Source organism: Corynebacterium sp. LK2537, assembly GCF_040946485.1.
GTDB lineage: Bacteria > Actinomycetota > Actinomycetes > Mycobacteriales > Mycobacteriaceae > Corynebacterium.
This window is the reverse complement of sequence record NZ_JAYWLQ010000004.1, coordinates 1-55,209: the sequence shown is the minus strand read 5'-3', so window position 1 is coordinate 55,209 and position 55,209 is coordinate 1. Positions and strand designations below refer to the sequence as shown.

Genomic DNA, 55,209 nt, shown 5'->3' with positions numbered 1-55,209 from the left:
GTTTAACTCGGCGGCTAACTAACGCGAGGGACATGAAACCGGCTGACTGACTGGATGGCTGGGTTTTGGGCTTGAATTGGTGATAAAGCGGGGCCGAGGACCTTGTCTGCTCGCTTGATGGCCTCCACGGGTACGGAATTGACGATTGTCTTGCTCCAGCAGGGAATCGTCTTCTTGCTTGTGCGCCCAGCCATGCTGATTTACCTCGTCAGCAGAGAGCTTTCTCCTCCGCAGTCGGTGCGCAGGGTAGTGCAAATTGTACGCGTTCTGCTCTTCACGTTTCGACGGACCAGACCGCGTCCTTGTGGAGACCACAGCCGGCTGTGGGGCATCGTTAAGCACTGGGACGGAAAGAGACGCCGAGGGGGCTTTCCTGGCCGGGGTACGGTGAGGGTATGACCATCCCTGACCGCATCCGAGTCCGCGGCGCGCGGGTGAACAACCTGCGCGCCATCGACGTTGATATTCCCCTGCACTCGCTGGTGGGCATCGCCGGCGTGTCCGGCTCGGGCAAGTCCTCCTTGGCGCGGGGCGTGCTGTACGCGGAGGGCTCTCGCCGCTACATCGAAGCCCTGTCGACGTATACGCGGCGGCGGATGACGCAGAGCCCGCGCGCGGCCGTCGACTCCGTCGAGCACATCCCGGCCGCCCTGGCACTGCGCCAGCGTCCCGCGATGCCGGGGATTCGCTCCACCTTCGGCACCTCGGCTGAGCTGCTCAACGTGGTGCGCCTGATGTTCTCCCGGCTGAGCTCCCACGTCTGCCCGCGCGGGCATCGGGTAGCGCCCACCATCGACGTCGCCGCGGAGACGCCTTTTGCGTGCCCCACCTGCGGCGAGCAGGTCAAGGCGCCGGGTGCGGAGGAGCTGTCCTTCAACTCCACGGGCGCGTGCGCCACGTGCCAGGGCACCGCCCTGGTGCGTGCGGTCGATGACGCGGCGCTCGTGCCCGACCCGTCGAAAACCATCGACGAGGGCGCGGTGGTTCCGTGGCAGATGTTCGGCTTCAACGTGCAGCCGGACATCGCGCGGGAGTTTGGCGTGCGCACTGACGTTCCGTGGAGCGAGCTCGAGGACTGGGAACGGCAGGTTGTCTTCGACGGCCCCGAGGAAAAGAAGCACATCACGGTCACCACGAAGAAGGGCGTGCACGAGCTAGATTTCACCTTCCGCAATGCCCGGCTGACCGTGACGAAGGAGCTGGAGCGCGCCGATACCGAGAAGCGCCTGGCGAAGGTCAACCGCTTCCTGAAGGAAGACATCTGCCCGGACTGCCAGGGCACCCGGTTGAGCCCGGCGGCGCGGCAGCCGCGCATCGGCGAGCGCAACCTGGCTGATGTCACCGCCATGAGCCTGGACGACGTGCTGTCCTGGGCCCAGGGCGTGCCCGCCGAGGTCCCGCAGGAGATGCAGGACATGGCAAGCGCGCTGGTCGATACTCTCACCGGCATGGCCCGCCGCCTGGTTGAGCTCGGCCTGGGGTATCTCTCCTTGGACCGGGCCGGATCCACGCTGTCCACGGGGGAGCGCCAGCGCGTGCAGCTCGCCCGCGCGGTGCGCAACCGCACCACCGGTGTCCTCTACGTGCTGGACGAGCCCTCCATCGGGCTGCACCCGGTCAACGTCGACGGCCTACTGGGCGTGATGCGGGATCTGCTCACCGACGGCAACTCGGTGGTCTTCGTCGACCACGACGTGCAGATCCTCAACAAGGCGGACTGGCTGGTGGAAATCGGCCCGGGCTCCGGAAGCAAGGGCGGCACCGTCATCGCCGAGGGGCACCCCGACGCGGTCGCCCAGGACTCCCATTCCTTGCTGGGGGAATTCCTCTCCGGCGATCACTTCACCCCGACGCGAAGCGCCGCCGCGGCAAACGAGGTCTTCGGCCTCGGGGCGATCCACCTCGAGGCCGACGCCATCCACACGGTCAAGCCTTTGAGCGTGGATATCCCGCTGGGGCGGCTAACCGCGATCACCGGCGTATCCGGCTCCGGCAAGAGCACGCTGCTCCTGGAATCCTTAGTGCCCGCCCTCCAGGCGCGGGCGCAGTCGGCGGCGCTGCCCGCGCACGTCAGCGACCTGAAAGCCCCGGAAGGCATGCGGGTCCAGCTGATTGACGCCAGCCCGATCGGCCAGAACGTCCGCTCAACCGTGGCCACCTACTCCGGCGTCCTGGACGAGCTGCGCAAGGCCTACGCCGCGGTGGATGCAGCGCGCGCGGATGGGCTGAGTGCCTCGGACTTTTCCTACAACACCGGCTCGCTAGCGTGCCCGCGGTGCAAGGGGACCGGGGAGGTGACCCTAGACGTGCAGTTCCTGCCCGACGTGGAGATCGTCTGCCCGGAGTGCGACGGCAGCCGCTACGCCCCAGAGGCCAACCGCTACCAGCGCAACGGTCTAAGCCTGCCGGAGCTGCTCCGGCGCACCGCCCACGAGGCGCTGCAGTTTACGGAGGACCTGCCGCGGGTGCACAAGAAGCTGGCGGAACTCGATGACCTTGGCCTGGGCTACCTGACGCTGGGGGAGGCCACCCCGGCCCTGTCCGGCGGGGAGGCCCAGCGCCTCAAGCTGGTTAGCCAGATGAACCGCGACCACAGCGACGCGGTCTTCGTACTCGACGAGCCCAGCGTGGGCCTGCACCCGCTCGATGTCCGCACGCTGGTGTCCGTGCTCGACGCGCTGACCAAGCGCGGCGCGACGGTCATCGTCATCGAGCACGACCTCGACCTCATCGCGGATGCCGACTACGTCATCGACTTAGGCCCCGGCGGCGGTGAGGACGGCGGGGAGATTCTCGCCACCGGCACGCCCGCCCAGGTGGCGGACTCCCCGCAGTCGGTGACCGGCCGTTACCTGGCCCGCCGGCTGGGCAACTAGGGGCTTGGCGGAAGCTTGTGGTGCTCGGCTGATGGGGTGGGCCCTAGCGGGCTTTAGTGGCCAAGCACGGCGTGGGCGATGAGGGAGTCGATGCGGCGAACGTCCACGTCCCGGCCCAGTTTGATCTTGATGTGGCCGGCGCGCGTCCACAGCTCGACCTCGGCGGTGAAGTCAAACATCTTGCCGGCGTTTTCGCTCGACCACATGTTGATGGCGCTGTAGGGCAGCGAATAGATTTCGACCTTCTTGCCGGATAGTCCCTGGGCGTCGCGAACGATCAGGCGCTTGGAGGTAAATACCGCGGAGTCGCGGAAGGTCTTGAAGGCGGCGTAGGGCTGTTCGCCCTCGATGAGCAGGCCGTAGATGTCGTCGGGGATGGGGATTTCGGCGGCGAACATCCACTCGGTAATTGTCGACATTTCCATGGTTATCTGTCTCCTCTTGATGGGGGTGGTGAAGTCTATTCATTTTCCCAAATTCGCTGCGGGAAAGGCTGGGTAATGGCTGTGACCCTGGCGGGGGTGGCCCCGGGCTGGCTGTGGCCTGCCCGCTGCCTGGGGGTGGGGTATGAGGTGTCATACATTGGTTTGATCTTCGCTTTCACCCCTGTACTTTCAGGTAAGGCAAACCTTAATATGTAGGAAATGAACGAGCTGAGGTCAGTTCCACGGAGGCCTTGGCGGCGGGCGCGCTTAGCGCACTGCGTACTCGGAAGGAGAACAACAATGGTCTCGACTGCCACGATGACGGAACGCACTCAAGTGGTCCAGCCGCTGTCCCAGACGTTGCGGGACGAGACGGCGCGGGCGCACGAGGGGGCGGAAGGCTCGGAGTTTATGACCGCCCTGGTGAGGGGCGACCTGGACGCGGAGGCGGTACACGCCCTGACCGGCCAGCTGTGGTTTATCTACGACGCGCTGGAGACCGCCGTGCGGCGGGTAGCGCACACCGCGCTGGGATCTGCGGTAGCGGACCCGCGCCTGGAGCGCCGGCCGGCCCTGGAGAACGACCTGGCGAACATGATGGGCTCCGACTGGCGCGAGAAGGTCCGGATTCTGCCGGCCACCGCGCGCTACGTGGCCCGCCTGGAGTCGCTGGGCGAAGATGAGGCGGCCCGGGTTATCGCGCACCACTACGTGCGCTACCTGGGGGATATCTCCGGCGGCCAGGTCATCGCGGCGCGCCTGGGCACCATCTACGACATCGACGCGGATGCGCTGCGCTTCTACGATTTCGCCGCCATCGGCAAGATCCCGCCGTACCGGGCGGCCTACCGGCACCAGCTGGACGAGCTGCCGCTGGGCGCGGACGAGCGGGAGGCGCTGATTGCGGAGGCCCAAGAGGCGTTCGCCTTCAACACCGCGGTCTTCGCGGACCTGAGCCGGGCCCGCGCTGCCCGGCAGCCGCAGCCGGTGCGCTAGGCGCGTGTGGGTACGCGCGCGTGCGTGCGGGACTGCGGGGAAATTATCGGCCTTTGACCGTTTCGCCGGTTGGTGAACTGGGGAAACGGTTTTTCGGGGCGACAGAGGTCGATATTTCTTGAATGTTTTGGGGGAAATATCGGCTTCTGCGCGTGGGGTACGGGTGCGGCCTGCGGGGATGGTTGCGTTGAGTGATAGGGGTCGATAAATCCCAACGGGGTTCGATGGGATTGCTGTTCCCGTCGGAGTGGTGGGCGCTGGCTTAGCGCTGGAGGAGCTCGAGCAGGTCGGCTTGGACCTCGCGGCGGCGGATCTTGCCCATCTGGTCGCGGGCGAGTTCCTCGAAGTGGTAGAAGGTGCGCGGGACCTTGTAGCGGGTCAGGCGCTGGCGGGCGAAGTCCTGCATGCCCTGCGGGTCCAGGGCGGCGCCGTCGCGGAGGGTCACGCAGGCGACCACGTCCTCCGAGCCGTCCTTGCGCGGGCGGCCGACCACGGCCACGTCGGTGACGTCCGGGTGGGAGAGGATGGTTTCCTCGACCTCCGCGGGGTAGACGTTGAAGCCGCCGGTGATGATGACCTCCTTGATGCGAGCGACCAGGCGGATGAAGCCGTCTTCTTCCATGACGGCCATATCGCCGGTGCGGAACCAGTCCTTGTAGAAGGACTTCTCGGTCGCCTCCGGGTTGTTGAGGTAGCCGGAAAAGACCTGCGGGCCGCGGACGAGCAGCTCGCCTTCCTCGCCGTCCGGCAGGGTGACCGAGGGGTCCTCCGGGTCGGCCACGCGGGCCTCAGTATTGGGGAAGGGGAGGCCGATGTATCCGGGGCGGCGGTGCTCGTTCATCGGGTTGCCGCAGATGACCGGGGAGGTCTCCGTCAGGCCGTAGCCTTCCACCAACATGCCGCCGGTGGTCGCCTCCCACTTTTCCACCGTGGCGACCGGCAGGGTGGCCGCACCAGAGAAGGACTTCTTGATGCCCTTGAGGCTCACGCCCTTATCCTTGGCGGCGTCCGCGAGCTTCTCGTAAAGTGTCGGCACGCCCGGGAACCAGGTGGGCATGTGCTTTTTGACCACACTCAGGATGAGGTCCATCTTCGGGGCGGGCAGCAGGATGATCTCGGCGCCGACGAAGATGGACATCGTGCAGACCGCGGTCATGCCGTAGGCGTGGAAGAGCGGGAGGGCGGCCAGGAAGCGCTCGGGTTCCTCGCCCAGGTTGGGTACCCAGGCGATGGCCATCAGGCAGTTGGACTGCAGGTTGCGGTGGGTGAGCACCGCGCCCTTGGGCGTGCCGGTGGTGCCGGAGGTGTAGAGGATGAGCGCCGGGTCGGCCGGACGGATGTCCGCCGGGGTGAGGTTGCGCCCATCACCACCGATGGCGGAGCTGAGCAGCGTGGACCAGGGGACCGAGCCCGGGGCCGGGGCGGTGAGTTGTTCCCGCTTGGCCTTGATGGGCGGCACCGGCAGCTTGAGGGCTAGCTGCTGCAGGCGCGGCATGGCCTCAGTCATGTCGACGGCGATGATGGTCTCCAGGTCGGTGGTGGAGCGCAGCGGCTCCAGGGTGGCGGCGGCCTTGTCCCAGGCGATGGCCACGCGGGCGCCGTGGTCGCTGAACAGGCCCTCCAGCTCGTAGCTGGTGTAGAGCGGGTTGTGCTCGACCACGGTGGCGCCCAGATGCAGCACGGCGTGGAAGGCGACGATGTGCTGCGGGCAGTTCGGCAGCACGATGGCCACCCGGTCGCCGGGGCGGATGCCGAAGGCCTTGAGTCCGGCCGCGGCAGCGCGGACCTGCTGGTCCAGCTCGGTGTAGGTGAGGGTGCGACCGAAGAAATAGGTGGCCGGGCGGTCCCCGTTTTCGGAGAGATTGCGCTGGTAGACGTCCACGAGGGTCTCGCTGCCTATTTCCACTTCCGCGGGGGTCCAGTCGCCGTAGTGCTGGGTCCAGGCTCGGGTCTCATAGGCACTCATGCGCGTTCCAAATACCTTTCGTAGGGGGACAAAACTATGTGGGGGATCAGTCTACCTTAAACGTGACGTGTTCCTCATGTTTATGCGGGGAGAGTTTTTGGCGTGGCGGACTTGTGCAATTCCGAACGGCGTTCTATATTCGAACGACATTCTAATATCGAACCGCGTTCTAGAATCTCTCCCTGGTTGCCCCCTGCGGGCGGCGCGAGGGGAGGGCGGTTCTAGGCGGCGCCGGTTTATCAACGCGGGCTTTGACGCCCAGGAAGAAAGCGAAGAAAACTATGACAACCTCAACTACTCAACTTTCCGGGGAGGGCACCGCCCGCGCGGCGGGTAGTGCGCCTGAGCGCACGGCCCCGGCGACGCTGCGGCAGGGCTGGATCCCGCTGCTGGCGCTGTGTTTAGCCTTTTTCGTGGAGATGGTCGACAACTCGATCCTCACCATCGCCCTGCCCACCATGGGCCGGGACCTGGGTGCTAGCACCACGCAGCTGCAGTGGGTGACGAGCGCGTATTCCCTCGTCTTCGGGGCCCTGCTCCTGACCGCCGGTACCGTAGCGGACAAATTCGGCCGCCGCCGGGTACTCGTAGCGGGGCTGGCGGCCTTTGGCGGCCTCTCGGCACTTATCTGGCTGGTCACGGGCATCGACCAGCTCATCGCGCTGCGCGCGGTCCTCGGGATGGCCGCGGCGTGCATGGCGCCGGTGACTATGTCTTTGGTCTTCCAGGTCTTTAAGGAAGAAAAGGTGCGCATGCGCGCCATCTCCCTCATGGTCGTCATCGGCATGTCCAGCATGGTGGCCGGGCCCATCCTGGCCGGCGGCGCGCTGGGCGCGGTGAACTGGAAGTGGCTGGTCTTCATCAACACCCCGATCGCGCTGGTCGCCGTGGCCGGCGTGCTCTGGGGCGTGCCGCGCGACGAGGCGGACTCGCTGCACGCCGCGCCCATCGATTGGCCCGGGACGGTGCTGACCGTGCTGGCCATGGCCAGCACCTGCTTCCTGCTGACCAGCGGTGCGGACTACGGCTGGACCGCCACCCCCACGGTGCTGGCGGCCGTCATCGCGGTGGCCTCCCTGGCCGGCTTTATCTGGCGGGAAAAGACCGCCCGCCACCCCATGGTGGACCTGGCCCTGTTCCAGATCCCCACGGTCCGCGGCGCGGCCCTGGCGCAGGTGGGCAGCTCGCTGGCGCAGATGGGCTCGATGTTCCTGCTCATCATGCACTTCCAGTACGCCCTGGGCTGGTCCCCGGTCGTAGCGGGCCTGGCGAACCTGCCGTTCATCGTGGTGATGCTGGCCGCCCAACCCGTCGCGGAGAACCTCGTGACCCGCTTCGGCCACCGCGTGACGTGCTGTATCGCCGCCGCCAGCCTGGTCGTCGGCCTGCTGGTCGAGGCCTTAGGCATCCGCGCCGGGTACTGGGTCATCGCGCTGGGGATGGCGGCCCTGTCCTTCGGCCTGCGCATCATCATGGTGGTCTGCGCCGTGGCCCTGATCGAGTCGGTGCCCAAGGACCGCACCTCGCTGGGCACGGCCATCAATGACGTCACCCAAGAGCTGGGCACCTCATTCGGCTCCGCCGTGGTGGGCACGCTCCTGGCGGTGCTGGTGGCCCAGACCTTGCCGGCGGGCGCGTGGAGCGCGGAGTTTACCGACACCTTCTTCGGCGGCGAGCAGGTCATCTTCGTGGTGCTGGCCGTCCTCGTGGGGCTAGTGGCCGGCTACGGCTGCTCGACGCTCACGGACTCCCGCACCGCCGACGAGCATGCCATCGATTAGGCGGTGTCGGGGCTGGCAGTGGGGCTGGCGTCGCTGCTGGTGTCGGCGCTGGTGCTGGTGCCGGTGCCGGTGGCGGAGTCGTTGGCGCTGGTGCGGGCTTTGAGCCCGTCGAGGAAGAGCCAGACGCCGGCGGAGAACTGTTCGGTGTCGTCGTGGGTGGCGAATTCCTCGGCCACGAGGTGGGCGAAGGGGTAGCGCTCGGAGTCGAGGTCCCGCCAGGACTGGGCGACGCGCTCGCGCAGTTGCTGGTCGGAGTAGCCCTGCTTGCGCAGGTAATCGGGGGCCTCGCGCATCTCCGCGCCCGCCCCGATGACGTAGGACACCAGCGCGTTGACCGCGTTGAAGCGGGCCCGGTTGCTCAACTCCAGGCGCAGGGTTTGCTGCCCGAAGAGGTCGAAAATGCGCATGGAGTTCGGCTGCGTGCCCGTATCCCGCAGCAGGTAGGAGCCGGTCCAACGGTGGAGCTGCATGCTCTCATAGAGGGCCAGCGAGAGCGCGTGCAGCGCGGCGTAGGGATCGGCGGGCAGCGACAGGCCGCTGATCACGTCCCCGAGCACGCGGTTCGTGGCGTGGTCGAGCAGCTCCTGCTTGCTCGCCACGTAGTGGTACAAGCTGCCCACGCCGGTGCCGACGTGCTCGGCCAGCCGGCGGAACGTCAGCTTGCTCTCGCCAACCTGGTCCAGCAGCTCAACCGTGGCGTCCACGATGAGCTCCAGGGAGAGCACCGGGCGCCGGCCGCGGGGGCGGCCAGGGGAGGCGGGAGTGGTAGCGGGCATAGCTGTGATTCTATCGCTGTCGCCTCCGCCCGCCGGCGTTAGGCCGGGCGGAGGAGGCGAGGTACACCGCGGGGGCTACTTGCGCTCTTGGCCCAGGCGCTGCAGGAGGTCGTCCTGGACCTCGCGGCGGCGGATCTTGCCCATCTGGTCCTTGGCCAGGGCCTCGAAGTGGTAGAAGGTGCGCGGGACCTTGTAGCGGGTCAGGCGCTGGCGGGCGAATTCCTTCAGGCCTTCCGGATCCAGGGCGGCGCCGTCGTTGAGCTCCACGCAGGCCACGACGTCCTCGGAGCCGTCCGGGCGCGGGCGGCCGACGACCGCGATGTCCTTGATGGCGTCGTGCACGCGCAGGGCCTCCTCGACCTCCGCCGGGTAGACGTTGAAGCCGCCGGTGATGATGACTTCCTTGATGCGGCTGACCAGGCGGATGAAGCCGTCTTCTTCCATGACCCCGAGGTCCCCAGTGCGGAACCAGCCGTCGTGGAAGGCGGCGGCGGTGGCCTCCGGGTTGTTGTGGTAGCCCTTGAAGACCTGCGGGCCGCGGGCCAGGATCTCGCCCTCCTGGCCGTCCGGCATGGTCTCGTCCAGGTTCTCCGGGTTGGCGATCCGGATTTCGGTGTCCGGGAAGGGGATGCCCACGTACCCCGGGCGGCGGTCGGTGGACATCGGGTTGCCCACGATGATGGGCGAGCACTCGGTCAGGCCGTAGCCTTCCACCAGCAGGCCGTCGGTGTACTTCTCCCACTTCTCCACGGTGTCCACCGGCAGGGTGGCGGCACCGGAGAAGGCGGCGCGGATGCCCTTGATCGGGATGTTTTGCTCCTCGGCGGCTTCCACGATCTTCTCGTAGAGCGTCGGCACGCCCGGCACCCAGGTGGGCGTGTGCTTCTTCATCACGTCCATGACCAGAGGGATCTTCGGCGCCGGCAGCATGACCAGCTCGCCGCCGATGAGCTGGGAGAGCGTGATGTTCATGGTCATGCCGTAGGCGTGGAACATCGGCAGCGCGGTCAGCATGCGCTCTTCCTGCTCGCCCAGGCCCGGCACCCAGGCCTTGCCCTGGAGCAGGTTGGCGAACAGGGAGCCGTGGGTCAGCTCCGCGCCCTTGGGCTTGCCGGTGGTGCCGGAGGTGTAGAGGATGAGCGCGGTGGTGTCGCGCTCAATCCCCTCCGGCTCCTTCAGGTCCTGGCCGTCGCCGCCGATGGCGTTGCCGATCAGGGTGTCCCACGGGACGGTGTTCTGGGCGGGCTGGGACAGCTGCTCGCGCTGCGACTTGAGGAAGGGCAGGCGCAGGGCCGCGCGCTTGAGGGTCGGCATGGCCTCGATCATGTTGACCGAGACCACCGTTTCCAGGTCCGTGGTGCCGCGCAGCTTCTCCAGCGTGCCGGCCGCCGAGTCCCAGGCGATGGCGATGCGCGCGCCGTGGTCCTGGAACAGGCCCTCCAGCTCGTGGGCGGTATACAGCGGGTTGTGCTCGACCACGATGGCGCCCAGCTTGAGCACCGCCCAGAAGGCGGCGACGTGCTGCGGGCAGTTGGGCATGACCAGCGCGACGCGGTCGCCCGGGCGCACGCCGAAGGCCTTAAGCCCCGCGGCGGCGCGGTTGACCTGGCGGTCTAGGTCCGCATAGGACTGGGTGCGGCCGAAGAACCAGGTGGCGGGCTTCTCGGCGTTGATGGCCAGGTTGTTGTCGTAGATGTCGAGCAGCGTGGTCTCGCCGTAGTCGAGGGAGTGCGGGGTCCACTCGGGGTAGTGCTGGAGCCAAGCCTTGGTCTCGAATGCTGACATGGGTTCTAACCTCTAAGAATCGGGGAAACTTTCGCAAGCGTAGGTTGTGCTTCCCCTAGTATAACGACGCGGCAACGCGCGGCCGCACGGCGCGGGATTGGTCCCGGCATCAGGAGGCGTCCTGGGAAGCGGTGACGCAGGCAACACCGCGGCGGGGAGGGGGCAGGCGGTATTAGACTGGGGCGCCATGCGCGTGGCGATGATTTCAATGCACACTTCCCCCATCGAACAGCCCGGGACGGGTGATGCCGGCGGGATGAACGTCTACGTGCTCAACACCGCCAAGGAACTGGCGCTGCAGGGCGTTGAAGTAGACGTGTATACCCGGGCGACCCGGCCCAGCCAGGGCGAGGTCGTCGAGGTCAGCGAGCACCTGCGGGTCATCAACGTCGTGGCCGGGCCCTACGAGGGGCTGGAGAAGGAAGACCTGCCCACGCAGCTGGCGGCCTTTGCCGGCGGGATGGTCGAATACGTCAAGTGCCACGGCCTGCACTACGACATCATCCACTCCCACTACTGGCTCTCCGGCCAGGTGGGCTGGTTGCTGCGGGACCTGTGGGGCGTGCCGCTGGTGCACACCGCGCACACCCTCGCCGCGGTGAAAAACGCCTACCGCAGCGACGACGACGCCCGCGAGTCCGAGGCCCGGCGCATTTGCGAGCAGCAGCTGGTGGACAACGCCGACCTGCTGGTGGTCAACACCGTCGACGAGGCCCGCGAGCTGGCCGAGCACTACGACGCCCCGGCCGAGCGGATCGTCACCGTCGCGCCGGGCGCGGACACCAAGTTGTTTACCCCGGGCAGCGACCGCAACACCGAGCGCGCCCGCCGCGAGCTGGGCCTTCCGCTGCACAGCAAGGTCATCGCCTTCGTGGGCCGCCTGCAGAAATTCAAGGGCCCGGAGGTGCTCATCCGCGCCACCGCGGAGATCTTCCGCCGCGAACCGCTGCGCAATCTCCGCGTGGTCATCTGCGGCGGGCCGTCTGGGGCGGGCGCTAGCCCGCAGGCCTACGCGGACCTGGCACGTGAGCTGGGCGTGGACCGCCGCGTCCGTTTCTTAAGCCCGCGCCCACCGGAGGAGCTGGTGGCGCTCTACCAGGCCGCGGATATCGTGGCCGTGCCCAGCTACAACGAGTCCTTCGGGCTGGTGGCCGTGGAGGCCCAGGCCTCCGGCACCCCGGTGGTGGCCGCGCGTGTCGGCGGCCTGCCGATCGCCGTCGAGGACGGCGTGACCGGCCTGCTGGTGGACTCGCACGAGCCGGAGGACTGGGCCGACGCGCTGGAGGAGCTGCTCGATGATGACGAGCGGCGCATCGCGATGGGGGAGGCGGCCGTGCCGCACGCGGAGCGCTTCAGCTGGGAGGCCGCGGCCACCGAGCTGGTGGCGGTCTACCAGCGGGCGCTGACCGCGGAGATCCCCAACTGTCATCCGCGTCATGCCACCGGGGGCTAGAATTTCGCGGCGGTGCAGCCGGTTTCGTGGCATGCTGGAGGCATGACTAACGGAAAACTCATCCTATTGCGTCACGGACAATCCCAATGGAACGAGTCCAACCAGTTCACCGGCTGGGTGGATGTCGACCTGACCGAGAAGGGGGAGGCCGAAGCCAAGCGCGGCGGCGAGCTGCTGGCTTCCGAAAACCTCCTGCCTGACGTGCTGTACACTTCCCTGCTGCGCCGCGCTATCCGCACGGCGAACATCGCCCTGAACGCGGCCGACCGCCACTGGATCCCGGTCCTCCGCGACTGGCGCCTCAACGAGCGCCACTACGGCGCCCTGCAGGGCCTGAACAAGGCCGAGACCAAGGACAAGTTCGGCGAAGAGCAGTTCATGGCGTGGCGCCGCTCCTACGACACCCCGCCGCCCGAGCTGGCCGATGACGCGGAGTACTCCCAGTCGGAGGATCCGCGCTACGCGGACCTGGATCAGGTCCCGCGCACCGAGTGCCTCAAGGACGTCGTCGCCCGCCTGGTGCCCTACTTCGAGGAAGAGATCCTGCCGCGCGTGAAAAACGGCGAGAAGGTCCTGGTCGCCGCGCACGGCAACTCCCTGCGCGCGCTGGTCAAGCACCTGGATCAGATTTCGGACGAGGACATCGCCGGCCTGAACATCCCGACCGGCATCCCGCTGGTCTACGAGGTGGACGCCTCCGGCAAGGTGGTCAACCCGGGCGGCACCTACCTGGATCCGGAAGCCGCCGCAGCCGGGGCTGCCGCCGTGGCGGCCCAGGGCGGCAAGTAGCATTTAGGTAGGAAAGACAACTATCTAGCCGCGCCCGCGGGAACCAAAGGATCGTCGAATCCGGTGATCTGCCCCGTCCCCGGGCGCGTTGACAACCGAGGAAGGCGCGAGCGTGGGAAACGTTCTGGCATTTGTGGCCGGTGCAGTGGTCTGCGCACTGGTCCTGCCCTTGGTGCGCTGGGTGCGCGGGCGGATCCAGCGTTTCCGCACGACGGCGACCGCGGACTCGAACCAGGTCACCACCGTCAGCCAGGTGCTGCACCTGACCATCCAGGGCGCGAACACCGGCGTGGTGGTGGTCGACCGCGGCGGCGAGGTCATCTTGTCGAATCCCGCCGCGCACACCATGTCCCTGGTCCACGACCGCGCGGTGCGCCCGGACGTGTGGCAGGTCGCCCAGGAGGTCTACGAGGACCACGAGGAGCGCGGCCTGGACCTGTCCATCCCGAAGCGGCGCACCGGCAACCGCGTGACCCAGGTGCACGCGCTGATTAAGCCGCTGACCCTGAACGACAACCGGTTTATCACCGTCTTCGGCACCGACGAGTCCGAGCACGTGCGCATGGAAAACGCCCGCCGCGACTTCGTGGCCAACGTCTCCCACGAGCTCAAGACCCCGGTCGGGGGTATCGCCCTGCTCACCGAGGCGCTGCTGGAGGACCCGGAGGACCCGGAGCACGTCAAGTACTTCGGCGCCAAGGCCCACAAAGAGGCCAACCGCATGGCGGAGATGGTCACCGAGCTGATTTCCCTGTCCAAGCTGCAGGGCGCGGAGGCGCTGCCGGAGATGGAGCCGCTGCGCATCGACGACGTCATCGACGAGGCCATCCAGCGCAACCAGCTGGCCGCCGACAACCACAACATCGACCTCATCCGCGGCGGCAACAGCGGGGTGCTCATCTGGGGCGACAAGCCGCTGCTGGTCACCGCCGTGTCCAACCTGATTACGAATGCCATCAACTACTCGCCGGAGGCGCTGCCGGTGTCCATCTCCCAGAAGGTGGTGGGCACCGACATCGTGCACATCCGGGTCACCGACCGCGGCATCGGCATCGCCCCGGAGAACCAAAAGCGCGTCTTTGAGCGCTTTTACCGGGTAGACAAGGCCCGATCCCGGCAAACGGGCGGCACTGGCTTAGGATTAGCCATAGTGAAGCACGTGGTGGCCAACCATGGTGGCAATATTAAGCTATGGTCGCGGCCCGGCACCGGGTCCACGTTCACCATCGAGCTTCCTATTTATCACGAACCTGCCCCGGCGGAAGGTCCGCCGGATACGGACAACAAAAGTGAGAATAAAGCTACGTCGGGCCTGCACAACGCAGTCGCCCGGGTGGCAGCAAGGCGAAAGGATAAAGCATCATGACGACCATCCTCATCGTGGAAGACGAGGAGTCCTTGGCTGATCCGCTGGCGTTCCTGCTGCGGAAGGAGGGCTTTAGCCCGATCGTGGCCCACGACGGCCAGACCGCACTGGACAAGTTCGCCAACAACAGCGTCGACATCGTCCTGCTCGACCTGATGCTGCCCGGCATGTCCGGCACCGACGTCTGCAAGCAACTGCGCGCCATCTCCTCCGTGCCCGTCATCATGGTCACCGCCCGCGACTCCGAGATCGACAAGGTCGTCGGCCTGGAGCTGGGTGCGGACGACTACGTGACTAAGCCGTATTCCTCCCGCGAGCTCATCGCCCGCATCCGCGCGGTCCTGCGCCGCGGGCACGAGACCTCCCCGGCGGCCGAGGAGCAGGACTTCGACGAGCAGATCCTGGAAGGCGGCCGCGTGCGCATGGACGTGGAGCGCCACACCGTCTGCGTGGACGGCGATCCGGTGCCCATGCCGCTGAAGGAATTCGACCTGCTGGAATACCTGCTGCGCAACGCCGGCCGCGTGCTGACCCGCGGCCAGCTCATCGACCGCATCTGGGGTGCTGATTACGTCGGCGACACCAAGACCCTGGACGTCCACGTCAAGCGCCTGCGCTCCAAGATTGAGGCCGAGCCCTCCCAGCCCAAGCACCTGGTGACCGTGCGCGGCCTGGGCTACAAATTCGACCTCTAGCCCAGCGCTCCAGGGCCCCCTCAGCCTCGCCCCGCGGCCGCGTGCCGCGGGGCTTTCGCCTTGCTTGGGGCCGGGCGCGGGGGTTGTTCCTACTGCTTGCGCGCGGCGCTGGCCGGGTGCTGGAGCAGCGGCACGCCGGCGCGGGCGGCCTGCTCGCGGGCGGTGCAGTGCTCGGCGAGGACCTGGTAGTTTTCGGCGCCCATGAGCGCGATGAGCTCGGTGCGCTGGGAGCGCCACATCGGCTCCGCGCTGGTGTGGCAGGACGGGTTGGACGAGCAGTACCAGTCGAAGTCCTCGCCGCCGTCGCCCCAGCCGCGGCGGTCGTATTCGCCGATGGTGGTGCGCAGGATCTCCTGCCCGTCGGGGCGGTCCTCGAAGTCCTCGTAGCGGCGCAGGGGCAGCTGCCAGCAGACCTCCGGTTTGACCACGGTGAGCTCCTGGTCGGCATCGATAGCCCACTGGTGCAGCGCGCAGCCGGCGCCCGTGGCCCAGCCGGCGCGGTTGGCGAAGATGCACGCCCCGCCCACCAGCGGGGTCTTCAGCGCCGGCTCCGGCTCGCCGTCGTCGCCGTCGAGTTCGTCCCAGACCAGCCAGGGCTCGAGCTCGTCGTCGGCCGCGCGCTCCTGGCGCTCCAAGTAGGCGTCGGTGTCCGCGGGGCGGTGCTGCCAGTACTTGGCCGGCATGTTCGCCACGGCATCGTAGAGCTGATCGCGGTCCTGTTCGTCGGCCATGTAGGCGCCGTGTACGCAGCAGCCGACGTCTGGCTGGTTGCTGTCGATACCGGGGCAGGCTGCGGTGCCGAACTGACAGGAGTAGAAGGACTCCACCCAGGTCAAGTCGATGGAAAAGACGTGGTAGGGGTCATCGACGTCGGTAAATTCGAACCACTCCCGGGGGAAATCTGGAGCCAATTCGGTCCCGGCTGCGATCGATTTACCGGCTGGTGAGGAGGCCGGAAAACCAAGATAAACTTCACTAGACTTCGGGCGATTCACACTTTAATACCGTAGACCTACTACGCTAGACGTGTGCGATTAGGTGTATTAGACGTGGGGAGCAACACGGTCCATCTCGTGGCGGTCGATGCCCAGACCGGCGGGCGGCCCACTCCCATGAGTGACTGGAAAACTCCCCTGCGGTTGGTGGAGCAGCTGGACAAGGACGGCAACATCCACTCCAAGGGCGTGAAGAAGCTGGTGGCTGCCGTCAAGGAGGCTGCCGAGTTGGGCAACAAGCTCAACTGCGACGAGTTCATTCCGATCGCGACCTCTGCGGTGCGTTCGGCGAAGAACTCCGAGCAGGTCCTCAAGGAGGTGGAGAAGGAGACCGGCGTCCGGCTGGAGATCCTCTCCGGCGAGGATGAGGCGCGCCTGACCTACCTGGCGGTGCGCCGCTGGTACGGCTGGTCCGCCGGCCGCATCACCAATATGGACATTGGCGGCGGCTCCCTGGAGCTCACCACCGGCACCGAAGAATTCCCGGACCTGGCCTTCTCCCTGGACCTGGGCGCGGGCCGCCTGACCCACAACTGGTTTGATACCGATCCGCCGGCCAAGAAGAAGGTCAGCATGCTGCGCGACTACATCGACGCCGAGCTGGTCGACGCCACCAAGCGCATGCGCGACCAGGGCCCAGCTGGCATGGCCGTGGGCACCTCGAAGACCCTGCGTACCCTGGCCCGCCTGACCGGCGCGGCCCCGTCCTCGGAAGGCCCGTTTGTTAAGCGCACGCTGACCGCGCCGGGCCTGCGCCAGCTGATTAGCTTCATCTCCCGCATGACTGCGGCTGACAGGGCGGACCTGGAAGGGGTAAGTTCAGACCGGTCCCACCAGATCGTGGCGGGTGCCTTAGTGGCCGAAGCCTCGATGCGGGCATTAGGCTTAGAGAAAATGGAAATTTGTCCGTGGGCCCTGCGCGAGGGTGTCATCTTGCGCCGGCTGGACAAGGGTCAAGGATAGGAAGACAACACAGACATGGCTGACGATAAACAGTTGACCGTGGCGGAGCTCCTGGCCCGCAACAAGGCGAGCAAGGGTGCCGACTCCGCCGCGGGCGAGGAACCGAAGCGCCGCCGCCGGCGCCGCAGCCTCGACGAGGGCGGCGTCTCCGTGGCCGAGCTGACCGGCAACCTGAGCAAGGTGGACTCCGCCCCGCACGAGTCCAAGCACTCCAGCGTGCCCATGGATACCCCGGCACCGGTCATCCCCGCCCCGAAGGACGACAAGGACGCCAAGAGCGCCAAGGCCTCCACCGCTGCCGACGCACCGGCTGCGAAGTCTCAGACCAAGGCCGCTGCCAAGGCCGACGTTAAGACGTCCGAGACCAAGGCTGACGCGAAGAAGGCGGAAGCCAAGGCCGGCACCGAGGCGGCCCACCAGCCCTCCGATGACGCGACCGCCGTCATCCAGAAGGTGACCGACGAGCCGGCCCCGGCGGCGAAGAAGCCGGCCGCCAAGACTGCCAAGGCCGACAAGTCCCAGCCCGCTGCGGCCAAGGAGCCGAAGGACCCGCGGATCGCGGCCGCTAGCGCGGACGAGACCGGCGAGATCCCGGTCGTCGAGGACCCGGCCAAGCCGGCCGCTACGGCTGCGGCCACCGGCGGGGCGACCGCCTTTAGCGCGACCTCCGCGCAGGACAGCGCGGCCGACAAGGAGCTGGCCCGCCAGGACGCTTCCGACGAGGTGGCCGCGGACGCCGACGGCGAGGACGAGAAGCTCAACCCGGTGGCCGTGGTGCTGCTGGCCGTAATCGGCATCGTGCTGGGCGCGGTGGTCTTCAAGGGCTTCGAGATCCTCTGGGACCGCTTCAACGGCGTCCTGGTCTCCATCCTGGCCGTGCTGGTCACCGTCATCATGGTCGGCGTGGTCCACGCCCTGCGCACCGCCCGTGACGGCTTCTCCATGGGCCTGGCCGCCGTGGTGGGCCTGCTGCTCACCTTCGGCCCGCTGCTCATCTTGGTCCTCTAGAGCACGCTTCTAGCTTTTCGCTCCCGCACCCCGGGGCGCCGGTTCGATTCTCCGGCGGCCCCGGGGTGTTGGTCTATCCGGGACAGGGGCGGTCCCGCGGCAGGATCGGGCCCGCGGCAGGGTTGGTCCCGCGGCGGGATTGGGCTCGCGGCAGGGTAGGGAAGGTGGCCGCGGCCGCGGCGGCTGTGGCAGGCTGGGGACATGACGAAAATTACAGTTTTAGGCGGCGGAAATATCGGCGAGGCCCTCATTGCGGGGCTGGTAGCTAAGGGCTACGAAGGCGCCGATATCACCGCGACCAACCGCAGCAAGGACCGCAGCGAGTACCTGGAAACCACCTACGGGGTCACCACCACGGCGGACAACTCCGCGGCCGTCAAGGACGCGGACTACGTCTTCGCGTGCTTGAAGCCCTACGGGATCGTCTCGGTGCTGGAGGAAGTGGCAGACAGCCTGCCGGAGGGTGCCGTGGTGGCCTCCATGGCCGCCGGCGTGACCCTGGAGGCCATGGAGACGGCCGCGGGGTCTAAGACCCCGGTGGTGCGCGTGATGCCCAATACGCCCATGCTGGTGGGCAAGGGCATGTGCGCCTGCGCGCCGGGCCGCAGCGTCACGGAGGAGCAGCTGGAGGGCGTGCAGGAGCTCCTTAGCGCGGTTGGCGAGGTTGTAACGGTGGGCGAGGCCGACATGGACGCGGTGACCGCCCTGGCCGGCTCCGCGCCGGCCTACTACTTCTTGGTCACGGAGGCGCTCGTGGACGCCGGCGTGCAGCTGGGGCTCAAGCGCGACGTGGCGGAGAAGCTGGCGGGCCAGGCCGCTGCCGGCGCCGGGGCGATGCTCGCCGAGTCCGGCGACTCGGCCTCCCAGCTGCGCATCAACGTCTCCTCGCCGGGCGGCACGACGGTGGCCGCCCTGCGTGAGCTGGAGGAGTCCGGCCTGCGTGGCGCCTTCTTCCGCGCGGCCGAGGCCTGTGCCACCCGCTCCCAGGAGCTGGGCTAAGGCGGCGGGCCACGGGCCGAGTAAAGGCCCGGGTAGAGGGCCGCTCCTATCTCTGCGACTATTCCCAGGGAATTACAGGCGTCCCTTTACCTCCCCCGATGTGGGGGTATATATGTAACGCTCGTGACTAGTCGGGACAGTAGTGAACCCTGTTGTGCCGGAGTTTTTCTGGGCGAGAAATAGATTTCTGGGAAAACTTTTCCACTCAAGTCGTACTAGTCACAAGTTTCACGATAGGCTGGTTCAAGCACGTGCGTGTTCGTCCTGTGGGAGGGGAAGCCTACAGCGCGCCACGGGCTGAAGGGTTAGATAAATATGGTTAATGAAGAAAAGGGAACCTTTCTGACGGTCGCTGAGGTCGCAGAGATCATGCGAGTCTCCAAGATGACCGTTTACCGTCTGGTTCACGCTGGCGACCTGCCGGCAGTCCGCGTCGGGCGCTCCTTCCGCGTCCACGAGACCGCCGTGAGCGAGTACCTGAAGTCCTCCACCTACGGAGTCGGCTAAAGGTTGCTCCTCCCGCCACCCGGCGGGCCGGTTGCTTTCTACCAAGCGCAGCACCCTCCTCTTCCTGCCAGCGGGCAGGAGGTGGAGGGCGCTGTCATTTTTAGAGGTCAGGCTGCGGGGACGAGCGGGCGGTTTTGGGTCACCGGCGCACAACCAGTAATATAAGCACCATTCGTGTCGGCTTATTCTCGCCGCCGCCGCGCCGGCTGCCCGGGCTCGTCCCGGTCGGTTCGGTAGGGCAGCCCGGGCAGAGTGCACCTGCGGGGTATGGCAGGCGAGCGTTAGACCGCCGGCAGGTTTAGTACGTACTATCCGCGAAAGTGAGGAAACCAGCAATGGGTTCTGTTATCAAGAAGCGCCGCAAGCGCATGTCCAAGAAGAAGCACCGCAAGATGCTGCGCCGCACCCGCGTCCAGCGTCGTAAGCTGGGCAAGTAAAACTTCTTGCCGCTTTGGCCCCGCCACCCGGGTTCCCCGGGTCGCGGGGTCTTGGTGTGTCTTGAGGTCGTGCTGTGTCCGCGGGCCGTTGCGCGCCGGTGGCTAGCTGCGGGAGGCCTTCCAGCCGCGCCACCCGCGCCAGCCGCCCAGGGAGAAGGCGGCGGTGATCAGCGCGGGCAGGCCGTAGGTGCGGATGGCCCGGCGCACGGAGCGGTAGTCGCGGATGAGCCAGCCGCGGTCCACGGCCAGGTTGCGCAGCTTATTGTCCGGGTTGATGGCCACCGCGGTGCCCACCATGGACAGCATGGGCACGTCGTTGGCCGAGTCCGAGTAGGCCGTGCAGCGCTTGAGCTCTAGGCCCTCCAGCGTGGCGAGGGCGGCCACGGCGTGCTTCTTGCCGGGCCCGTGGAGGATATCGCCCACCAGACGGCCGGTGAACTTGCCGTCCTCGACCTCCGCGACGGTGCCCAGTGCCCCGGTGAAGCCGTAGCGCTTGGCCAGGATCTGGGCCAGCTGGACCGGGGTGGCGGTGACCAGCCAGACCTGCTGGCCGGCGTTGATGTGCATCTGGGCCAGCTCAGTCGTGCCCGGGTAGGCCTTGCGTAGCAGGGAGTGGTCGACAATCTCCTCGCAGAGCTGGGTTAGCTCGTCGACGGAGCGGCCCTTGATAAACTCCAGGGCCTGGCTGCGGCCGGCGGCGACATCGGCGGCGTTTTCCGCCCCGGAAATCCGAAACTTCAGCTGCTTCCAGGCGATAGGGGCGATCTCCCGGAACTTGAAGAAGCGCCGGCGGGCCAGGCCGAGGGCGAAAAGCACCAGGGACGAGCCCTGGATGAGCGTGTTGTCCACGTCGAAGAAGGCGGCCGCCCCGGCGTCCTGGGGGATGTCCGGGTCTGGGGTGGTAAGACGCAGCCCGCCCGCGGCGTTGAGCGAGCCGCTGACCGAGTCGACCCCGGAATGATAGGAATCCAGGTCGATGTCGAAGAACATCTCGACCGCCTGGGAAGCCGCGGCCTCGCCGGCGGCGCGCTGGGAGGCGTCGTCCAGCGGGGCAAGCGCGGAGTTTTCCAGGAAGTTACGCAGGTTTCCGCGGCTGGCCGTCCAGTTGGCCAGAAAGTCGCGCGGGTTCAACGGCAAGCCGTTGGCGGGGTCGGTCGGGTGATTCACTGGGGCAGGGTCAAGCTTCCTAGACGGGATGTGATCGCGTAGGGGATGGGGCGGGTAACGTATCTATAGTAAACGCTAGCCCGGAGCTTGTCTTAGTTAACCCTTCGACCGCCCCCGGGCAGGGATTGCCCTAAAAAATTTAGGTCAAGGATTGGTGCAAGGAGTGGGCGCGGCAGTGGCTGTAAAGACGGAAGGGGCCGGTGGCTCTGGCCGGCACGTGGTGGAGCTGATGGTGCGCAGCACCTGCGGTTCGTGCGCGCGGGTGCGCGAGCAGATCGCCCCGGTGGTTGCGGCCGCGGGCGCGGAGCTGCGCGTGGTGGACGTGGATAGCGCCCCGGAGCTGGCCGTCGAATTCGGGGACCGCGTGCCCGTGGTCGTGGTCGACGAGGAGGAGTTTTCCTGCTGGGAAGTCGACAACGCGGAGCTGGCCCAGGAATTGGCGCGCTAGTTCGCGGGTTGCACCGAGCGGATGGGCCCGTGGTGCGCGGTGGGGCGGCGTCTAACAGGACGCGCGGTTCGTGAATTCCGCGCCCAACAGGTATCCTTTTGGTTGATTTGAATCAATAATTTGGTTGATCGTGGTGAGGATTCATCACTGAGCGGGGTTAAGGCGCAGGTCGCCTGCCTGCTGGCAAGTCTAGTGGAGTGGAGGAATGCTGCATGAGCGTGCTCGTCGTGGGAATGTCCCACCAGTCGGCGCCCGTGGCGCTGCTGGAGCAGCTAAGCATGGATGAACAGGTGCAACACAGCGCGTGTGCGAAGTTGGTGGAGGCCAGTTCGCTGTCCGAGGCGATGATCATCTCCACCTGTAACCGGCTGGAGGTCTACACCGTCACCAACTCCTTTCACACCGGGGTCGAAGACGTCATCGGGACGCTGCACGCGGTCTCCGGCGTCGATGTGGAGCGCCTGCGCAGCTACCTCTACGTCCGCTACGCCGACGCCGCCGCGGAGCACCTCATGCTGGTGGCCTGCGGGCTCGACTCCATGGTGATGGGGGAGCAGCAGATCATCGGCCAGGTGCGCACCGCCTACCAGCACGCCGCCGAGCAAGGCACCGTGGGCCCGCGCATCCACGCCCTGGCGCAGTCGGCGCTGCACGCCGGAAAGCGCGTGCACTCGGAGACCGATATTGATGACGCGGGCGCGTCCATGGTCTCCTTCGCCTTCGACCAGGCGCTCACGGCCATGGGGGTCAGCGATCTCCAGGGCAAGACCGCCCTCGTGCTGGGCGCGGGCGCCATGGCCTCCCTGGCCGCCACGCACGCCGGCCGCCTGGGTATCGACAAGCTCATCATTGCCAACCGCACCCGGGAGCGCGCCGAGCGCCTGGCCGGGCACGCGGAGCAGGCCGGCGTCCACGCCGAGGTCGTCGACTTCGCCGACCGGGCCGGGGCCCTGGACCACGTCGATCTGGCGGTCTCTGCCACCGGCGCCGACAACTTCACCATCACGGCCGACGACCTGCCCGCCGGGCGCGAGATGATGCTCGTGGACCTGTCCCTGCCGCGCGATATTGACGACGCAGTGACCGAGGATGACAACGTCAACCTGGTCAACATCGAGCGGCTGAGCAAGTCGCTGCAGGCCGCCGGCACCGAGGTCGGCGCCGCCCGGGACCCGCACGTGCAGGCCCGCCAGATCGTGGACCAGGAGCTGGCGGAGTACTCCTCGGCGCAGCGCGTGCGCGACGTGGTCCCGGCCGTGTCCGCCCTGCGTCGCCGCGCCGCCAACCTGGTCGAATGCGAGCTGGCCCGGCTGGAGCAGAAATCCCCGGACCTCAACGAGGACCAGATGAAAGACGTGCGCTATTCGCTCAAGCGCGTGGTGGACAAGCTGCTGCACGAGCCGACCGTGCGCGCCAAGAAGCTGGCCGCCCAGTCCGGTACCGTCAGCCACGAGACCGCGCTGCAGGAGCTGTTCGGCCTGCAGCTGGAAGGCACCGGTGTCTCCGTCGACGTGGACGACCTGCCGGCGGCGGAGACCATTGTTAACTCGCGAAAGGACGTTTAAGTGACCCTCAAGATTGGCACCCGCGGCTCCCAGCTGGCCACCACCCAGGCCGGCCACGTGCGCGATTGGTTAACTGCGAACGGCTACCCGGCCGAGCTGCACATCGTGACCACCGCCGGCGACGTGAACATGGCCCCGGTTGAGCGCATCGGCGTCGGCGTGTTCACCCAGGCGCTGCGCGAGGCGCTGCAGGCCGGCGAGTGCGACATCGCCGTGCACTCCTTCAAGGACCTGCCCACCGCCCCGGACGAGCGCTTCCGCCTGGTCGTGCCCCAGCGCGAGGACCACCGCGAGGCGCTCATCGCCCGCGACGGCCTGGCCCTGGCCGACCTGCCGGAAGGCGCGCGCGTGGGCACCTCCGCGCCGCGGCGCATCTCCCAGCTGAAGGCCCTGCGCCCGGACCTGGACATCCGCCCGCTGCGCGGCAACATCGAAACCCGCATGGGCAAGGTGACCTCCGGCGAGCTGGACGCGGTCATGTTGGCGTATGCCGGCCTGGTGCGCGCCGGCTACGGCGAGCGCGCCACCGAGGTCTTCGACCCGGAGACCATCATGCCGGCCCCGGCCCAGGGCGCCCTGGCCGTGGAGGCCCGCGTCGACGACGAGGAGGCCGTCGCCGCTATCAACACGCTCCTGGACGCCGAGGCCATGGCCCAGGCCGCCGGGGAGCGCACCGTGCTCGCCCGCCTGGAGGCCGGCTGCACCGCCCCGGTGGCGGCTACCTCCCACCTGGCCGACGGGCAGATCACCGTCCGCGGCGGGGTCTTCGCCCTGGACGGGACCCGCCAGATCCTGGCCGAGGCCACCGGCGAGGTCGAGCGCGCCGCGCAGCTGGGAACCGAGGTCTCCGACTCGCTCTTTGCCCAAGGGGCGGCCGAGATTCTCGGCGAGAGCTAGGGATGAGCTAGGGATTTCGGCGCCCGCGAGTTTTTGATTGCGGGCGCTGATTAATTTAAGGTGTATCTAGCACATGATCATTATGCACTGATGATCCGGCCCCTCGAAAAGGCGTCCCGGGACCTGTGTCCTGGGATTTTTGGCCGTTAAATAGCCTTTCGACGAAGTAAGTTATCCTCCGCCATCCCAACGACACGGCGCAGCGAAATAACGGACTGGTCCTGCCACCACCCCGGCACCGACGGGGATTGGAAAGGTGGCATGGGGCCAGTTTTTCGCCGCCCCGAGATTTTAGAAAAGAACCTTATGAGCAACGCTGTGGGCACGAGCCAGGTAGAAGCGCTGGGCAAGATCATCTTTGTCGGCGCTGGCCCCGGGAACCCGGATCTGCTGACCGTGCGCGCCAGGGAAGTGCTGGCGCACAACTCGATTACCATCACCGATCCGGACGTGCTCGGTGGGGTCCGTGACATCGTGGGCACGGCACTGCCGGTCCCGCCGGAAAAGCTCGAGGCGGCCGAGGAAGAATACGCGCAGATGTGCGCGGACGCGAAGGCCGCGGGCGCGCGCCGCAAGCCGCCGCGCCCGGCCCCGCCGACCGCCGCCGATATCCGCGAAATCCCGGAGGACGGCAAGCCGGGCGTTTCCGGCGCCGCCGAGACCAACGCGCAGGTGCTGCGCGCCGCGCTGGAGGAGGCCGCCGAGGTCAGCCGGGAAAAGTCCCTGCCGGAGCCCGGCGACGTGGTGCGCCTGGTGGCGGGCAACCCGCTCAACCGCGAGGCCATCAAGGCCGAAATCACCGCCGTGGCGGCGGCCGGCCTGGAATTCCAGGTCGTGCCCGGCATGTCCCTGCCGTCGACCGTGCCCTCGTTCGCCGGCCTGGCGCTGGGCTCGACCTACACCGAGGCGGATCTCACCGCCGGGGAGATCGACTGGGACAAGCTGGCCGCCGCCGCCCAGCCGCTGGTCCTGCAGGCCGCGGCCGAGGACCTACCGGTCATCGCCGCGCAGCTGACCGACCGCGGCCTGCCCAAGGAAACCGAGGCCTACGTGACCGTGCACGGCACGACCCGCCTGCAGCGGACCTTTGAGACCTCCCTGGGCATGCTGGCCAAGCTCGACGCCGAGCTGCCCGGCCAGCTGGTGGTCACCCTGGGCCGCAGCTTCGACGACCGCTCCAAGTACTCCTGGTGGGAAAACCGCTCCCTCTACGGCTGGCGCGTGCTGGTGCCGCGCACCAAGGCCCAGGCCGGCCCCATGAGCGCCCGCCTGGCCTCCTACGGCGCCATCCCGCAGTCGGTGCCGACCATCTCCGTGGAGCCGCCGCGCAACCCGGCGCAGATGGACCGCGCCATCAAGGGGATCGTGGAAGGCCGCTACAAGTGGGTGGTCTTCACCTCGGTCAACGCCGTCAAGGCCGTCTGGGACAAGATCGCCCAGCTGGGCCTGGACGCCCGCGATTTCGCCGGCGTGCACCTGGCGGCCGTGGGGCAAAAGACCGCCGACGCCATCCGGGCCAAGGGCATGGTGCCGGAGCTCCAGCCCAAGCCCAACGCGCAGAACGCGGAGGGGCTGGTTTCCGTCTTCCCGAACTACGTCGAGGACATCGACGCCGTGGGCCGCGTGCTGCTGCCGCGCGCCGACATCGCCGGCGATGCCCTGGTCACCGGCCTGGAGGACCTGGGCTGGGAGGTCGACGACGTGGTCGCCTACCGCACCGTGCGCGCCGCCCCGCCGTCGGCGGAGGTCCGCGACATGATCAAGACCGGCGGCTTCGACGCCGTCGCGTTCACCTCCGGCTCGACGGTGCGCAACCTGGTCGGCATCGCCGGCAAGCCGCACCAGCGCACCATCATCGCCTGCATTGGACCGTCCACCAAGGCCGCCGCCGAGGAGATGGGGCTGCGCGTGGACGTGGTCCCCGAGGTCGCCGACGTGCCCTCGCTTATCGATGCCCTGGCTGCCCACGTGGCCAACCTGCGCGCCGCCGGCCAGCTGCCACCGCCGAAGAAGAAGCGCCGCGCGCGCCGCAAGTCCGCCAGCTAGGTAGGCCGGCCGGGGCAGGCCCTCGCCGGTGCTGCCGCGGCCGGGGGCGGGGATCTATGATTGTGGGCATGACTTACGATTTTTCCCGACGTCCCCGCCGTCTCCGCCAGTCGCCTGCGATGCGCGAGATGGTGGCAGAAACTCACCTGCAGCCGGCGGATTTCATCCTGCCGATGTTCATCGCGGACGGTATCGATAGCCCGCGGGAAATCCCCTCCATGCCCGGGGTCTACCAGCACACCGAGGATTCCCTGCTCAAGGCCGCCCACGAGGCGCTGGATGCCGGCGTCAAGTGCGTGGACCTCTTCGGCGTCCCGAAGCCCGAGGACAAGGACGCCACCGGCTCCCAGGCCTGGGATCCGGAAGGCATCCTCAACCGCGGCGTGGCTGCCCTGCGCAAGGAATTCGGCGACGACCTGCTGATTATGGCGGATACCTGCCTGGACGAGTTCACCAGCCACGGCCACTGTGGCGTGCTGGATGATAAGGGCCGCGTGGACAACGACGCGACCATCGAGCTCTACCGCGACATGGCCCGCGCCCAGGCCCGCGCCGGCGCCCACATCGTCAGCCCGTCTGGCATGATGGACGGCCAGATCGGCCAGATCCGCGAGGAGCTCGACGAGGCCGGCCACCAGGACGTGGCGATCATGGCCTACTCCGCCAAGTACGCCTCCGCCTTCTTCGGCCCCTTCCGCGACGCGGTCGGCTCCTCACTGGAGGGCGACCGTCGCACCTACCAGCAGGACCCGGCCAACTTCCACGAGTCCCTGCTGGAGGCCGAGCTCGACATCGACGAGGGCGCCGACTTCGTCATGGTCAAGCCCGCCCTGCCGTACCTGGACGTGCTGTCCGCCATCGCGGAACGCTCGCCCGTGCCGGTGGCAGCCTACCAGGTCTCCGGCGAGTTCGCGATGATTAAGGCCGCCGGCCAGAACGGCTGGCTGGACGAGCACGCCGTGATGATGGAGGCGTTGACCTCCATCAAGCGCGCCGGCGCCGACCAGATCTTTACCTACTACGCCGTCGAGGCCGCCCGCGCCCTGCGCGGCTAAGACCGCGGCGGGGAGCGCTTAACCCGCGCATCCCCGCGCCCTTTCCGTTCCCGCCCCGCCCCAACCTCTCACCCGAAAGCACAGGTTTTTAGTGACTGAACCGCACACTCCGCCCGCTGAGCACAACCGGGGGACCAAGGACCCGGCCGGCCAGCCCCGGACTCCGGGCAAGGCCCACCCGCACCGCTCCGAGGAGCCGGGCGGACGCTTCGAGAAATTCCTGGCCGCCCGCCCGGAGGCGGTCGGGTTGATGCTTCTGACGTGGATCGTGGCCGTGGCCGGCGAGGCCATCCACCAGGTGCTTAACGTGGTGATGTCCGTGGTGAACGTGGACGTCATCAAGGCCAACGCCCGGCAGGCGGCCGGCGACCAGCTCGCACAGCTGGAAGCCCTGGGCGAGGGCGCGGTGACCATGGCCACCTTCCTGGCCGTGGGGCTCTCGGCGCTGTTCTCAGTCGCCATCCTCGCCCTGCTGATCAGCCTGCTGGTCATGCTGGCCAAGAACACCAAGCGCTCCGGGCTGGCCCGCCGCATCTGGTTCGCCTTCTCCCTGTACTTTGGCGTACGCGTGCTGCTGGTCTTCCTGGCGCGCCCGACGGCCACCGATGTGCCAGACTGGTTGTACGTGGTGGACGGCTCCGTGCAGATCGTGGTCGGGGTCGCCGCCGTGCTGGGCCTCATCTTCAGCCTGCGCAACGAGACCCTGGACTACACCGGGGAGCTGGAGCAGCTGCGCCAGATGGAGCAGGAGCTCAAGGAAGAGCAGGAAAAGCGCCGTGAGAAAGCGGAGCTAAAGCAGAAGGAAAAGCAGGAAGAAAAGCAGGCCAAAAAGGATCGGAAAGACAAACAGCGCGAGAAGGAAAACCAGAGCTCATGACCTACGGGACCCCTGGATATAGCCCCGGACCATTCGACTACAACCGGGCCTCCCGGAAGGATTCGCGCTGGGACGGCACGGTCTGCCCGCCCTCGCTGCACTGGGCCTACTGGGTCTTAGTCGCCGCCGCGGTGGTCATGCTCACCTCCGGCCTCGTCGCCTTCTTCGGCGGCCAGTCCGCCGGGATGCCGGCCGGGGACCAGCTCTTTGTGGCCGTATCCAACGTGGTCGGCGCGCTGGTTCTTTCCGTGGCCGCCGCGCAGCTGAGCGGCGGCAACAAGTGGGCCCGCCGGGTGTGCACCACGGTGGCCGCGCTGTGCATCTTCTTCAACGTCGCCGCCCTGGCCCTTGGCGTGGGCGGGATCGCCCTGCTGCTCATCCCCATCCTGCTGGCCGTGGCGATCCTGTTGATGTTCCGCCCGACCGCCAATGAATTCATCCGGGAGCAGAACTAGCTTTCTCCGGACCGGGCGGATTAGCCGTTGGGCGCAAAGATGAACCATAATGGGGGATTATGATGCGCCGTACCCTGACTGATGCCCCCATCCTCGACGCTGCCTGGGGACGCAGCCCTTCGCGACCCCCGGTCTGGTTCATGCGCCAAGCCGGGCGCTCGCTGCCGGAATACCGGAAGGTGCGGGAGGGCATCGACATGCTCGACTCCTGCTTCATGCCGGAACTGCTGGCCGAGATCACCCTGCAGCCGGTCCGCCGCCACGACGTGGACGCAGCCATCCTGTTCTCCGACATCGTGGTCCCGCTCAAGGCCGCGGGCGTGGGCGTGGACATCGTGCCGGGCCGCGGGCCCGTCATGGACCACCCGGTGCGCACCCGCGCGGACATCGACAACCTGCCCATCCTGGACCACGACGTGGAGCAGGTGCAGCAGGGCATCGCCCACATCCTGGAGGAGCTGACCGACTCGCAGGCGCTCATCGGCTTCGTGGGCGCCCCGTTCACCCTGGCCAGCTACCTGATCGAGGGCGGGCCGTCGAAGAACCACGAGCGCACCAAGGCGCTCATGCACGCCGAGCCGGAGACCTGGCACGCGCTCATGCACCGGATCGTCCCCACGGTGCAGACCTTCCTGCACACCCAGGTCGAGGCCGGCATCGACGCCATGCAGCTCTTCGACTCCTGGGCGGGCTACCTCAACGAGGCCGACTACCGGGAATTCGTCCTGCCGTATTCGCAGGAGATCCTCGCCGGCGTGGAAGGGGTCATCCCGCGCATCCACTTCGGTGTGGGCACCGGCGAGCTGCTGCCCGCCATGGCCGAGGCCGGACCGGAGGTCGTCGGCGTGGACTACCGCGTGTCCATGGATGCGGCGGCCGCCCGCGTGCACGCCGCCCACGGCGCGCACTCCCTGCAGGGCAACCTGGACCCGGCGCTGCTGTTCGCCGGCGACGACGCCGTGCGCGCGGCCGTTCGCCGCATCCGGGACGAAGTCAAAAGCGCGCAAGCGGCCGGGCACGCGACCGGCCATATCTGGAACTTGGGCCACGGGGTGCTACCGACCACCGAGGCAGACGCCATCACTCGCGCCGTGGCCATCATTCACGAGGAAGGCTAGGAATTTTTATGCGCATTGCAATCATCGGTGCCGGGCTGGCCGGGCTGACCGCCGCCTACGAGCTTCGCGGCGAGGACCGCCAGGTCGACGTCTTCGAGGCCGCCGGGCGCATCGGCGGCAAGCTCTACACCGTGCCGTTTAACGACGGGCCCACGGACATGGGCGCGGAGGCGTTCCTGGCGCGGCGGGAGGACGCGGTGGAGTTCTTCCACTCGCTGGGCCTGGCCGACCAGCTGGTCACCCCGTCGGGCAAGCGCTCCCTGGTCTATTCGCAGGGCGAGCTGACCAACCTGCCCGCCCCCAGCGTGATGGGCATCCCGGGCAACTCGGAGGTCGTCGCGCACCTGGTCTCGGAGGAGACCTGCCGCAACATCGACAACGAGGAGCCCTTCGAGTGGGAAATCGGCGGCGATGTTTCCGTGGGCCAGCTGGTGGCCCAGCAGTTCGGCCAGGACCTGGTCGACCGGGTCGTCTCCGCCCTGCTGGGCGGGGTCTACTCCTGCGCGGCCGAGGACCTCGGCCTGCGCGCGACCATCCCGAAGCTCGCCGCCGTGCTGGACGACCAGGCCGCCGCCGGCAAGGTCACGCTGACCGGCGCGGTCGCCGAGTACTTCCAGCGCATGAAGGCCCAGGCGGAGAAGAACCAGCCCGCCGGGGCGGAAAACGACGCCAAGCCGAAGGCGGTCTTCAACACCTTCCACGGCGGCTACGCGCAGGTCTACGACACGCTGGCGGAAAAGTCCGGCGCGGACATCTACGTCGACACCTTCATCAGCGCCGTGGAGAAGAAAGACGACGGTTTTTGGCTCACCGGCGGCGGGGAACCGGCGCAGAAGCCTTACGACCGCGTGGTCATCGCCACCCCGGCGCCGACCACGGCCCGCCTGCTTGCCAAGGTCGCCCCGGCCGCTTCCGAGGCCCTAAGCCCCGTCAAGCTGGCCAGCTCCGTCGTGGTGGGCCTGAAGTTCGACTCCATCACCGACCCGGAGGGCAACTCGCTGCCGGACAACTCCGGCATCCTGGTCGCCGCGGACCAGCCGGGCGTGCACGCCAAGGCGTTTACCCTGTCTTCTAACAAGTGGCCGCACCTGGCCGAGCGCCTGCACGGCGGGGCCCTGGTGCGCGCCAGCTTCGCCCGCTTCGGCGACGACTCCCTGGTCCGCGCTGAGGAAGACCAGCTGGTGGACTACGCCCTCGATGACTTGCAGTCGATCACGGGCTTCGACGGGCGCGCGGCCGGCGTGGGGGAGATCTTCACCCAGCGCTGGTTCGGCGGCCTGCCGCGCTTCGATGCCACGCACCTGGCCACCGTGGAAGCCGTGCGCGAGGAACTCGCCGACGTCGCGGGCCTAGAGGTCACCGGCGCTTGGGCCGGCGGCGTAGGCGTGCCGGCCGTTATCGCGGATGCCCGCGCGGCCGCCGCCCGCTTGGTTTAAGTTGGCCTAGGCAACGGTTTAGTTCACGTCGCGGAAGACGAAAATCGAGGAGAAGTCCTTGTTGCCGTGACCCATGGCCTGCTGCTCCTCGAAGTTGGCGATGGCCGCGGCGACCGCCGGCAGCGGCTTGTTGGAGGTCTGCTCCATCAGCTTGGCGTCCTTGCACAGGGCGTCGACGGTAAAGTCGCCCGGCTCCGGGTTGCGCTCGCCGAGGATGAACGGGGCCTTCATGTTCTTCATGAACGCCAGGCCCGTGATGTCGAGCATCTCCAAAATGACCTCGGGGTTTAGCCCCTCGGACTCGCCCAGGTGCAGGGCCTCGAGCACGCCCTCGGCGGTCACGGCCAGCGCCAGGTTGGCCAGCAGCTTGCCGACCGCGGCGATGGGGGCGGACTCCACGCCGATGAGCTTGTTCTCGCCAGCCCACGGGGTGACCAGGTCCATGACCAGCTCGCGGCGCTCGTCGTCCGGGGTGCCCACGTACACGCCCAGCGTGCCCTCGCGGGCCGGGCCCAGGGTGCCCACCACCGGCGCGGCGACGTAGGTCTCCACCGCCGCGGCGAATTCCCGTGCGGCGTCCGGGGAGACCGTCGTGGTATCCACCCAGGTGATCCCCTCCGGGATGAGGTCCGCCTCCACGACGACCTCGCGAATATTGTCCGGCCCGAACAGGGAAGTGAAGACAACCTCCGCGCCGGCCACAGCCTCTTCCGGGCTGGCGGCCAGCTGCGCGCCCTCGTCAACGAGCGGCTGCGCCTTCTCAGCGGTGCGGTTCCACACCGTGACCTCGTGGTCCTTCAGCAGGTGGCGGGCCAGCTCCGAGCCCATACGTCCAGTTCCTAGAAATGCAATCTTCATGCCCTCCAGCATGCCAGTTTTAGCGCTCCCGCGTGGGACACCGCTGATTGCCGCGCGCGCATTCCAATACTGGAAGGTCAACACTCAGCGGACGGAATCACCGGTGGGAGGGAGATGCCGAATTATCTGTGTAAAAAGTATCCGAAGGGCTGCCTACCCTCTAAAAGTGGGTTACTTTGTTCGCATTGGACGAATTTAATAGGGGTTCCCCCTAGGAATCCGTCCGATATTTGCCCTTGTCAATCCACTTTGAAAACAGCGTGCCGGAGGGAAAGAATTAGATGACTTTGGGACCTATCCAGATGCTGATCATTTCAGTTTTCGCGCTTATCGTGATATCCCTGCTTGCGTTCCTCATCGTGTTGGGGGTCAAAGTACTAAAGGCCCTGAACACACTCATCGAGCGTGGTTCTGACTAACAGGCGCACCCTAAACTCGTTGCGGGCGGGCTGAGCAAGAGCGAAGTTGGTTTCATAGGTGGGCATCTTAAGAGAGCGTTCCGGTAGAGGAAGAGGCCTTGAAAGCGCAGAGTAGTAAACCTTCAGATTCGGCGATGTTGCGTTCTCCCCGGCTTATCGGCTGGGGGCTGGTCGTGGTTGCTTTTGTCGTTGGGTATCTGATGTGGATAGTCGGCCGGACGTGGTGGTGGCCGTCGGTGATCGTCGCCGGCATTGTTTTGCTGGCCATCTTCGCGGTTGATTGTTACTTGGCGTTTAAAACCAAGAAATACGACTTGTACGCGGCGGCGCTACTGGCCGTTCTGGCACCGGCAGTCGTCATCAGTATCTCGTTTGGATTCTTTTTCTCCGGTCCACCGAGCTAGGAACTGAAGCCCGGACTGGTGTTAGAGGTTGGATTAGAAGCCAGTAGGCCTTTGCACAGCAGTTGTGCTAGGACTGGGTGGAGGCTCGCTCACTGCGGGCCCCGGACGAGGGAGCCGTACCCGGGAAGGCGACAAGACGGCCAGAAAGAATCATGGCTTGGTTAATCCTTGTTGTCTCCGGTGCCTTTGAAGCGGTGTGGGCGGTGGCGCTCGACCGCTCGGAGGGGTTTAGCAAACTGGTGCCCACCCTGGTCTTCTTTGTCGCCTGCGCCATTTCCATGGGCGGGCTGGCTTGGGCCTTAAAGACCCTGCCGGTGGGCACCGGCTACGCGGTCTGGGTAGGCGTGGGCGCCGGCCTGACCGTGGTGTATTCCCTCGTGACGGGGCAAGAGCCCTTCTCCATGCTGAAATTGCTGTTCCTGGCGATGATCGTCGGCGGCATCATCGGGCTGAAAGCCATCAGCTAGCTGCTGCCTAGAGGCCCACGGAGCGTTTGACGTCGCGTTCTACCTGCCCGGGCGAAGGGACGTCGGGAGCCGGGATATCGGGGGAGGGGAGATCCGGTTCCGGGAGATCGGGCACGCGCGGCTTCGGGAGGTCGGGGGCGCGGAGTTTTTCCGGCGGGATGTTGGGGATTTTGGGCAGGCCCGGCTCGGAGAAGCTGATCCCGGGCCGCGGTGCTGGCCGGGGCGGGGCGCCAGCCGGCCCGGCGGGCCCGCGCTGGTGGCGTGAGTGCGGCGCGCCGGGGTTGCCCGGGTGCGGCTTAGTGGAGGACTCGTCGGGGCGGTCGGGCTCTGTGGGGCCGGTGGGGGTCTCGGCATCGTCGGCCGCGGCGGCATCGTTAGCGCCGGGCAGCTGCGGCGCGCGCACTGGGGAGACTTCCCCATCGAGGGTTGTCGCGTCGGGCGCGGTGGAATTGGAGCCGCTGAGCGCGGAGTCGGAGCCCGGCGACCAGGGGCGCGGGTTGGAGTCCGCCGCCGACGTGGGGCGGGTTTCCTCCCGCGCGGGTTCGGCGGTCTGGCAGGCGGACAGGCAAAGGGTAGCGGCGATGGCAAAGGCGGCTGTGCGGTAGCGCGGCAGCATGAAAGATTCCCCCGAATGTTTCTCGATTACTTTGTGTGCGTAGTCGGTGATTCAGTGCGTTGGCTGAGCGTGCTGTGTGCGTGTGTTTTCCCCGAGCAGGTGGCAGGTCCGGGCCACCCAGTTCGCTCCAGCCGCCACCCTAGCGCAGGGCGGCGGAGCACGCAGGGCGGGTGCGGGCGGCTACAACTTTTGTATAGCGCGAAAACCCGTAGAATGTGGGCTATGCCTACTTCTAGCGCCATGACAACGTCCAAGTCCGCCGAGCTTTTCGCACGAGCGGAGAAAGTGATCCCCGGCGGGGTGGATTCCCCGGTTCGGGCGTACGGTTCCGTCGGCGGGCAGGCCCGCGCTATTGCGCAGGGCAAGGGCTCGCAGCTGTGGGACGTGGACGGCAACACCTATGTGGACCTGGTCAGCTCCTACGGGCCGATGATTCACGGCAACGCGCACCCGAAGATCGTCGAAGCCGTGCAGTACGCGGTGGAAAAGGGCCTGAGCTTCGGCGCGACCGCTGAGGCCGAGGTGCAGCTGGCCGAGACCATCGTGGGCCGCACTGCCGTCGACAAGGTGCGCCTGGTCAACTCCGGCACGGAGGCCACCATGTCCGCGGTGCGCCTGGCCCGCGGTTTCACCGGCCGCCCGAAGGTCTTAAAGTTCGAGGGCTGCTACCACGGCCACGTGGACGCTCTGTTGGCCGCGGCCGGCTCCGGCGTGGCGACGCTGGGGCTGCCCGATAGCCCGGGCGTGACCGGCGCGCAGGCCCAGGACACCATCGTCGTGCCCTACAACGACCTGGAGGCCGTCCGCCAGGCTTTTGCCGAGAACCCCGGCCAGATCGCCTGCATCATCGCCGAGGCGGCGGCCGGCAACATGGGCACCGTCGCCCCGGACGAGGGCTACAACGCCGCGCTCAAGGAGATCGCGCACGCCGACGGCGCGCTGCTCATCCTGGACGAGGTCATGACGGGCTTCCGCACCTCCCACCAGGGCTGGTACGGCGTCGACCACGTCGCCGGCGACCTGGTGACCTTCGGCAAAGTGGTCTCCGGCGGGCTGCCCGCCGCAGCCTTTGGTGGCCGCGCCGACGTGATGGACTACCTCGCCCCGGTCGGGCCGGTTTACCAGGCCGGCACGCTGTCCGGTAACCCGGTGGCCATGGCCGCGGGCCTGGCCTCGCTGGAGCTGGCGGACGAAGAGCTCTACCCGCGCCTGCAGCAGCAGGCCGACCGCCTGGAAAAGCTCATCCACCGCGCCTTGGAGCGCGAGGGCGTGGCCCACCACGTCCAGCGCGCCGAGTCGATGCTCTCCATCCGCTTCGCCGAGGGCGAGGGCCGCAACTTCGCCGACATGCAGACGGCCGAGACCTGGCGTTTCACCCCCTTCTTCCACGCCCTGCTGGAAGGCGGCGTCATGGTTCCGCCGAGCGCTTTCGAGACCTGGTTTGTATCTGACGCGCTTAGCGACAATGATTTCGAGAGGATTGAAAACGCACTTGCCACGGCAGCGAAGGTCGCTGCCGCCGCAACAAAGGAGAACTAGTGACTGCCACCATCGTCCACCTGGTCCGCCACGGCGAGGTCTACAACCCGGGCAAGATCCTCTACGGCCGGATCCCGGGCTACCACCTGTCGTCCCGCGGGCACTCCATGGCGGCGCGCACGGCCGAAGTCTTCCGCGGCCATGACGTGACGTACCTGGCGGCCTCGCCGCTGCAGCGCACCCAGGAAACCGCCCAGCCCATCTCCAAGGTCACCGGCCTGGACGTGGAGCTGGACAAGACCATCATCGAGTCGGGCAACCGCTTCGAGGGCCTGCGGACCAAGGGCCTGCGCTCCCAGCTGTGGAACCCGCGCCGCTGGCCGCTGATGCGCAACCCGCTCGAGCCGTCCTGGGGCGAGCCTTATACCCAGATCGCGGATCGGATGATTAACGCGGTCGAGCGCGCCCGCGACAAGGCCGCCGGCCACGAGGCGGTGCTGGTCTCCCACCAGCTGCCCATCGTGATGGTCCAGCGCACCGTGCTGGGCCTGCGCCTGCCGCACGCCCCGTGGGCGCGGGAATGCGATCTGGCGTCCGTGACCTCCCTGGTTTTCCAGAACGAGGAGATCACTGACATCTATTACTCGTCCCCGGCCCACCAGATCTAGCCTTCTGGCCTCGTCTTTAAGTTCTTTAGCTGCCCATTATTAATTCAACGGTCTATTTTCCCGGCCTAGATTTTCAGGTGTATATGTCTTCCAAGTTTGTTGCCGCCGCTGCCGCGCTGATCGCGGCGGCGCTGACCCTGCCCGCCTGCCAGCAGTCGGAGGAAAACTCCAAGAACGCCGTCGCCACGGGGGAGACCTTCGAGTTCATCACCCCGGGCGGGCAGACGGAGATCCGCTACGCGCCCGAGGAGCGCAAGCCGCTGCAGGAGTTCAGCGGCGAGGACCTGATGAACGAGGGGGAGACCATCTCCCTGTCGGACTTCGACGACCAGATCGTGGTGCTCAACTCCTGGGGCCAGTGGTGCGCGCCGTGCCGCTCCGAGTCGGACGACCTGCAGCGGGTGCACGAAAAGCTCCAGGAAGACAAGGCCGGTACCGTCTTCGGCATCAACGTGCGCGACTACAACCCGCAGATTTCGCGCGACTTCAAAGAAGACAACGGCCTGGAGTACCCGTCCATCTATGACCCGCCGTTCAAGACAGCGGCGGCGCTGGGTGGCGTGCCCACCGCGGTCGTGCCCACCACCATCGTGCTGGACAAGCAGCACCGCCCGGCCGCCGTCTTCCTGCGCGAAATCACGGACCAAGACCTGCTGGAGGTCGTCGAGGAACTAGAGCAGGAGTCCGCCTAGCGTATGGAGACACAGCTAATCGTGGCCCAGTCGGGCCTGGGGCAGACCTTCGCGGACACCGCCGCGGCCGGGCCCATCCTGTTAGGAATCATCGCCGCGGCCGCCGCCGGCCTGGTCTCTTTCGCCTCCCCGTGCGTGGTCCCGCTGGTGCCCGGGTATATCTCCTACCTGGCCAGCGTGGTCGGCGGGGAGGTGACTTACGACGCGGAGTACGGCGCCCGCGTGGGCAAGCGCCGCCAGTGGGCGGTGGTCGGCGCGGCGCTGCTGTTTATCCTCGGCTTCAGCGTGGTCTTCGTGCTGGCGACGGTCTCCGTCTTCGGCGCGATCTCCGTGCTGACCTTAAACGCTGACACGCTCATGCGTATCGGCGGCGTGGTCACCATCCTCATGGGCGTGGTCTTTATGGGCCTGGTGCCCGCGCTGCAAAAAGACACCCGCTTGTCGCCCAAGCGCTGGACCACCTGGCTGGGCGCGCCGCTGTTGGGCGGCGTTTTCGCCCTGGGCTGGACCCCGTGCCTGGGCCCGACCCTGGCCGCCATCATCTCCGTGTCCGCGGGCACCGAGGGGATGACGGCGCTGCGCGGCACCATCCTCATCATCGGCTACTGCCTCGGCCTGGGCCTGCCCTTCCTGCTCGTGGCGCTGGGTTCGGCCCGGGCCATGCGCACGATTTCCTGGCTGGGTAAGCACTCGCGTACCGTGCAGTTAATCGGTGGCGTGGCCATGGTCCTGGTGGGCCTGGCACTGCTGACGGGCCTCTGGGGAGAATTCATCAACTGGATCCGGCAGTGGACCGTGGAATACGGCGCGACCCTCATTTAGTTAAGGAGCATTCGTGAAACAGATCGGCACCTGGCTCAAGCGGGGCTGGAACTGGCTGACCAGTATGCGCACCGCCTTGGCGCTGCTGTTTTTGCTGGCGGTCGCCGCGATCCCTGGCTCCCTGCTGCCGCAGCGTGACCTCAACGAGGCCAACGTCAACGAGTTCATCGAGACCAACGGCACCATCGCCGAGATCTACGACAAGCTGCAGCTTTTCGACGTCTTCTCCTCCACGTGGTTCATCGCCATCTTCGTGCTGCTGACCATCTCGCTCATCGGCTGCATCCTGCCGCGCTCGTGGAATCACTACAAGGCGTGGAAGACTCAGCCGACCCGCCCGCCCAAGTTCCTGACCCGCATGCCGCTGCACGCCGAGGGCACCTCGGAGCGCGGCATCGAGGAGCTCAGCGACAAGACCCAGGCGATGTTCAAGCGCTGGCGCGTGGCCCGCTACGAGCCGGGCGAGGATCGCGCCGGGGCGCTGGCCTTTTCGGCCGAGCGCGGCTACTCCCGCGAGCTGGCCAACCTGATTTTCCACGTCGCGCTCGTGGCCATGCTGGTCACCATCGCCGTGGGCCGCATGGTCTACTACGAGGGCCAGGTCATCGTGGTCACCGAGTCCGGCAAGCACGTTTCTGCCTCCGATGCCGAGCAATCCACCGAGTTCTGCAACACCTCGACGTCGAACTACGACTCCTTCCGCGCCGGCCCGCTCTTCGACGGCACGGGGCTGCACCCCTTCTGCCTGGTCGCGCACGATTTCACCGCGGACTACCTGCCGAACGGACAGGCGGAGATGTTTACCTCGAACGTCTCCTACGCCGAGGGCGAGGACATCTACGCCAGCGAAGAAGCCTGGGACGACTACGAGCTCAAGGTCAACCACCCGCTGCGCCTGGCCAATAACCGCGTCTACCTGCAGGGCCACGGCTTCGCGCCCACCGTGACGGTAGAGTGGCCGGACGGGGAGAAGCGCACGCAGACCATGCAGTTCCGCCCGGACGATCTGACGAACTTCCTGTCCTCGGGCGCCATGCGCTTCGACCCGCCGGCCGGCGTGTACCCGGACCTCTACGAGCGCCGCCAGAACCAGCTGGCCATCCAGGGCCTGTTCGCGCCGACGGCCAGCTGGTCCGGCGAGAACGGCGAGCTGCTGTCCTCGTCCTTCCCGTCCATGATGGACCCGGCGCTGGCCATCGACATCTACCGCGGCGACGCGGGCCTGGACACCGGCACGGCGCAGTCCATCTTCTCCCTGGACTCGACGCTGATGCACTCGGGCGCCCTGCAGAAGCTGGAGCGCGTCAACCTGGGGATGGGCGAGTCGGTCACGCTCGACGACGGCACCAAGGTCACCTTCGACGGCGCCAACGAGTTCGCCAACTACCAGGTCTCCTACGACCCGATGCAGTTCTGGGTGCTCGTCTCCGCACTGGTCATGCTGGCCTCCCTGGTCGGCTCGCTGGTCATCAAGCGCCGCCGCGTGTGGGTGCGCCTGCGCCCGAACGCCGACGGCACCACCGCCATTGAGATGGCGGGCCTGTCGCGCACGGACCGGGCCGGCTGGTCGGAAGAGTTCCACGTGCTCTACCGTGAGCTGCTGGAGCTGCCCGATCCGGAGGAGACGGAAGAGGACGAGCTCTACGATTACGAAGACAGATAATCCTCTCCATCTAAAGTTGGATTCCCGTGCTGGCCAGGGGTAGTCTAATCTGCGAACGCAATCTGTCAGAGTAGGTGTGTATGCCGGTCGATCAGAACCTGTCGAACTTTTCGGACATCGCGGTACAGACCGCGTTTGTCATCTATATCGTCGCCCTTTTCATGTCCCTGATGTACTACGGGCGCATGAAGAGCCTCTTGGAGACCCGCCGCGCGGCCCAGGAAGAAAAGGCGAAGGGTCGCAAGGAAAACAAGGAGCTCGCCGCGGTGGGCGCCGGGTCTAGCGACGCCGCCGCCACCCCCGTCGGGGCCTCGGGCGCCGAGCCCGCCCCGACCGCGGACGAGGTTGCACACCGTGAGCGCCGCGCCGACAAGATTGGCAACATGACCCAGTCGCTCATCTGGCTGGCCGTGGTCCTGCACCTGGTGGCGATTGTCCTGCGCGGCCTGGCCACCGGCCGTTTCCCGTTCGGCAACCTCTACGAGTACGTCCTGATGGTCACCGCCGGCACCATGGTCGTCGCCGCGATCTCCCTGCAACGCAAGCAGTGGCGCCCGCTGTGGCCGTGGCTGCTGACCCCGATGTTGGCCCTCCTGTTCTACGGCTCCACCAAGCTGTACGCGGAGTCCGCCCCGGTCGTCCCGGCGCTGCAGTCGCACTGGCTGCCCATCCACGTCACCACGGTCTCCGTGGGCGCGTCCATCGGTATTGTCTCCGGCATCGCCTCGATTCTGTATCTGCTGCGCCGCGCGCAGCCCAAGGGCGAGGAGCATGGCTTCCTGGGCACCATCACGATGATTTTGCCCTCGGCGAAGAAGCTGGACCAGCTGGCCTACCGCTTGGCGGTCATCACCCTGCCCACCCTTGGCTTAGGCATTGTCCTGGGCGCTATCTGGGCGGAGTCCGCCTGGGGCCGTTTCTGGGGCTGGGACCCGAAGGAGACCGTCTCCTTTGCCACCTGGATCCTCTACGCGGCCTACCTGCACATGCGCGCGACCCCCTCGGCCCGCAAGTACGCCCCCTGGGTCAACATCCTGGCGCTGGCCACCATGATCTTCAACCTGTTCTTCATTAACATGGTGGTCTCCGGCCTGCACTCCTACGCGGGCCTGAACTAGCCGCGAGCTTCCCACTAGCTCACTCCCACTAGCTCATTACTGCCGCGATTGGTGGCGGGAGGTCTACCGAATGGAAAACCGCACTCGTAACAAGCCCGGCAAGCCGGCCGGGGACAATCCGCAGTTGCTGCACTTGGGCGAGTACCTGGCCCGGTGCCGCCGGGAGCGCGGCATCCTGCAGCAAAAGCTCGCCGAGGACGCGGGCGTGTCCCGCTCGACGCTGCACACCATCGAGCACGGCGGCACGGGCGTGCGGTGGGAAAAGGTCGCGGCCGTGGCCCAGGCGCTGGGCCTGGAGCTCACGTTTAAGGACGCGTCCGAGTAGGCCGCACCCACATGCCCGCGGGGCTTAGGTCTCGTCCTGCGGGGGCTGCTGCCGGCGCTGGCGTTCCTGCTGGCGGCGCTGCTCGGCCTCCCGCGCCTCCCGCGCGCGGCGCTCCTTGAAGCGCTGCTTCTCAATGTTCCACAGGAACTCTTCGTCGTCATCCGGGCCCTTGATCTGCTTGGGGCTTGGGGCGCGGTTATCCGCCTGGATTTCGGTCCGCTTGCCCCACGTGCCGGGGCCGAAGGCCTTCCAGACTAGGATGACGGCGGCAACGATGAGGAGGAGAAGGATGAGGCGTCCCATGCCCTCCATAGTACTTAACCAAAAATTAACCGACTAGCTTAGGCGAAGGTAAAATGTCTGACGTGTCAGCCCACGATAACGAAGCCCAGAACCGCCCCGCGGCGACCCCGGAATCGACTCCCACGTCGGCCCCGGCTCACGATGCCACCCCGGCCACCCCGGCTGCCCCGGCAACCCCGGCGGGCGCCGCCCGGCCGGCCGGCCAGGCGGGTGCGGCGCAGGCTGCCGATGCGGCTACTGCCGCCGCGGGGGAGCGGGGCGAGCACGAGCCGCCCAAGCCCGACCCGGAGCTGCGCTCTGCCTCGCGCAAGGCGATGGCCAAGTACGGCCTGGCCCGCCTGGTTCTCTTCCTGGTCCTGACGGCGGTCATCCAGGGCCTGGCCATGCTCATTGGCGCCCCGGTGCCGCTGATCCTCTCCGCGCTGTTGGCCCTGTTCCTGGCGCTGCCGCTGTCTATGCTCATCTTCACCAAGTGGCGGCTCGAGGCCACGAATTCGCTGGCCGAGTACTCCCGCCAGCGCAAGGCCCACAAGGCCTGGGTCCAGCGCGAGCTGGCCGGCCGTAACTAGCGGCCGAAGAGGAAGGCTACCACCAGCATCACCGGCAGCGCGGCGAAGGTGGTCAGGAAGACCACGTCGCGGGCGACGGTCTGGCCGCGCTGGAAGGTGGCCGCGTAGTTGTAGACCTGCTGGGCCGTGGGCAGCGCGCAGAGGATAACCGCGGCGTAGGTGGCGTCGGCGCTCAGGCCGAAAATGCTCGCCAGGCCGAAGGCCGCCAGCGGCATGCCCACCAGTTTCAGCAGCGTTGCCGTCGCGGTGGGGCGGCGCGCGGAGGGATCGGAAAGCACCGCGGAGGTCTTCAGGGAGGCGCCGAAGCTCATCAGGATCATGGGGATGGACGCCCCGCCCAGCAGGCCGATGGGCTCCATGATGGGCGCCGGGATTTCCCAGCCGCGCCAGGCCACGATAAAGCCCAGGAAGCTGGCCACCACCATGGGGGAGAGCAGCCCGGTCTTGATCCCACCCAGCAGGGACTTGCCGCCCAGCGCGCCCAGGATGAGCGGGGTGAACAGAACCATCTGGATGAAGACGACGGGGATGGCATACGTGGAATCGCCCAGCACGTAGGTGCTCACCGGCAGGCCGATGTTGACGGAGTTGAAGTAGCTGGCCGCGGCCGCGCCGGAGGCGATATCCGGCAGGGACTGGCGGAAGTGCAGGGCCGCGTAGACGGCAGCGACCACGACGGTCGCCCCGATGACTACCAGGATGACCGGGGAGAAGACCACCCCGGGATCCGAGCGCGCCACGGAGTGGAAGAGCAAAGCCGGCGTCGCGGCGTAGAAGGCCACCCGGTTGAACATCAGGCGCTCGCGGTCGGAGCCGATGACCCCGCGCACGGCGAGCAGCCAGCCGACGAAGATGACGGCCAGGATGATGGCGAACCCGGTGATAACCCCTAGCATCTAGCGCACCTTTCCTGCAGTCGGTGGATCCTGCCTAGACGATGATCAGCGCGATGGCTACGACCACGGCCCAGATGAGCATGGCCCGGCCGGCCATGCCGAGGATCGGGATGAGCTCCCGGCCCTGGGCGCCGCGGTTGACGGTGCGCACCGCGCCGAGCGCGAACGGGAAGTAGACCAGGCCCAGCAGCGCCAGCCAGGAGTCGAAGGCGATGCCGATGGTCAGCAGCACCGGCAACAGCAGGAGCACGGTAAACAGCAGGCGGGCGCGCTCGTTGTCCAGGGTGACGGCCAAGGTGATCTTGCCGGTGGCGGCGTCCGAGGGGATATCGCGGATGTTGTTGGCCAGGTTGACCGCGGAGCTCATCGCGCCCACGCCCACGGCCAGCGCGAGGCCGGTCCAGGAGATGCGGCCGGCCTGGGTGAACTCGGTGCCCAGCACGGCCACCAGCCCGAAGAAGATGAAGACGGCGACCTCGCCGAGTCCGCGGTAGCCGTAGGGGTTCTTGCCGCCGGTATAAAACCATGCGCCGGCGATGCACAGCGCGCCGACGAGGATGAACCACCAGGCACCCGCCCACAGGGACAGGATGATGCCGGCGATGCCGGCCACGGCGAAGCAGCCGAAGGCGGCGTACTTGACGTGGGCGGGCTTGGCGAGCCCGCCGCCGGTGAGCCGCTGCGGGCCGGAGCGGTCATCGTCAGTGCCGCGAATGCCGTCGGAATAGTCGTTGGCAAAGTTGACGCCGATGATGAGCGCCCAGGCCACGATGAGCGCGAGCAGGGCCCGCCCGAGGTGGGCCTGGCCCAGCGAGGCGGCCGCGCCGGTGCCGGCGACGACCGGGGCGAAAGCGTTGGCCCAGGTGTGCGGCCGGGCCCCTTCAATCCAATCCGCGCGGGTGGCGGAGTACTTCTTTCCAGCAGCTGACATACAGCCCATTGTGCCACGCGCTCGGTTAGCGCTTTAACTAACTGCCGTCCCAGAGCCAGCCGGAATCCCAACTTACCCACCCGAAAGCACTAGTTCCGACCCGGCGAAGTCAACTTCCCCACTTAACTTCCCACTTAACTTCCCACAGTGTTATGTTAAATGGGAAGCTAAGTGGGAAGCTGGCGGAAGCGGGATAGGATGAACGAGAACGAGCTGGCGACTTTAGTCGCGAATCTGCGCCTCATAGGCACTGATGAGCAATCGGTTGAAGTTAAATCTGGCGTGGGTAAGAGCGTCCGCGAGTCTTTAAGCGCGTTTTCTAACGGCGACGGCGGGCTATTGCTTGTCGGACTTACTGAAGACTTGGCCTTCCAGCCGATTGAGGGGTTCGATGCGCGAAGAGCTCAAGACCAGCTTGAACAGCGCTGCCAGCAGCTAACTCCACCTGTGCGCCCCACAATCGATCTGATTCCCTTCGAGGGAGAGGTAATCCTTCGAGGGAGAGGTAATCCTGGCCGCTAAGATCGAGGCCCTTCCTAGCCGCGATAAGCCTTGTTACGTAACGGACCAAGGCAAATACGGCGGGAGTTATGTGCGCACTGGCGACGGTGACTTACGCTTGACGAACTACGAAATCGATCGTCTTGTGGAAGAGCATGCGCAGCCAAAGTGGGATGAAGAAGCCGTTGTCGAGGCAGGCGTAGATGATCTGGGTGATGCCCAGTTGTCCAGTTTCCTTGCCTTGCAGGAGAAACGCCGCCCTAAAACCTTCGCTGAGGGGCGTGATCTAGCGCTGAAGAGGTTGCGCATTACGAAGGGCAGCAATCCTACTTTGGCTGCGCTGCTTGTCATGGGCGAATACCCGCAGGAGTTCTACCCCCGGCTGACGGCCACCTTTGCTCTTTTTCCTGGTACAGACAAGGCAGAAGTGGCCACTGGCCACCGGCTGCTCGACAGCCAGACCATCACGGGAAGTATTCCAGAAATTGTTCAGGCAGGCGTGGCGGCTGTAGAGCGGAACATGCGTACAGGGGCGCTAATTGGAGATGTCTTCCGCACCGATGTCCCGGACTATCCGCCTGTTGCGGTACGAGAGGCACTCGTCAACGCGTTGATGCACCGCGACTACTCGCCGGCCAGCCTGGGCGCGCCGGTCCAGATCAATATGTTCGTCGACCGGCTGGAAATTACCAGTCCAGGTGGTCTCTACGGCGGGGTATCGGTGCGCACGCTCGGTGCACCAGGAGTTAGCTCCACAAGAAATCAGCGTATTACTACCTTCCTCGAAGACATCCCACTGCCGGGAGGCGGGGCTGTGGCGGAAAACCGGGGGACAGGAATCCCCACTATTCAACGTTCGCTAGCGGATGCGCTGATGCCCCCGCCGACTTATCTCAACCGAATCGACAGTTTTACGATCACCTTCCACCGGCGGCGAGTGGCCTCTACTGAAAGCTACGGGACCGCCCGTGATCAGGTTCTCGCACACCTGGAAAGCTATGTATCGGCTTCAACGACTGAGACTGTACATGCTACGGGGTTGAGTAGAACTGCAGTCCAGAAGGCGCTAAATGAATTAATTGCTGAAGGCAAGGTGGAGCGGACCGAGCCGACGAGGAGCCCGCGTCAACGTTATCGGCTTGTGCGCCGTTAGTCGGAGATTAGCCGGGTTTACTACTTCCCACTCAGCTTCCCACTTAACTTCCCACAGTGTTATGTTAAGTGGGAAGTTGAGTGGGAAGCTGGTGTAGTAGCCATGTTCTATTGTGCTCAGATGTGGCGTCGGGTGTTCTGGCGGCTGCGCCACGCATAGACACCGAGGGCGGCGGCGAAAACCACGGCGTTGGCTACGGTCATGGCGGCGGAGGTGGCAGCCTGGAGGTGGTAGGCGGCCCAGAAGCCGGCGATCGCCGTGCCGGTTGCTACCAGGCAGGCGAGCCCCAGCATGGGCAGCACGCGGTGGGCCAGCAGCCGGGCGGTGATGGCGGGGAAGACCATGAGCGCGATGACCAGCATGGCGCCGGCGGCGTGGAAGGCCGCGGTGGCGCTGAACGCCACCAGGGCCATGAACGCGGTGTGCAGGCCGCGGCCGCCTATTGCCTGGATGCGGCAGAACTCGGCATCGAAGGAGCTGGCCGTCAGCCGCGGGAAAGCCACGGCGACAAAGGCGGCGTTGATGATAAGCACGGTCAGCATGACCCAGAGGTAGTTCGGGTTGGCGAAAACCGCCAGGTTGAGATCACCGACCAGCACGGTGTGCACGTCCAAGTGGACGTGGGACATCTTGGTCGAAATCAGGATGGTGCCGAAGGCAAAGAGGGCGGGGAATACCAGGCCCAAGGAGGCATCGCCGGTGACTAGCTTGGCGCGGCCGAGCCACTCGGTGAGCAGGGCGACGGCCAGCCCGCCGAGCGCGGCGGTCAGCAGGAGCCAGGGTGAGCCGATATCCGCGGTGAACAGGTAGCCCACGGCGATGCCGGGCAGGACCGCGTGGCCGATGCCGTCGATGACCATGGACTCGCCCTTCAGCACGACAAAAATGCCGGGGATAGCGCAGGCCAGCGAAGTGAGGATGGCCAGCAAACAGGCGGAAAAAGCGAGACTCATGCGCGCACCTCCTGGCGGCGGCTTAAGCCTGTGCGGGCGAAGGATACGGCCACGAGGGCGGCCTGGACGAGGACGATGACCGGGCCGGTGGGCAGCGGTCCGTAGGCAATGGAGATATAGCACCCGACCGCGGCGGCCAGCCCGCCGAAGGCGGCAGACAGGGCAATGAAGGGGAGCAGGCGGGTGGTCCACTGCCGGGCGGCGGCAGCCGGGGCGATGACCACGGCCACCATCAACACCACGCCGGAGACCTTGACCCCGGAGACCGTGACCACCGTGAGCGCGAGGAAGCTTAACCAGTCCAGCACCCGGACAGCCAGGCCGGCCACCTGTGCAAAGGAGACGTCAAAGACGACGGCAGACTGTTTATCGTGTACCCAAGAAAGAATCAACAATGTGCCGACGCCAATGACGAGTATGAGGCTCACATCGGCGCGCGTGAGGGTGGAGGCATTCCCCAGCAGGTAGTCCTGGATGCCGGCCTTGCCGGGCAGGGGGTGGCGGGAAATGTACTGCATCAACAGCATGCCGAGTGAGAAGAATGTGGTTAAGGTGGCCGCCATGGCCGCGTCCGGGCGCAGCGGGGTGTGGCGTACCAGGGCGTTGATGATCGCCACGGCGAGCACCCCGGAAAGCACCGAGCCGACGACGAGCGCCAGCGGGTTACGGCCGTTTAGCCCCAGCATGGTGGCGGCGAGGAAGGCGACGAGCAGGCCGGGCAGGGCGGAGTGCGAGATCGCATCCGCCAGCAGCGACTGGCGCCGCAGGTAAATCAGCGGCCCCAGCGCCCCGGCGCACACGCCCAGGCCCACGGTGCCAACGAGGGCCTGCGTGTAGGTGTAGTTGTCTAAGAGATCGAGCGGGTTCATGCAGGCAACCCGAACATCTCATTGACCACGGAATCCTGCAGAGCCTCAGCCACCGGCCCGGTGGCCAGCACGCGGCCGTGGCCGAGGGCTACCACGTCGTCGCAGTAGTGGGTGACCTCCGCGAGGTTGTGGTGGACCAGCAGGACCGCGGCGCCGTCGTCGCGCCGGGCGCGGATGATGGCCATGATGGCGTCCTGGCTGGCGGCGTCCACGCCGGCGAAGGGCTCGTCCAGGATGAGCAGGTCGGGTTCATTCACCAGGGTGCGCGCCAGAAGCGTGCGCTGGCGCTGCCCGCCGGACAGCTGCCCGATGGGCATGCGCGCATGACTATCCATCCCGGTTTCGTGCAGGGCCTTCGTCACGGCCGCGCGGTCCGCGCGGCTGGGCCACTGCCACCAGCGCAAGCGCGGCAGCCGGCCCATGCGCACGACATCAGCCACGGTGGCGGGGAACTGCCAGTCGACGTCCGTGTGCTGGGGCATATAGCCCAGCCGTTGGCGGAAGCGGTCGAGGGACTGTCCGTCGAAGGACAGCTCCTCCGCCGCCAGCGGCTTGATCAGCCCGGTGAGGGTCTTGACCAGCGTGGACTTGCCCGCGCCGTTGGCGCCGACCAGCCCCGTAATCGCCCCGCGGCGCAGCGCGAAGGAGGCGTCTTTAAGAATTGCGTGCCTGCCGTAGCCGGCGGTCAGGTGGCTGACGCGGAGCATCGCCCGCTCGCAATCGCCGTTGCTGCGTGCCCGTGGCACCTGGTGAAGCGTGGACATTCTAGGACAGCGCCTCCGCAACGGCCTCGGCGTTGTGCTGGAAGGCGCCCAGGTAGGTATCCGTCGGCGCGGTCGGGCCCAGGGTATCGGCGAAAAGCTCCTGGTCGGAGACGTGAACGTCCCAGCCGCGGGAGTGGACCGCCTCCTTCAGGGAGGTAATGGCCTGCGGATTGGCCTGGTTGTCCTGGAAGATGACCGGCACCTTCTCCTTGGCGATGGTGTCGGCCAGCTCGGAGATCTGCGTCGGTGACAGCGCGGCCTCGGTGGTGACGAAGTCCGTGGCGTGGACCTCGAAGTTGAAGGTCTTGCCGAAGTAGTTGAAGGCGTCGTGGCCGGTGATCAGCACGCGCGGGTCGGCGCCTTCTAGCGCCTTTTCGGCCTTCGAGTGGGCGTCGGCGATCTTTTCTTCGTAAGAGTCGGCGGCCTTTTCGTAATCCGCGGCGTTGTCCGCATCGATCTCGCCGAGCTTGTCGCCGATTTCGTCGACCACTTGGGACCACAGCTGCGGGCTGTTCCAGATGTGCGGGTCGTAGAGTTTTTCGCCCTCCGGGCCCTGTTCCGGCCAGGGCAACAGGTCGCGCTTGTCGAGCTTCTCGCCGACGCCCAGCTGTTTGTCGCCCAGGGACTCGAGCTGGTCGATCATCTGGGCCTCGAGGTGCAGGCCGTTCCACAGGACCAGGTCGGCGTCGCGCATGGCCTCCATGTCCTGGGTGGTGGGCTGGTAGGTGTGCGGGTCGCCGCCCGGGCCGACCATGGTGGTGACCTCGGCGTCCGGGGCGATGTTGTGTACGGCGTCGGCTAGGTAGCCGGTGGTGGCGAAGACGGTCAGGGGTGTGCCCGCGCTGCCCGCCGATCCGGTGGATTCCGCGGAGTCGGACGAGCAGGCGGTCAGGGTGGCAGTCAGGGTAGCCAACGTCAGGGCCGTAGCGGCCAGGGAAGTGCGACGTTTCACCGTGGGTGCCACCTCCTTTCAAGAATATGGAAATGAATGTCGAAGTTCAATGGGTTGAATAACTAAGACCGTACACAGTGAACCCCGCGCTCTGCAACGAGCTAGCTAAAATAGCCCCCATGCATGTCAGCGATCTGCCCGAACGCACGCAGGACTACCTGAAGGTCCTGTGGGACTATGAGGAACGCCACGGCGAGGGCACCCCCATGGCGCTAGGTGAGCTCGCCACCGCGCTGCAGCAGAAGCTGCCCACGGCCTCCGAGGCGGTCAAGCGCCTGGCTAAGCAGGAGCTCGTGGTCCACGAGCGCTACTTCGGCGTGGGTCTGACCCCGACCGGCCGCGAGCTGGCCGTGGTGATGGCGCGGCGCCACCGCCTGCTAGAGACCTTCCTGGTGTGCACCCTCGGCTATAGCTGGGACGAGGTCCACGCCGAAGCGGACGCCCTGGAACACGCCACCTCCGATCGCTTCGTCGACGCTATCGATGCCCACCTGGGGCACCCGGTCCGCGACCCGCACGGCGATCCCATCCCGCGCGCGGACGGCAGTTCGGAGCCGCTGTCGCCGCAACGCCTCGCCCAGGCAGAACCCGGGGCAGAGGTGCTCCTCGAGCAGGTCAACGACTCCGACCCGGAGCTGCTGCGCTACCTCGACCGCTTTTCCGTGCACCCGGGATCGGCCTTGCGCGTGGTCGCCGCCCCCATGGCCGGGCTGTTAGAGGTGGCAACCTCCGCTGGGGCCACCTTCACCGTGGCCGAGGGCGTGGCCCAGGAAATGGTCGTCCGGCCGGCAGGTAACGACGGCTAGACTGGGCAGGTATGACTTCCCGCGTAGTTTTAGGCTGTACCTCCATGACCCCGCACTCCTACCCGGATTCCCCGCGCCGAGCGGAGATGGTCGACGTCCTGCGCGGCGCGCTGGAGGCCGGGGTGGATACCTTTGACACCTCGGAGATCCAGGGCCCGTTTACCGGCGAGGAACTGCTGGGCGAGGCCCTGGGCGGTCGCGGCACCGTGGTCACCAAATTCGGCTGGGAGATAGAAGGCGGCACCCCGACCGGCCGGCTCAACTCCCGCCCGGAGGTTATCCGGGCCAGCGCTGAGGGCTCGCTGCGGCGCCTAGGGAGGGACCAATTGGACGTCTACCTCCAGCACCGCGTGGACCCGCAGGTGCCCATCGAGGAGTTTGCGGGTACTGTCGGCGAGCTCATCCAGGAGGGCAAGGTCGCCCGTTTCGGCCTGTGCGAGGCCGCCCCGGATACCATCCGTCGCGCGCATGCGGAATGCCCGCTCAGCGTTATCCAGCACGAATATTCCCTGTGGACCCGTGGCCCGGAGGCCACCGTCCTGCCGGTCGCCCGCGAGCTGGGCCTGGATTTCATGGCCTATTCCCCGCTGGGCAAGGGCTTTTTGGCCGGCTCGGCCCAGCCGAACGATGACTCCTCGTCGCCGCGCCTGCACGCGGAGAACTTCGCGGCGAATAGGCAGCTGGCTCAGGCCCTCTTCGCGCTGGCCGAGGAGTGGGGGATGACCCCGGCGCAGCTCGCGCTGGGCTGGCTGCTGGCCCAGGGCACGGATATCTACCCGGTGGCCGGCAGCACCAACCTGGAGCGCATCCGCGCCAACGCCGCGGCACAGCCGCTGGACCCGGCCCAGGTCGAGGCCGTCGATGCCGCCGTGGCCGCCCACCCCGTGGCCGGCGCGCGCTACACGGACAAGCACCTGTCGTTTATGGATGCTGGCCTGGAAAACTAGGCCGGCGGCACAGCCCTAGCCGGCGCTATCGGCCTAGCCGGCGACGGCCGGCTCGCGGACTGGGACGGGCGTCGCCTTGGGCGGGCTGAGGCGCCGCAGCGCGGCGGCCAAGACCAGCTCGATTGGCCCGCGGGAGAACTTGGACAGCCACAGGCGGCTAAAGACCACCAGGAAGGCGCAGATGCCCAGGTAGATGCCCAGCACCCACCAGGTCTGCCCCCGCCCGGAGATGCGCTGGGTCATCCCCAGGCCGAAGTCATAGAAGATCAGGGACGCCAGGATGTTCTGCAGGATATAGCAGCTCAGGGCCATCCGGCCGACGGCTTGGAGGCAGCGGCCGATAACGCCGGCGTGGTTGTTCTTGCGCACGTAGAACTCCGCCACGGCGGCCAGGATCCCGAAGGCCGCGAACGAGGAGGTCAGGTAGCGGGTAATCGCGCTGGCGTCCATGGTGGCAAAGGCGCGCAGGGCCCAGTCCAGGGGTAGGCCGACGCCGAAGGCGAGCAGGAGCACCCGGCGGCGCAGGCGAGATTGCGCGGGGAGGAAGAGGCCGGCGCGGTAGAGGCGCGCGCCGATGAGGAAGAGGGCAATGCCCATGGCAAACATGATGGCTACCTCGTAGCGCCCGCTCCAGAAGCCCGCGAGGCGGTCCTGGACCATCGGCCAGTAGTGCGAGGTGTCGGGGAAGAGCTCCTCCCAGATGTTTGCGTCATCGCCCATCGCGTTGAGATCCATTTGGGCCGCGTGCTTGCCCTGCCAGTTGCTCACGGTGATAAGTCCCAGGACCACCAGGTGGACGCTCAGCGAGAGGCCGATGGCCCAGTTCTGGACCTTCTCGCTGCGGGCGAGCAGCCCGGCTACGACCAGCGCGATGAGGCCGTAGCCCATGAGCACGTCGTAGGAGAAGATGAAGATGTAGTGCAGCAGGCCTTCGAGGACCAGAAGGCCCGCCCGCCAGCGGTAGCCGCCGGGCCAGGGGAGGCCGCGGCGCAGCGCGGACTGGCGCTGGATCTCCATGCCGATGCCGAACATGATGGTCAGCAGGCCGAGGAATTTGCCGTCGCTGACCAGGTAGAGGAGGAAGTCGACGAGCAGCTCGTCTTTCGGTCCGGTGGCGGTGCCGGTGAACCAATTCGTGACCTCCTGCGCCATGGTGGAGGTGGAGAGCACGGTGTCGAAGTCCCGCGCCAGGTTGGCGAAGATCCAGATATTGGTGAGCAAGGTGCCCAGGATGGCGACGCCGCGCAGGACGTCCAGAGCCACAATGCGAGACGCCGGCAACGCCCCGTGTCCTTTATTCATGTAGAGCCTTCTTTCTGCTTCGAATTGACTGAGCAGAAACTCTAAACGCGACGGGTGGAAAGTTACTGGGGCTAGCATGCGCGCTGGCCCCGAAGATGCCGCTAACTAGCCCTGGAAAAGCTGGATGATTGCTTGGCGGTTGACCTTGCCCGGGCCGGTGGTGGGAAGCTCGTCCATCCGGCGCAGATCCTTGGGCAGCTGCCAGCGTGGGGTATCGGTTTCCTCGAGCGCGTCGATGATGTCCCCGCGGGAGGCCCAGCCGGTGTAGGCGGCCACGATGGCCTGGCCCAGCCGCGGGTGGGGGACACCGACCACGCAGACGTCGTTGACGCCGGGCACGGACTGGATGGCGCGCTCGAGCACCTCGGGGTGCAGCTTCAGCCCGCCCGAGTCGATGATGTTGTCCAGGCGGCCGGTGACCTCCAGCCGGGCGGTCTCGCCCTGGCCGTGGAGGAGACCGCCGTCGGAGGTGGCGAACCAGCCGGGCCGGGCGAAGGCCGGGTGATCCGGCACGTTGCGGTAGCCCTGGGCGATGGTGGGCCCGCCCAGGTAGATGCGGCCGTTGTCCACGGCGACCTGGGTGCCGGGCAGGGCCTGGCCGTCGTAGACGCAGCCGCCGGCGGTCTCGGAGGAGCCGTAGGTGGTCACGACGGCGATGTCCAGCTTGGCCGCGGACTCGGCGAGCTGCGGGTGCAGGGCCGCGCCGCCGACCAGGATGGCGTCGAAGGCGCGCAGCGCCTCGATGCCGGCCAGGGAGTCTAGCGCCTTGCCCAGCTGCATGGGGGTCAGGCCGGTGTAGAGGCGATCCCCGGTGCGGTTAAGTTCTGCGGCGGCGTGGGCGAAGGCGTCCACGTTGAAGCCTTCCGTCAGATCCAGGCACCAGGGATCCACGCCGGCGACGAGCGATCGGACCAAGACTTGGAGGCCGGCGATGTGGTGGGCGGGCATCGCCAGCAGCCACTGGCCGGGCCCGCCCAGGCGCTGGTGGGTGGCGTCCGCGCTGGCGACCAGGTTGACCGCGGTTAGCTGCGCGCCCTTCGGGGTGCCCGTGGACCCGGAGGTGGGTACCACCAGGGCGATGTCGGCGTCGATGGGCTGGCCGCAGCGCTGGGAATTGGTCAGCACGGTGGTCTTGGCGCGGTCCGTGGCGGGCACGGGCAGAAAAGACTTATGCCCCGCTATCGCCGCCTCCAGGTCGGGGAGGATGGCGGCGGGCCGGTCGGGGTGGACGGCTAGCGGGGCGAGGAGATGAGTCACGGTCACATAGTTTAGCCGCGGGCGGCGCGTTTGCCGAAGAAGATGCGGTCCAGGGAAATCTGGCCGGCGCCAACGGCGACGAAGGTGAGGGCGGCCGCGGCGATTGCGCCGACGAGCTCCCAGCCGCCACCGTCGATGAACAGGCCGGAGGAGAAGTGGTTGGCGAAGACGCCGGCGCCGATCATCTGCAGGACGACTAGGCCGCTGACCCAGCGGGTGAACAGGCCGGCGATGATGAGGATGCCGCCCACGAATTCGATGACGGCTGCCACGACGGCGGCCAGGCTGGCGGCCGGCACGCCCATGGCGTCGAAGGAGTCGGTGGTTCCGGCAATTCCCCACTCGCTGAACTTCTGCCAGCCGTGGCCCATGAGGATAATGCCGAGGGCAATACGGGAAACAAGGAGGGTAATAGAGCTGCTGATTCTCATGGCCAACACTTTACATTTTAACTAATGTGCTGTCCATTCCAGAGAGAAAACTTGTTGAAAAGTCCGCAAAAATTATCGCAGACACATCAGAATTTATTAAGCGTACGGTTGGGCTTTTGGCACTTCCGAAGAATGCTGACAACCGTCCCGTTGTAGTCATCGGCGCTGGCGTTTGGGCCAGCGCACCTCTTTGATGCTTTCCGTCCGCGGCGGAGTAGTGCACTTGCCCGACCCCGTCTCCCCGGAGGCCCTCGATAGGGCCAAGGCCTATATCGACGCCAACCTGGAAGAGCACGTGGCCAACTTCAACGAGACCAAGGGCGGCGGCTTTTCCGCCGGCGAGGTCAAGTACTTCAACGACAACAACGAGGCCGCCCGTGGCGCCTGGCTGGTCATCGAGGCCGTCCCCGAGGTCGTCGATATCAAGAACGACACCTACGAGGGTCTTAAGGACGCCCTCGACGACGATGCCGTGTTGGCTACCAACTCCTCGTCCTACGCGTCGAGCACCTTCGTCGACCACGTCAAGGATCCGACCCGCTTTTTGAACCTGCACTTCGCCATGCCGCCGGTGCAGAACTTCATCGAGATCATGGGCTCCGGCCAGACCGACCAGGAGCTCTTCGACTTCATGCTGGAGCACATGGCCACCTACGGCCTGCAGGTCGTGCCGGTGTACAAGGAATCCACCGGCTTTGCCATCAACCGCGTCTGGGCCGCCATCAAGCGTGAGGTCCTCACCGTCCTGGGCGAGGGCGTCTCCGATCCGGAGGCTATCGATGCCGCCTTCAAGGAACTGACCCAGGGCACCGTCGGCCCGGTGGAGATGATGGACCGCGTCGGCCTGGACACGGTGCGCAACATCGAGCGCCACTACGACGACGAGCTGCCCTGGACCCCCGACCCCCCGCTGGAGCTGCTGGACAAGATGGTCGACGACGGCAAGCTCGGCCTGAAGTCCGGCGAGGGCTTCTACCGCTGGGAAAACGGCCAGCCGCAGAAGTAGCGGCTAGTAGTAATAGGGGAAGTCGTCCCAGTTGGGCTCGCGCTTTTCGAGGAAAGCCTCCTTGCCCTCGACCGCCTCATCGGTCATGTAGGCCAAGCGGGTCGCCTCCCCGGCGAAGACCTGCTGGCCCATCAGGCCGTCATCGGTCAAGTTAAACGCGAACTTCAGCATGCGCTGCGCGGTGGGGGACTTCATGTTGATTTCGCGGCCCATTTGGATAGCCGTGTCCTCGAGCTCGCCGTGATCGGCGACCTCGTTGACCGCGCCCATCTCGTACATCCGCTGGGCGTCGTAGGTCCGGCCCAGGAAGAAGATCTCGCGCGCGTACTTCTGGCCCACCATCTTGGCCAGGTAGGCGGAACCAAAGCCGGCGTCAAAGGATCCGACGTCCGCGTCGGTCTGCTTGAAGCGCGCCTCCTGGCGGCTGGCGACCGTCATATCGCAGACCACGTGCAGCGAGTGCCCGCCGCCGGCCGCCCAGCCGTTGACCACGGCGATAACCACCTTCGGCATGGTCCGAATCAGGCGCTGGACCTCCAGGATGTGCAGGCGCCCGCCCTCGACCTTCTCGCGCGCGGTATCCACCGTGGACTCGTCCGCCGTGGCGTCATCGTGCGCGTGCTCCGTGGCGTAGCGGTACCCGGAGCGACCACGAATACGCTGGTCGCCGCCGGAGCAAAACGCCCAGCCGCCGTCCTTCTGGCTGGGCCCGTTACCGGTCAGCAGCACCGTGCCCACATCAGGCGTGCGCCGCGCGTGGTCCAGCACCCGGTACAGCTCATCCACCGTGTGCGGCCGGAAAGCGTTGCGCACCTCCGGCCGGTCAATCGCCACGCGCACAATCCCATCCGCCCGGCTCTCCCCGCGCAGCCGGTGGTAGGTCACATCCGTCAAGTCCTCGAAGCCGGCAACCGGCGCCCACATCTCCGCCTTGAACGGGTTGTCCGTGCTGTATTTCCTTTGCTCAGTCATGGTCTCGACTGTAGTCAATCCCGACGGACAAAAGGCGTGCGGGCACCGCTCTAAACCCGGCTCCATGAAAGAGGGCCAGAAGAACCGAAGTCCAAAAGAATAGAAACCTACAAGCGAACCAGAAAACCTCAAGCCCCACGGTTGACTTCACCAAACCCTGAAGTAAACTTGTAAACCTCAAGCCG

56 protein-coding genes and 1 riboswitch (1 of these 57 only partly in view) are annotated in these 55,209 nt (G+C 66.7%); of the genes, 37 read left to right on the top strand and 19 right to left on the bottom strand.

The genetic code is table 11. The features are described 5' to 3' along the window. Together VVS03_RS06450 and VVS03_RS06445 are read left to right on the top strand one after the other, a co-directional pair. Positions 1–6 carry the final stretch of a type I restriction endonuclease subunit R gene (locus VVS03_RS06450; protein WP_368534434.1) on the top strand. Its footprint begins 3,147 nt before the window's first position, so the window shows 6 of its 3,153 coding nt (coding positions 3,148–3,153); its start codon lies beyond the left edge, outside the window; the stop codon is at positions 4–6. A gap of 389 nt (positions 7–395) precedes the next feature. Next, positions 396–2,876, top strand: a complete 2,481-nt coding sequence (locus tag VVS03_RS06445; RefSeq protein WP_368534435.1) for an excinuclease ABC subunit UvrA — start codon at positions 396–398, stop codon at positions 2,874–2,876. Between the two features lie 53 nt (positions 2,877–2,929). Here the strand turns inward: VVS03_RS06445 and VVS03_RS06440 are convergent, their stop codons facing one another. Next, positions 2,930–3,301 (bottom strand): PH domain-containing protein, encoded by a 372-nt coding sequence (locus tag VVS03_RS06440; RefSeq protein ID WP_368534436.1) that lies wholly within the window; start codon positions 3,299–3,301, stop codon positions 2,930–2,932. A 300-nt stretch (positions 3,302–3,601) separates the two neighbouring features. Between VVS03_RS06440 and VVS03_RS06435 the strand changes: the two genes are divergently transcribed. After that, positions 3,602–4,297: a heme oxygenase (biliverdin-producing) gene (locus VVS03_RS06435; RefSeq protein ID WP_368534635.1), complete on the top strand. Its 696-nt coding sequence runs from the start codon at positions 3,602–3,604 to the stop codon at positions 4,295–4,297. Positions 4,298–4,559: 262 nt separating this feature from the next. Here VVS03_RS06435 and VVS03_RS06430 read toward each other — a convergent pair whose 3' ends face one another. Next, entirely contained in the window at positions 4,560–6,263 is a 1,704-nt protein-coding gene (locus tag VVS03_RS06430; RefSeq protein WP_368534438.1) for a long-chain-fatty-acid--CoA ligase, read from the bottom strand. 281 nt (positions 6,264–6,544) lie between these two features. On the opposite strand from VVS03_RS06430, the gene VVS03_RS06425 reads away from it, so the two are divergent. Next, entirely contained in the window at positions 6,545–8,044 is a 1,500-nt protein-coding gene (locus tag VVS03_RS06425) for an MFS transporter (RefSeq protein WP_368534439.1), read from the top strand. Here VVS03_RS06425 and VVS03_RS06420 read toward each other — a convergent pair. After that, complete coding sequence (locus tag VVS03_RS06420; protein ID WP_368534440.1) at positions 8,041–8,820, bottom strand: TetR/AcrR family transcriptional regulator; 780 nt, start codon at positions 8,818–8,820, stop codon at positions 8,041–8,043. The two genes, VVS03_RS06425 and VVS03_RS06420, sit on opposite strands and share 4 nt — an antisense overlap. Before the next feature lie 75 nt (positions 8,821–8,895). Then, entirely contained in the window at positions 8,896–10,605 is a 1,710-nt protein-coding gene (locus VVS03_RS06415) for a long-chain-fatty-acid--CoA ligase (RefSeq protein WP_368534441.1), read from the bottom strand. Between the two features lie 187 nt (positions 10,606–10,792). On the opposite strand from VVS03_RS06415, the gene mshA reads away from it, so the two are divergent. The 4 genes from mshA (at position 10,793) to VVS03_RS06395 (ending at position 14,908) form a co-directional block, all read left to right on the top strand. Beyond that, positions 10,793–12,058 carry a D-inositol-3-phosphate glycosyltransferase gene (mshA, locus tag VVS03_RS06410; RefSeq protein WP_368520886.1) on the top strand — a complete coding sequence of 422 codons (1,266 nt, stop codon included), beginning with the start codon at positions 10,793–10,795 and terminating at the stop codon, positions 12,056–12,058. 42 nt (positions 12,059–12,100) lie between these two features. Beyond that, positions 12,101–12,847, top strand: a complete 747-nt coding sequence (locus VVS03_RS06405) for a phosphoglyceromutase (RefSeq protein WP_368534442.1) — start codon at positions 12,101–12,103, stop codon at positions 12,845–12,847. Positions 12,848–12,959: 112 nt separating this feature from the next. Beyond that, positions 12,960–14,213 carry a sensor histidine kinase gene (locus VVS03_RS06400; protein ID WP_368534443.1) on the top strand — a complete coding sequence of 418 codons (1,254 nt, stop codon included), beginning with the start codon at positions 12,960–12,962 and terminating at the stop codon, positions 14,211–14,213. Then, positions 14,210–14,908, top strand: coding sequence for a response regulator transcription factor (locus VVS03_RS06395; RefSeq protein ID WP_290224502.1), 699 nt, complete (start codon positions 14,210–14,212; stop codon positions 14,906–14,908). Before VVS03_RS06400 ends, VVS03_RS06395 begins: the two co-directional genes overlap by 4 nt. Before the next feature lie 89 nt (positions 14,909–14,997). On the opposite strand, the gene VVS03_RS06390 is transcribed toward VVS03_RS06395, so the two are convergent. Then, a complete protein-coding gene (locus VVS03_RS06390; protein WP_368520882.1) occupies positions 14,998–15,903 on the bottom strand; it encodes a hypothetical protein in 906 nt (301 codons plus the stop codon). A 33-nt stretch (positions 15,904–15,936) separates the two neighbouring features. On the opposite strand from VVS03_RS06390, the gene VVS03_RS06385 reads away from it, so the two are divergent. From VVS03_RS06385 to VVS03_RS06365, 5 genes are all read left to right on the top strand, one after another. Then, a complete protein-coding gene (locus VVS03_RS06385; RefSeq protein WP_368520881.1) occupies positions 15,937–16,866 on the top strand; it encodes a hypothetical protein in 930 nt (309 codons plus the stop codon). Positions 16,867–16,881: 15 nt separating this feature from the next. Next, the gene (locus VVS03_RS06380) at positions 16,882–17,874 is read left to right on the top strand and encodes a hypothetical protein (RefSeq protein WP_368521368.1); all 993 of its coding nucleotides are present in this window, start codon (positions 16,882–16,884) and stop codon (positions 17,872–17,874) included. Positions 17,875–18,075: 201 nt separating this feature from the next. Beyond that, positions 18,076–18,873: a pyrroline-5-carboxylate reductase gene (gene proC / locus VVS03_RS06375; RefSeq protein WP_368520879.1), complete on the top strand. Its 798-nt coding sequence runs from the start codon at positions 18,076–18,078 to the stop codon at positions 18,871–18,873. A 315-nt stretch (positions 18,874–19,188) separates the two neighbouring features. Beyond that, on the top strand, positions 19,189–19,380 hold the full coding sequence (locus VVS03_RS06370; RefSeq protein ID WP_070768923.1) for a helix-turn-helix domain-containing protein: 192 nt from the start codon (positions 19,189–19,191) through the stop codon (positions 19,378–19,380). A gap of 335 nt (positions 19,381–19,715) precedes the next feature. Then, positions 19,716–19,817: a 30S ribosomal protein bS22 gene (locus tag VVS03_RS06365; RefSeq protein ID WP_003855542.1), complete on the top strand. Its 102-nt coding sequence runs from the start codon at positions 19,716–19,718 to the stop codon at positions 19,815–19,817. A 102-nt stretch (positions 19,818–19,919) separates the two neighbouring features. Here VVS03_RS06365 and VVS03_RS06360 read toward each other — a convergent pair whose 3' ends face one another. After that, positions 19,920–20,984: an HAD family hydrolase gene (locus tag VVS03_RS06360; protein ID WP_368520878.1), complete on the bottom strand. Its 1,065-nt coding sequence runs from the start codon at positions 20,982–20,984 to the stop codon at positions 19,920–19,922. 229 nt (positions 20,985–21,213) lie between these two features. Here VVS03_RS06360 and VVS03_RS06355 point away from each other — a divergent pair, with 229 nt between their 5' ends. The 9 genes from VVS03_RS06355 (at position 21,214) to VVS03_RS06315 (ending at position 30,881) form a co-directional block, all read left to right on the top strand. Beyond that, on the top strand, positions 21,214–21,432 hold the full coding sequence (locus VVS03_RS06355; RefSeq protein WP_368520899.1) for a glutaredoxin family protein: 219 nt from the start codon (positions 21,214–21,216) through the stop codon (positions 21,430–21,432). Positions 21,433–21,644: 212 nt separating this feature from the next. Beyond that, positions 21,645–22,997 (top strand): glutamyl-tRNA reductase, encoded by a 1,353-nt coding sequence (locus VVS03_RS06350; RefSeq protein WP_368520877.1) that lies wholly within the window; start codon positions 21,645–21,647, stop codon positions 22,995–22,997. Then, positions 22,998–23,894: a hydroxymethylbilane synthase gene (gene hemC, locus VVS03_RS06345; protein WP_368520876.1), complete on the top strand. Its 897-nt coding sequence runs from the start codon at positions 22,998–23,000 to the stop codon at positions 23,892–23,894. Between the two features lie 306 nt (positions 23,895–24,200). Next, positions 24,201–25,940, top strand: coding sequence for a uroporphyrinogen-III synthase (locus VVS03_RS06340; protein ID WP_368534444.1), 1,740 nt, complete (start codon positions 24,201–24,203; stop codon positions 25,938–25,940). Between the two features lie 68 nt (positions 25,941–26,008). Further along, positions 26,009–26,995: a porphobilinogen synthase gene (hemB, locus tag VVS03_RS06335; protein WP_368534445.1), complete on the top strand. Its 987-nt coding sequence runs from the start codon at positions 26,009–26,011 to the stop codon at positions 26,993–26,995. A gap of 91 nt (positions 26,996–27,086) precedes the next feature. Beyond that, on the top strand, positions 27,087–27,872 hold the full coding sequence (locus VVS03_RS06330) for a hypothetical protein (RefSeq protein ID WP_368534446.1): 786 nt from the start codon (positions 27,087–27,089) through the stop codon (positions 27,870–27,872). Beyond that, positions 27,869–28,327 carry a tellurium resistance protein TerC gene (locus tag VVS03_RS06325; RefSeq protein WP_368534447.1) on the top strand — a complete coding sequence of 153 codons (459 nt, stop codon included), beginning with the start codon at positions 27,869–27,871 and terminating at the stop codon, positions 28,325–28,327. Before VVS03_RS06330 ends, VVS03_RS06325 begins: the two co-directional genes overlap by 4 nt. 59 nt (positions 28,328–28,386) lie before the next feature. Further along, positions 28,387–29,445: a uroporphyrinogen decarboxylase gene (hemE, locus tag VVS03_RS06320; RefSeq protein WP_368520871.1), complete on the top strand. Its 1,059-nt coding sequence runs from the start codon at positions 28,387–28,389 to the stop codon at positions 29,443–29,445. Between the two features lie 8 nt (positions 29,446–29,453). Further along, positions 29,454–30,881 (top strand): protoporphyrinogen oxidase, encoded by a 1,428-nt coding sequence (locus tag VVS03_RS06315; protein ID WP_368534448.1) that lies wholly within the window; start codon positions 29,454–29,456, stop codon positions 30,879–30,881. Positions 30,882–30,899: 18 nt separating this feature from the next. Here VVS03_RS06315 and VVS03_RS06310 read toward each other — a convergent pair whose 3' ends face one another. Then, on the bottom strand, positions 30,900–31,751 hold the full coding sequence (locus VVS03_RS06310; protein WP_368520869.1) for an NAD(P)-dependent oxidoreductase: 852 nt from the start codon (positions 31,749–31,751) through the stop codon (positions 30,900–30,902). A gap of 505 nt (positions 31,752–32,256) precedes the next feature. On the opposite strand from VVS03_RS06310, the gene VVS03_RS06305 reads away from it, so the two are divergent. Beyond that, complete coding sequence (locus tag VVS03_RS06305) at positions 32,257–32,562, top strand: hypothetical protein (RefSeq protein ID WP_368520868.1); 306 nt, start codon at positions 32,257–32,259, stop codon at positions 32,560–32,562. A gap of 79 nt (positions 32,563–32,641) precedes the next feature. Continuing rightward, a riboswitch (guanidine-III (ykkC-III) riboswitch) is annotated at positions 32,642–32,707 on the top strand. Positions 32,708–32,714: 7 nt separating this feature from the next. After that, positions 32,715–33,029 carry a multidrug efflux SMR transporter gene (locus tag VVS03_RS06300; RefSeq protein ID WP_368520867.1) on the top strand — a complete coding sequence of 105 codons (315 nt, stop codon included), beginning with the start codon at positions 32,715–32,717 and terminating at the stop codon, positions 33,027–33,029. Between the two features lie 7 nt (positions 33,030–33,036). On the opposite strand, the gene VVS03_RS06295 is transcribed toward VVS03_RS06300, so the two are convergent. Further along, the gene (locus VVS03_RS06295) at positions 33,037–33,645 is read right to left on the bottom strand and encodes a hypothetical protein (RefSeq protein WP_368520866.1); all 609 of its coding nucleotides are present in this window, start codon (positions 33,643–33,645) and stop codon (positions 33,037–33,039) included. A gap of 213 nt (positions 33,646–33,858) precedes the next feature. Here VVS03_RS06295 and hemL point away from each other — a divergent pair, with 213 nt between their 5' ends. The 7 genes from hemL (at position 33,859) to VVS03_RS06260 (ending at position 40,412) form a co-directional block, all read left to right on the top strand. Further along, entirely contained in the window at positions 33,859–35,184 is a 1,326-nt protein-coding gene (gene hemL, locus VVS03_RS06290; RefSeq protein ID WP_368520865.1) for a glutamate-1-semialdehyde 2,1-aminomutase, read from the top strand. Beyond that, positions 35,184–35,792, top strand: coding sequence for a histidine phosphatase family protein (locus VVS03_RS06285; protein WP_368520864.1), 609 nt, complete (start codon positions 35,184–35,186; stop codon positions 35,790–35,792). The genes hemL and VVS03_RS06285 overlap by 1 nt, the downstream gene beginning before the upstream one ends. An 83-nt stretch (positions 35,793–35,875) precedes the next feature. Continuing rightward, the gene (locus VVS03_RS06280) at positions 35,876–36,484 is read left to right on the top strand and encodes a TlpA disulfide reductase family protein (protein WP_368520863.1); all 609 of its coding nucleotides are present in this window, start codon (positions 35,876–35,878) and stop codon (positions 36,482–36,484) included. A 3-nt stretch (positions 36,485–36,487) separates the two neighbouring features. Further along, complete coding sequence (locus tag VVS03_RS06275) at positions 36,488–37,306, top strand: cytochrome c biogenesis CcdA family protein (RefSeq protein ID WP_368520862.1); 819 nt, start codon at positions 36,488–36,490, stop codon at positions 37,304–37,306. 64 nt (positions 37,307–37,370) lie between these two features. Beyond that, complete coding sequence (locus VVS03_RS06270; RefSeq protein ID WP_368520898.1) at positions 37,371–38,969, top strand: cytochrome c biogenesis protein ResB; 1,599 nt, start codon at positions 37,371–37,373, stop codon at positions 38,967–38,969. 80 nt (positions 38,970–39,049) lie between these two features. Continuing rightward, positions 39,050–40,087: a c-type cytochrome biogenesis protein CcsB gene (gene ccsB / locus VVS03_RS06265; RefSeq protein WP_368520861.1), complete on the top strand. Its 1,038-nt coding sequence runs from the start codon at positions 39,050–39,052 to the stop codon at positions 40,085–40,087. A gap of 70 nt (positions 40,088–40,157) precedes the next feature. Beyond that, positions 40,158–40,412 carry a helix-turn-helix domain-containing protein gene (locus VVS03_RS06260; protein WP_368520860.1) on the top strand — a complete coding sequence of 85 codons (255 nt, stop codon included), beginning with the start codon at positions 40,158–40,160 and terminating at the stop codon, positions 40,410–40,412. Positions 40,413–40,436: 24 nt separating this feature from the next. Here VVS03_RS06260 and VVS03_RS06255 read toward each other — a convergent pair whose 3' ends face one another. Continuing rightward, positions 40,437–40,715 (bottom strand): hypothetical protein, encoded by a 279-nt coding sequence (locus VVS03_RS06255; RefSeq protein ID WP_368520859.1) that lies wholly within the window; start codon positions 40,713–40,715, stop codon positions 40,437–40,439. Positions 40,716–41,029: 314 nt separating this feature from the next. On the opposite strand from VVS03_RS06255, the gene VVS03_RS06250 reads away from it, so the two are divergent. Then, positions 41,030–41,284: a DUF4229 domain-containing protein gene (locus tag VVS03_RS06250; RefSeq protein WP_368520897.1), complete on the top strand. Its 255-nt coding sequence runs from the start codon at positions 41,030–41,032 to the stop codon at positions 41,282–41,284. On the opposite strand, the gene VVS03_RS06245 is transcribed toward VVS03_RS06250, so the two are convergent. Beyond that, complete coding sequence (locus VVS03_RS06245; RefSeq protein ID WP_368520858.1) at positions 41,281–42,180, bottom strand: AEC family transporter; 900 nt, start codon at positions 42,178–42,180, stop codon at positions 41,281–41,283. The two genes, VVS03_RS06250 and VVS03_RS06245, sit on opposite strands and share 4 nt — an antisense overlap. Positions 42,181–42,214: 34 nt before the next feature. Continuing rightward, positions 42,215–43,111: a 1,4-dihydroxy-2-naphthoate polyprenyltransferase gene (locus VVS03_RS06240; protein WP_368520857.1), complete on the bottom strand. Its 897-nt coding sequence runs from the start codon at positions 43,109–43,111 to the stop codon at positions 42,215–42,217. A 198-nt stretch (positions 43,112–43,309) separates the two neighbouring features. Between VVS03_RS06240 and VVS03_RS11315 the strand changes: the two genes are divergently transcribed. Together VVS03_RS11315 and VVS03_RS06235 are read left to right on the top strand one after the other, a co-directional pair. Then, on the top strand, positions 43,310–43,633 hold the full coding sequence (locus tag VVS03_RS11315) for an RNA-binding domain-containing protein (protein WP_409338333.1): 324 nt from the start codon (positions 43,310–43,312) through the stop codon (positions 43,631–43,633). Positions 43,634–43,730: 97 nt separating this feature from the next. Next, positions 43,731–44,765: an ATP-binding protein gene (locus tag VVS03_RS06235; RefSeq protein WP_409338332.1), complete on the top strand. Its 1,035-nt coding sequence runs from the start codon at positions 43,731–43,733 to the stop codon at positions 44,763–44,765. A 116-nt stretch (positions 44,766–44,881) separates the two neighbouring features. Here VVS03_RS06235 and VVS03_RS06230 read toward each other — a convergent pair whose 3' ends face one another. The 4 genes from VVS03_RS06230 to VVS03_RS06215 are packed head-to-tail and all read right to left on the bottom strand — an operon-like array spanning position 44,882 to position 48,303. Continuing rightward, on the bottom strand, positions 44,882–45,718 hold the full coding sequence (locus tag VVS03_RS06230; protein WP_296202307.1) for a metal ABC transporter permease: 837 nt from the start codon (positions 45,716–45,718) through the stop codon (positions 44,882–44,884). Further along, positions 45,715–46,587, bottom strand: coding sequence for a metal ABC transporter permease (locus VVS03_RS06225; protein WP_368520855.1), 873 nt, complete (start codon positions 46,585–46,587; stop codon positions 45,715–45,717). Before VVS03_RS06225 ends, VVS03_RS06230 begins: the two co-directional genes overlap by 4 nt. Beyond that, a complete protein-coding gene (locus VVS03_RS06220) occupies positions 46,584–47,351 on the bottom strand; it encodes a metal ABC transporter ATP-binding protein (RefSeq protein WP_368520854.1) in 768 nt (255 codons plus the stop codon). Before VVS03_RS06220 ends, VVS03_RS06225 begins: the two co-directional genes overlap by 4 nt. Before the next feature lies 1 nt (position 47,352). Continuing rightward, complete coding sequence (locus tag VVS03_RS06215) at positions 47,353–48,303, bottom strand: metal ABC transporter substrate-binding protein (RefSeq protein WP_368520853.1); 951 nt, start codon at positions 48,301–48,303, stop codon at positions 47,353–47,355. A 119-nt stretch (positions 48,304–48,422) separates the two neighbouring features. Here VVS03_RS06215 and VVS03_RS06210 point away from each other — a divergent pair, with 119 nt between their 5' ends. After that, a complete protein-coding gene (locus VVS03_RS06210) occupies positions 48,423–49,109 on the top strand; it encodes a metal-dependent transcriptional regulator (protein WP_368520852.1) in 687 nt (228 codons plus the stop codon). A gap of 11 nt (positions 49,110–49,120) precedes the next feature. Then, complete coding sequence (locus tag VVS03_RS06205) at positions 49,121–50,056, top strand: aldo/keto reductase (RefSeq protein WP_368520851.1); 936 nt, start codon at positions 49,121–49,123, stop codon at positions 50,054–50,056. 33 nt (positions 50,057–50,089) lie between these two features. On the opposite strand, the gene VVS03_RS06200 is transcribed toward VVS03_RS06205, so the two are convergent. The 3 genes from VVS03_RS06200 to VVS03_RS06190 all read right to left on the bottom strand — a co-directional run bounded on the left by VVS03_RS06200 (position 50,090) and on the right by VVS03_RS06190 (position 53,046). Continuing rightward, on the bottom strand, positions 50,090–51,358 hold the full coding sequence (locus tag VVS03_RS06200; protein ID WP_368520850.1) for a DUF418 domain-containing protein: 1,269 nt from the start codon (positions 51,356–51,358) through the stop codon (positions 50,090–50,092). Positions 51,359–51,463: 105 nt separating this feature from the next. Then, positions 51,464–52,615, bottom strand: a complete 1,152-nt coding sequence (gene menE, locus VVS03_RS06195; RefSeq protein WP_368520849.1) for an o-succinylbenzoate--CoA ligase — start codon at positions 52,613–52,615, stop codon at positions 51,464–51,466. 11 nt (positions 52,616–52,626) lie between these two features. After that, positions 52,627–53,046 carry a DoxX family protein gene (locus tag VVS03_RS06190; protein ID WP_368520848.1) on the bottom strand — a complete coding sequence of 140 codons (420 nt, stop codon included), beginning with the start codon at positions 53,044–53,046 and terminating at the stop codon, positions 52,627–52,629. Between the two features lie 172 nt (positions 53,047–53,218). On the opposite strand from VVS03_RS06190, the gene VVS03_RS06185 reads away from it, so the two are divergent. Then, positions 53,219–54,052: a 3-hydroxyacyl-CoA dehydrogenase family protein gene (locus VVS03_RS06185; protein WP_368520847.1), complete on the top strand. Its 834-nt coding sequence runs from the start codon at positions 53,219–53,221 to the stop codon at positions 54,050–54,052. A gap of 3 nt (positions 54,053–54,055) precedes the next feature. Here the strand turns inward: VVS03_RS06185 and VVS03_RS06180 are convergent, their stop codons facing one another. After that, the gene (locus VVS03_RS06180) at positions 54,056–55,024 is read right to left on the bottom strand and encodes a 1,4-dihydroxy-2-naphthoyl-CoA synthase (RefSeq protein WP_368520846.1); all 969 of its coding nucleotides are present in this window, start codon (positions 55,022–55,024) and stop codon (positions 54,056–54,058) included. Positions 55,025–55,209 lie beyond the last annotated feature (185 nt).

What these genes read in the sequence shown, in the direction of transcription:
- VVS03_RS06445 (WP_368534435.1), top strand. Translation starts at nt 396, where the DNA reads ATGACCATCCCTGACCGCATCCGAGTCCGCGGCGCGCGGGTGAACAAC.
- VVS03_RS06440 (WP_368534436.1), bottom strand. Translation starts at nt 3,301, where the DNA reads ATGGAAATGTCGACAATTACCGAGTGGATGTTCGCCGCCGAAATCCCC.
- VVS03_RS06435 (WP_368534635.1), top strand. Translation starts at nt 3,602, where the DNA reads ATGGTCTCGACTGCCACGATGACGGAACGCACTCAAGTGGTCCAGCCG.
- VVS03_RS06430 (WP_368534438.1), bottom strand. Translation starts at nt 6,263, where the DNA reads ATGAGTGCCTATGAGACCCGAGCCTGGACCCAGCACTACGGCGACTGG.
- VVS03_RS06425 (WP_368534439.1), top strand. Translation starts at nt 6,545, where the DNA reads ATGACAACCTCAACTACTCAACTTTCCGGGGAGGGCACCGCCCGCGCG.
- VVS03_RS06420 (WP_368534440.1), bottom strand. Translation starts at nt 8,820, where the DNA reads ATGCCCGCTACCACTCCCGCCTCCCCTGGCCGCCCCCGCGGCCGGCGC.
- VVS03_RS06415 (WP_368534441.1), bottom strand. Translation starts at nt 10,605, where the DNA reads ATGTCAGCATTCGAGACCAAGGCTTGGCTCCAGCACTACCCCGAGTGG.
- mshA (WP_368520886.1), top strand. Translation starts at nt 10,793, where the DNA reads ATGCGCGTGGCGATGATTTCAATGCACACTTCCCCCATCGAACAGCCC.
- VVS03_RS06405 (WP_368534442.1), top strand. Translation starts at nt 12,101, where the DNA reads ATGACTAACGGAAAACTCATCCTATTGCGTCACGGACAATCCCAATGG.
- VVS03_RS06395 (WP_290224502.1), top strand. Translation starts at nt 14,210, where the DNA reads ATGACGACCATCCTCATCGTGGAAGACGAGGAGTCCTTGGCTGATCCG.
- VVS03_RS06380 (WP_368521368.1), top strand. Translation starts at nt 16,882, where the DNA reads ATGGCTGACGATAAACAGTTGACCGTGGCGGAGCTCCTGGCCCGCAAC.
- proC (WP_368520879.1), top strand. Translation starts at nt 18,076, where the DNA reads ATGACGAAAATTACAGTTTTAGGCGGCGGAAATATCGGCGAGGCCCTC.
- VVS03_RS06370 (WP_070768923.1), top strand. Translation starts at nt 19,189, where the DNA reads ATGGTTAATGAAGAAAAGGGAACCTTTCTGACGGTCGCTGAGGTCGCA.
- VVS03_RS06365 (WP_003855542.1), top strand. Translation starts at nt 19,716, where the DNA reads ATGGGTTCTGTTATCAAGAAGCGCCGCAAGCGCATGTCCAAGAAGAAG.
- VVS03_RS06355 (WP_368520899.1), top strand. Translation starts at nt 21,214, where the DNA reads ATGGTGCGCAGCACCTGCGGTTCGTGCGCGCGGGTGCGCGAGCAGATC.
- VVS03_RS06350 (WP_368520877.1), top strand. Translation starts at nt 21,645, where the DNA reads ATGAGCGTGCTCGTCGTGGGAATGTCCCACCAGTCGGCGCCCGTGGCG.
- VVS03_RS06340 (WP_368534444.1), top strand. Translation starts at nt 24,201, where the DNA reads ATGAGCAACGCTGTGGGCACGAGCCAGGTAGAAGCGCTGGGCAAGATC.
- hemB (WP_368534445.1), top strand. Translation starts at nt 26,009, where the DNA reads ATGACTTACGATTTTTCCCGACGTCCCCGCCGTCTCCGCCAGTCGCCT.
- VVS03_RS06325 (WP_368534447.1), top strand. Translation starts at nt 27,869, where the DNA reads ATGACCTACGGGACCCCTGGATATAGCCCCGGACCATTCGACTACAAC.
- hemE (WP_368520871.1), top strand. Translation starts at nt 28,387, where the DNA reads ATGATGCGCCGTACCCTGACTGATGCCCCCATCCTCGACGCTGCCTGG.
- VVS03_RS06315 (WP_368534448.1), top strand. Translation starts at nt 29,454, where the DNA reads ATGCGCATTGCAATCATCGGTGCCGGGCTGGCCGGGCTGACCGCCGCC.
- VVS03_RS06310 (WP_368520869.1), bottom strand. Translation starts at nt 31,751, where the DNA reads ATGCTGGAGGGCATGAAGATTGCATTTCTAGGAACTGGACGTATGGGC.
- VVS03_RS06300 (WP_368520867.1), top strand. Translation starts at nt 32,715, where the DNA reads ATGGCTTGGTTAATCCTTGTTGTCTCCGGTGCCTTTGAAGCGGTGTGG.
- VVS03_RS06295 (WP_368520866.1), bottom strand. Translation starts at nt 33,645, where the DNA reads ATGCTGCCGCGCTACCGCACAGCCGCCTTTGCCATCGCCGCTACCCTT.
- hemL (WP_368520865.1), top strand. Translation starts at nt 33,859, where the DNA reads ATGTGGGCTATGCCTACTTCTAGCGCCATGACAACGTCCAAGTCCGCC.
- VVS03_RS06280 (WP_368520863.1), top strand. Translation starts at nt 35,876, where the DNA reads ATGTCTTCCAAGTTTGTTGCCGCCGCTGCCGCGCTGATCGCGGCGGCG.
- VVS03_RS06275 (WP_368520862.1), top strand. Translation starts at nt 36,488, where the DNA reads ATGGAGACACAGCTAATCGTGGCCCAGTCGGGCCTGGGGCAGACCTTC.
- VVS03_RS06270 (WP_368520898.1), top strand. Translation starts at nt 37,371, where the DNA reads ATGCGCACCGCCTTGGCGCTGCTGTTTTTGCTGGCGGTCGCCGCGATC.
- ccsB (WP_368520861.1), top strand. Translation starts at nt 39,050, where the DNA reads ATGCCGGTCGATCAGAACCTGTCGAACTTTTCGGACATCGCGGTACAG.
- VVS03_RS06260 (WP_368520860.1), top strand. Translation starts at nt 40,158, where the DNA reads ATGGAAAACCGCACTCGTAACAAGCCCGGCAAGCCGGCCGGGGACAAT.
- VVS03_RS06255 (WP_368520859.1), bottom strand. Translation starts at nt 40,715, where the DNA reads ATGGGACGCCTCATCCTTCTCCTCCTCATCGTTGCCGCCGTCATCCTA.
- VVS03_RS06250 (WP_368520897.1), top strand. Translation starts at nt 41,030, where the DNA reads ATGGCCAAGTACGGCCTGGCCCGCCTGGTTCTCTTCCTGGTCCTGACG.
- VVS03_RS06245 (WP_368520858.1), bottom strand. Translation starts at nt 42,180, where the DNA reads ATGCTAGGGGTTATCACCGGGTTCGCCATCATCCTGGCCGTCATCTTC.
- VVS03_RS06240 (WP_368520857.1), bottom strand. Translation starts at nt 43,111, where the DNA reads ATGTCAGCTGCTGGAAAGAAGTACTCCGCCACCCGCGCGGATTGGATT.
- VVS03_RS11315 (WP_409338333.1), top strand. Translation starts at nt 43,310, where the DNA reads ATGAACGAGAACGAGCTGGCGACTTTAGTCGCGAATCTGCGCCTCATA.
- VVS03_RS06230 (WP_296202307.1), bottom strand. Translation starts at nt 45,718, where the DNA reads ATGAGTCTCGCTTTTTCCGCCTGTTTGCTGGCCATCCTCACTTCGCTG.
- VVS03_RS06225 (WP_368520855.1), bottom strand. Translation starts at nt 46,587, where the DNA reads ATGAACCCGCTCGATCTCTTAGACAACTACACCTACACGCAGGCCCTC.
- VVS03_RS06220 (WP_368520854.1), bottom strand. Translation starts at nt 47,351, where the DNA reads ATGTCCACGCTTCACCAGGTGCCACGGGCACGCAGCAACGGCGATTGC.
- VVS03_RS06210 (WP_368520852.1), top strand. Translation starts at nt 48,423, where the DNA reads ATGCATGTCAGCGATCTGCCCGAACGCACGCAGGACTACCTGAAGGTC.
- VVS03_RS06205 (WP_368520851.1), top strand. Translation starts at nt 49,121, where the DNA reads ATGACTTCCCGCGTAGTTTTAGGCTGTACCTCCATGACCCCGCACTCC.
- VVS03_RS06200 (WP_368520850.1), bottom strand. Translation starts at nt 51,358, where the DNA reads ATGAATAAAGGACACGGGGCGTTGCCGGCGTCTCGCATTGTGGCTCTG.
- VVS03_RS06190 (WP_368520848.1), bottom strand. Translation starts at nt 53,046, where the DNA reads ATGAGAATCAGCAGCTCTATTACCCTCCTTGTTTCCCGTATTGCCCTC.
- VVS03_RS06180 (WP_368520846.1), bottom strand. Translation starts at nt 55,024, where the DNA reads ATGACTGAGCAAAGGAAATACAGCACGGACAACCCGTTCAAGGCGGAG.